Annotated in this window: 54 protein-coding genes (1 of these 54 cut by a window edge); 38 read left to right on the top strand and 16 right to left on the bottom strand. The window is 63.3% G+C overall.

From position 1 onward, the window contains the following. Positions 1–867 carry the 5' portion of a bile acid:sodium symporter family protein gene (locus ACT9T4_RS19015; protein ID WP_042553355.1) on the bottom strand. It extends 135 nt beyond the left edge of the window, so only the first 867 of its 1,002 coding nucleotides appear in the window; it begins with the start codon at positions 865–867; the stop codon falls past the left edge of the window. Between the two features lie 98 nt (positions 868–965). Between ACT9T4_RS19015 and ACT9T4_RS19010 the strand changes: the two genes are divergently transcribed. Beyond that, positions 966–1,757 (top strand): AraC family transcriptional regulator, encoded by a 792-nt coding sequence (locus ACT9T4_RS19010; RefSeq protein WP_499118434.1) that lies wholly within the window; start codon positions 966–968, stop codon positions 1,755–1,757. On the opposite strand, the gene ACT9T4_RS19005 is transcribed toward ACT9T4_RS19010, so the two are convergent. From ACT9T4_RS19005 to ACT9T4_RS18995, 3 genes are all read right to left on the bottom strand, one after another. After that, positions 1,758–2,537: a DUF1835 domain-containing protein gene (locus ACT9T4_RS19005; protein WP_499118432.1), complete on the bottom strand. Its 780-nt coding sequence runs from the start codon at positions 2,535–2,537 to the stop codon at positions 1,758–1,760. Between the two features lie 22 nt (positions 2,538–2,559). Continuing rightward, on the bottom strand, positions 2,560–3,633 hold the full coding sequence (locus ACT9T4_RS19000) for a hypothetical protein (RefSeq protein ID WP_499118430.1): 1,074 nt from the start codon (positions 3,631–3,633) through the stop codon (positions 2,560–2,562). A 74-nt stretch (positions 3,634–3,707) separates the two neighbouring features. Further along, entirely contained in the window at positions 3,708–5,126 is a 1,419-nt protein-coding gene (locus ACT9T4_RS18995) for an FAD-binding oxidoreductase (protein WP_499118429.1), read from the bottom strand. Between the two features lie 662 nt (positions 5,127–5,788). Between ACT9T4_RS18995 and ACT9T4_RS18990 the strand changes: the two genes are divergently transcribed. The 3 genes from ACT9T4_RS18990 (at position 5,789) to ACT9T4_RS18980 (ending at position 8,841) form a co-directional block, all read left to right on the top strand. Then, the gene (locus ACT9T4_RS18990; RefSeq protein WP_042553360.1) at positions 5,789–6,757 is read left to right on the top strand and encodes a tripartite tricarboxylate transporter substrate binding protein; all 969 of its coding nucleotides are present in this window, start codon (positions 5,789–5,791) and stop codon (positions 6,755–6,757) included. Positions 6,758–6,818: 61 nt separating this feature from the next. Then, positions 6,819–7,304 carry a tripartite tricarboxylate transporter TctB family protein gene (locus ACT9T4_RS18985; protein WP_499118427.1) on the top strand — a complete coding sequence of 162 codons (486 nt, stop codon included), beginning with the start codon at positions 6,819–6,821 and terminating at the stop codon, positions 7,302–7,304. A 10-nt stretch (positions 7,305–7,314) separates the two neighbouring features. Continuing rightward, positions 7,315–8,841: a tripartite tricarboxylate transporter permease gene (locus tag ACT9T4_RS18980; protein WP_179539541.1), complete on the top strand. Its 1,527-nt coding sequence runs from the start codon at positions 7,315–7,317 to the stop codon at positions 8,839–8,841. A gap of 65 nt (positions 8,842–8,906) precedes the next feature. Here the strand turns inward: ACT9T4_RS18980 and ACT9T4_RS18975 are convergent, their stop codons facing one another. Beyond that, a complete protein-coding gene (locus ACT9T4_RS18975; RefSeq protein WP_042553363.1) occupies positions 8,907–9,191 on the bottom strand; it encodes a YheV family putative zinc ribbon protein in 285 nt (94 codons plus the stop codon). Beyond that, positions 9,188–11,278 (bottom strand): oligopeptidase A, encoded by a 2,091-nt coding sequence (prlC, locus tag ACT9T4_RS18970; RefSeq protein ID WP_179539540.1) that lies wholly within the window; start codon positions 11,276–11,278, stop codon positions 9,188–9,190. The genes ACT9T4_RS18975 and prlC overlap by 4 nt, the downstream gene beginning before the upstream one ends. A 54-nt stretch (positions 11,279–11,332) precedes the next feature. Between prlC and ACT9T4_RS18965 the strand changes: the two genes are divergently transcribed. The 4 genes from ACT9T4_RS18965 (at position 11,333) to ACT9T4_RS18950 (ending at position 13,436) form a co-directional block, all read left to right on the top strand. Then, positions 11,333–11,875, top strand: a complete 543-nt coding sequence (locus ACT9T4_RS18965; protein WP_042553364.1) for a gamma carbonic anhydrase family protein — start codon at positions 11,333–11,335, stop codon at positions 11,873–11,875. Between the two features lie 106 nt (positions 11,876–11,981). Further along, on the top strand, positions 11,982–12,452 hold the full coding sequence (locus ACT9T4_RS18960) for an Xre family toxin-antitoxin system antitoxin (RefSeq protein ID WP_179539539.1): 471 nt from the start codon (positions 11,982–11,984) through the stop codon (positions 12,450–12,452). Beyond that, entirely contained in the window at positions 12,452–12,913 is a 462-nt protein-coding gene (locus tag ACT9T4_RS18955) for an RES family NAD+ phosphorylase (RefSeq protein WP_042553366.1), read from the top strand. The genes ACT9T4_RS18960 and ACT9T4_RS18955 overlap by 1 nt, the downstream gene beginning before the upstream one ends. Before the next feature lie 25 nt (positions 12,914–12,938). Beyond that, complete coding sequence (locus tag ACT9T4_RS18950; protein ID WP_042553367.1) at positions 12,939–13,436, top strand: GNAT family N-acetyltransferase; 498 nt, start codon at positions 12,939–12,941, stop codon at positions 13,434–13,436. Between the two features lie 379 nt (positions 13,437–13,815). Here ACT9T4_RS18950 and solA read toward each other — a convergent pair whose 3' ends face one another. Both solA and ACT9T4_RS18940 read right to left on the bottom strand, forming a co-directional pair. After that, positions 13,816–14,985, bottom strand: coding sequence for an N-methyl-L-tryptophan oxidase (solA, locus tag ACT9T4_RS18945; RefSeq protein ID WP_499118423.1), 1,170 nt, complete (start codon positions 14,983–14,985; stop codon positions 13,816–13,818). Continuing rightward, on the bottom strand, positions 14,982–15,653 hold the full coding sequence (locus tag ACT9T4_RS18940; RefSeq protein ID WP_042553369.1) for an HD domain-containing protein: 672 nt from the start codon (positions 15,651–15,653) through the stop codon (positions 14,982–14,984). Before ACT9T4_RS18940 ends, solA begins: the two co-directional genes overlap by 4 nt. Positions 15,654–15,936: 283 nt before the next feature. Here ACT9T4_RS18940 and ACT9T4_RS18935 point away from each other — a divergent pair, with 283 nt between their 5' ends. From ACT9T4_RS18935 to ACT9T4_RS18895, 9 genes are all read left to right on the top strand, one after another. Beyond that, positions 15,937–18,162 (top strand): type VI secretion system Vgr family protein, encoded by a 2,226-nt coding sequence (locus tag ACT9T4_RS18935; protein WP_499118422.1) that lies wholly within the window; start codon positions 15,937–15,939, stop codon positions 18,160–18,162. A 29-nt stretch (positions 18,163–18,191) separates the two neighbouring features. Next, positions 18,192–18,650 (top strand): DUF6484 domain-containing protein, encoded by a 459-nt coding sequence (locus tag ACT9T4_RS18930; RefSeq protein WP_042553371.1) that lies wholly within the window; start codon positions 18,192–18,194, stop codon positions 18,648–18,650. Between the two features lie 10 nt (positions 18,651–18,660). Next, positions 18,661–19,773: a DUF2169 family type VI secretion system accessory protein gene (locus ACT9T4_RS18925; protein WP_179539534.1), complete on the top strand. Its 1,113-nt coding sequence runs from the start codon at positions 18,661–18,663 to the stop codon at positions 19,771–19,773. Then, positions 19,770–20,807, top strand: a complete 1,038-nt coding sequence (locus ACT9T4_RS18920) for a hypothetical protein (RefSeq protein WP_499118419.1) — start codon at positions 19,770–19,772, stop codon at positions 20,805–20,807. Before ACT9T4_RS18925 ends, ACT9T4_RS18920 begins: the two co-directional genes overlap by 4 nt. After that, positions 20,807–21,988: a PAAR-like domain-containing protein gene (locus ACT9T4_RS18915; protein WP_499118417.1), complete on the top strand. Its 1,182-nt coding sequence runs from the start codon at positions 20,807–20,809 to the stop codon at positions 21,986–21,988. Before ACT9T4_RS18920 ends, ACT9T4_RS18915 begins: the two co-directional genes overlap by 1 nt. A gap of 15 nt (positions 21,989–22,003) precedes the next feature. Further along, a complete protein-coding gene (locus tag ACT9T4_RS18910; protein WP_499118415.1) occupies positions 22,004–22,903 on the top strand; it encodes a beta propeller repeat protein in 900 nt (299 codons plus the stop codon). Then, positions 22,903–24,138 (top strand): TIGR02270 family protein, encoded by a 1,236-nt coding sequence (locus ACT9T4_RS18905; protein ID WP_499118413.1) that lies wholly within the window; start codon positions 22,903–22,905, stop codon positions 24,136–24,138. Before ACT9T4_RS18910 ends, ACT9T4_RS18905 begins: the two co-directional genes overlap by 1 nt. Before the next feature lie 232 nt (positions 24,139–24,370). Continuing rightward, positions 24,371–24,841 (top strand): DUF6795 domain-containing protein, encoded by a 471-nt coding sequence (locus ACT9T4_RS18900; protein ID WP_042553377.1) that lies wholly within the window; start codon positions 24,371–24,373, stop codon positions 24,839–24,841. A 100-nt stretch (positions 24,842–24,941) separates the two neighbouring features. Next, positions 24,942–26,024 carry a lipase family protein gene (locus tag ACT9T4_RS18895; protein ID WP_052493776.1) on the top strand — a complete coding sequence of 361 codons (1,083 nt, stop codon included), beginning with the start codon at positions 24,942–24,944 and terminating at the stop codon, positions 26,022–26,024. A gap of 42 nt (positions 26,025–26,066) precedes the next feature. Here the strand turns inward: ACT9T4_RS18895 and ACT9T4_RS18890 are convergent, their stop codons facing one another. From ACT9T4_RS18890 to purE, 4 genes are all read right to left on the bottom strand, one after another. Further along, on the bottom strand, positions 26,067–26,600 hold the full coding sequence (locus ACT9T4_RS18890) for a DUF3299 domain-containing protein (RefSeq protein WP_042553379.1): 534 nt from the start codon (positions 26,598–26,600) through the stop codon (positions 26,067–26,069). Between the two features lie 67 nt (positions 26,601–26,667). Further along, the gene (locus ACT9T4_RS18885) at positions 26,668–26,916 is read right to left on the bottom strand and encodes a GlsB/YeaQ/YmgE family stress response membrane protein (protein WP_042553380.1); all 249 of its coding nucleotides are present in this window, start codon (positions 26,914–26,916) and stop codon (positions 26,668–26,670) included. 96 nt (positions 26,917–27,012) lie between these two features. After that, positions 27,013–28,098, bottom strand: coding sequence for a 5-(carboxyamino)imidazole ribonucleotide synthase (locus ACT9T4_RS18880; RefSeq protein ID WP_042553381.1), 1,086 nt, complete (start codon positions 28,096–28,098; stop codon positions 27,013–27,015). Next, positions 28,098–28,589 (bottom strand): 5-(carboxyamino)imidazole ribonucleotide mutase, encoded by a 492-nt coding sequence (purE, locus tag ACT9T4_RS18875; protein ID WP_179539528.1) that lies wholly within the window; start codon positions 28,587–28,589, stop codon positions 28,098–28,100. The genes ACT9T4_RS18880 and purE overlap by 1 nt, the downstream gene beginning before the upstream one ends. A gap of 222 nt (positions 28,590–28,811) precedes the next feature. Here purE and adhP point away from each other — a divergent pair, with 222 nt between their 5' ends. From adhP to aauR, 8 genes are all read left to right on the top strand, one after another. After that, positions 28,812–29,834: an alcohol dehydrogenase AdhP gene (gene adhP / locus ACT9T4_RS18870; protein ID WP_042553383.1), complete on the top strand. Its 1,023-nt coding sequence runs from the start codon at positions 28,812–28,814 to the stop codon at positions 29,832–29,834. Between the two features lie 88 nt (positions 29,835–29,922). Further along, the gene (locus ACT9T4_RS18865; protein ID WP_042553384.1) at positions 29,923–30,720 is read left to right on the top strand and encodes a hypothetical protein; all 798 of its coding nucleotides are present in this window, start codon (positions 29,923–29,925) and stop codon (positions 30,718–30,720) included. A gap of 282 nt (positions 30,721–31,002) precedes the next feature. Beyond that, the gene (locus tag ACT9T4_RS18860) at positions 31,003–31,911 is read left to right on the top strand and encodes a glutamate/aspartate ABC transporter substrate-binding protein (RefSeq protein ID WP_042553385.1); all 909 of its coding nucleotides are present in this window, start codon (positions 31,003–31,005) and stop codon (positions 31,909–31,911) included. A 172-nt stretch (positions 31,912–32,083) separates the two neighbouring features. Then, positions 32,084–32,830 (top strand): amino acid ABC transporter permease, encoded by a 747-nt coding sequence (locus ACT9T4_RS18855; protein WP_042553386.1) that lies wholly within the window; start codon positions 32,084–32,086, stop codon positions 32,828–32,830. Continuing rightward, positions 32,827–33,495 carry an amino acid ABC transporter permease gene (locus ACT9T4_RS18850; RefSeq protein WP_179539526.1) on the top strand — a complete coding sequence of 223 codons (669 nt, stop codon included), beginning with the start codon at positions 32,827–32,829 and terminating at the stop codon, positions 33,493–33,495. The genes ACT9T4_RS18855 and ACT9T4_RS18850 overlap by 4 nt, the downstream gene beginning before the upstream one ends. Then, a complete protein-coding gene (locus ACT9T4_RS18845; RefSeq protein WP_179539525.1) occupies positions 33,492–34,226 on the top strand; it encodes an amino acid ABC transporter ATP-binding protein in 735 nt (244 codons plus the stop codon). Before ACT9T4_RS18850 ends, ACT9T4_RS18845 begins: the two co-directional genes overlap by 4 nt. Before the next feature lie 85 nt (positions 34,227–34,311). Continuing rightward, on the top strand, positions 34,312–36,213 hold the full coding sequence (locus tag ACT9T4_RS18840) for a sensor histidine kinase (protein ID WP_042553389.1): 1,902 nt from the start codon (positions 34,312–34,314) through the stop codon (positions 36,211–36,213). Further along, a complete protein-coding gene (aauR, locus tag ACT9T4_RS18835) occupies positions 36,206–37,528 on the top strand; it encodes a two-component response regulator AauR (protein ID WP_042553390.1) in 1,323 nt (440 codons plus the stop codon). Before ACT9T4_RS18840 ends, aauR begins: the two co-directional genes overlap by 8 nt. A gap of 211 nt (positions 37,529–37,739) precedes the next feature. On the opposite strand, the gene ACT9T4_RS18830 is transcribed toward aauR, so the two are convergent. Further along, positions 37,740–38,651 (bottom strand): LysR substrate-binding domain-containing protein, encoded by a 912-nt coding sequence (locus tag ACT9T4_RS18830; RefSeq protein WP_042553496.1) that lies wholly within the window; start codon positions 38,649–38,651, stop codon positions 37,740–37,742. A gap of 145 nt (positions 38,652–38,796) precedes the next feature. On the opposite strand from ACT9T4_RS18830, the gene aspA reads away from it, so the two are divergent. After that, complete coding sequence (gene aspA, locus ACT9T4_RS18825) at positions 38,797–40,254, top strand: aspartate ammonia-lyase (protein WP_499118406.1); 1,458 nt, start codon at positions 38,797–38,799, stop codon at positions 40,252–40,254. 124 nt (positions 40,255–40,378) lie between these two features. Then, the gene (locus ACT9T4_RS18820) at positions 40,379–41,146 is read left to right on the top strand and encodes a substrate-binding periplasmic protein (RefSeq protein WP_179539522.1); all 768 of its coding nucleotides are present in this window, start codon (positions 40,379–40,381) and stop codon (positions 41,144–41,146) included. A gap of 175 nt (positions 41,147–41,321) precedes the next feature. On the opposite strand, the gene ACT9T4_RS18815 is transcribed toward ACT9T4_RS18820, so the two are convergent. Further along, positions 41,322–42,134: a helix-turn-helix domain-containing protein gene (locus ACT9T4_RS18815; RefSeq protein WP_179539521.1), complete on the bottom strand. Its 813-nt coding sequence runs from the start codon at positions 42,132–42,134 to the stop codon at positions 41,322–41,324. Positions 42,135–42,295: 161 nt separating this feature from the next. Here ACT9T4_RS18815 and ACT9T4_RS18810 point away from each other — a divergent pair, with 161 nt between their 5' ends. From ACT9T4_RS18810 to ACT9T4_RS18800, 3 genes are all read left to right on the top strand, one after another. After that, a complete protein-coding gene (locus ACT9T4_RS18810; RefSeq protein WP_499118404.1) occupies positions 42,296–43,744 on the top strand; it encodes an alanine/glycine:cation symporter family protein in 1,449 nt (482 codons plus the stop codon). A gap of 209 nt (positions 43,745–43,953) precedes the next feature. Then, positions 43,954–44,943, top strand: coding sequence for an asparaginase (locus ACT9T4_RS18805; RefSeq protein ID WP_499118402.1), 990 nt, complete (start codon positions 43,954–43,956; stop codon positions 44,941–44,943). A 92-nt stretch (positions 44,944–45,035) separates the two neighbouring features. Then, complete coding sequence (locus ACT9T4_RS18800; RefSeq protein WP_499118401.1) at positions 45,036–45,431, top strand: hypothetical protein; 396 nt, start codon at positions 45,036–45,038, stop codon at positions 45,429–45,431. Between the two features lie 69 nt (positions 45,432–45,500). Here the strand turns inward: ACT9T4_RS18800 and glsB are convergent, their stop codons facing one another. Together glsB and ACT9T4_RS18790 are read right to left on the bottom strand one after the other, a co-directional pair. Next, complete coding sequence (gene glsB, locus ACT9T4_RS18795; protein WP_179539518.1) at positions 45,501–46,409, bottom strand: glutaminase B; 909 nt, start codon at positions 46,407–46,409, stop codon at positions 45,501–45,503. Positions 46,410–46,505: 96 nt separating this feature from the next. Continuing rightward, positions 46,506–47,405: a homocysteine S-methyltransferase family protein gene (locus ACT9T4_RS18790; protein WP_499118399.1), complete on the bottom strand. Its 900-nt coding sequence runs from the start codon at positions 47,403–47,405 to the stop codon at positions 46,506–46,508. Between the two features lie 111 nt (positions 47,406–47,516). Between ACT9T4_RS18790 and ACT9T4_RS18785 the strand changes: the two genes are divergently transcribed. From ACT9T4_RS18785 to ACT9T4_RS18750, 8 genes are all read left to right on the top strand, one after another. Beyond that, positions 47,517–48,338 carry an ABC transporter substrate-binding protein gene (locus tag ACT9T4_RS18785; RefSeq protein ID WP_042553398.1) on the top strand — a complete coding sequence of 274 codons (822 nt, stop codon included), beginning with the start codon at positions 47,517–47,519 and terminating at the stop codon, positions 48,336–48,338. After that, positions 48,335–49,171 (top strand): amino acid ABC transporter permease, encoded by an 837-nt coding sequence (locus ACT9T4_RS18780; RefSeq protein ID WP_042553399.1) that lies wholly within the window; start codon positions 48,335–48,337, stop codon positions 49,169–49,171. Before ACT9T4_RS18785 ends, ACT9T4_RS18780 begins: the two co-directional genes overlap by 4 nt. A gap of 82 nt (positions 49,172–49,253) precedes the next feature. Next, on the top strand, positions 49,254–49,709 hold the full coding sequence (locus ACT9T4_RS18775; protein WP_179539516.1) for a GNAT family N-acetyltransferase: 456 nt from the start codon (positions 49,254–49,256) through the stop codon (positions 49,707–49,709). A 576-nt stretch (positions 49,710–50,285) separates the two neighbouring features. Further along, positions 50,286–50,732, top strand: coding sequence for an Lrp/AsnC family transcriptional regulator (locus ACT9T4_RS18770; protein ID WP_042553400.1), 447 nt, complete (start codon positions 50,286–50,288; stop codon positions 50,730–50,732). 368 nt (positions 50,733–51,100) lie between these two features. Continuing rightward, positions 51,101–52,216 (top strand): TRAP transporter substrate-binding protein, encoded by a 1,116-nt coding sequence (locus tag ACT9T4_RS18765; protein WP_499118397.1) that lies wholly within the window; start codon positions 51,101–51,103, stop codon positions 52,214–52,216. After that, a complete protein-coding gene (locus ACT9T4_RS18760) occupies positions 52,213–52,731 on the top strand; it encodes a TRAP transporter small permease subunit (RefSeq protein ID WP_042553402.1) in 519 nt (172 codons plus the stop codon). Before ACT9T4_RS18765 ends, ACT9T4_RS18760 begins: the two co-directional genes overlap by 4 nt. Then, complete coding sequence (locus tag ACT9T4_RS18755; protein WP_499118395.1) at positions 52,728–54,053, top strand: TRAP transporter large permease; 1,326 nt, start codon at positions 52,728–52,730, stop codon at positions 54,051–54,053. The genes ACT9T4_RS18760 and ACT9T4_RS18755 overlap by 4 nt, the downstream gene beginning before the upstream one ends. 128 nt (positions 54,054–54,181) lie before the next feature. Next, on the top strand, positions 54,182–55,765 hold the full coding sequence (locus ACT9T4_RS18750) for a gamma-glutamyltransferase family protein (RefSeq protein ID WP_499118393.1): 1,584 nt from the start codon (positions 54,182–54,184) through the stop codon (positions 55,763–55,765). Positions 55,766–56,398 lie beyond the last annotated feature (633 nt).

Raw genomic sequence — 56,398 nt, 5'->3', positions numbered from 1 at the left:
GCTACCAGCGAACAGCACCTGAGCCATGGGAACACCGGTGGCCAGACTCTTCTTCGAGCCGCAGAACAGGATGGTGATGCGATCCTCCATGTTGAAACCGCACCATTTGCCGAGCAGCGCGGTGATGCACAGCGCCAGCGCGAGCAGCAGGCAGCAGGCGAACACCAGCGCCGCCAGGGTCGGCCAGGAGACCTGATTCCACAGGCCTTCGACTACCGCCGCGCTGAACGCCGTGTAGACCACCAGCAGGATCGAACTCTGATCGACGTACTTGAGCCAATTCTTGTTGCGGCCCACCCAGGCACCGATCCAGCGTCGAGCGATCTGACCGAGGATGAAGGGCACCAGCAGTTGCAGGGTGATCTTGCCAATGGCGTCCAGGGTCGAACCGCCGCTGCCGTGTACGTCCATCAGCAAGGCCACCAGCAGCGGCGTGAGGAAAATGCCGAACAGGCTGGAGGCCGCCGCACTGCAGATCGCCGCAGGAATGTTGCCGCGCGCCAGGGACGTGAAGGCGATGGCCGACTGCACGGTGGCCGGCAGGGCGCATAGGTAAAGCATGCCCAGGTACAGCTCGGTGCCGATCATCGGCGACAGCAGCGGCTTGAGCGCCAGCCCCAGCAACGGGAACAGGATGAAGGTGCAGCTGAACACCAGCAGGTGCAGGCGCCAGTGGCCGGCACCGGCGACGATGGCCTCACGCGACAGCTTGGCACCATGCAGGAAGAACAGCAGGGCGATGGCCAGGTTGGTGATCCAGCCGAACGCCACCGCGACCTCGCCCCTGACCGGCAGGAAGGTGGCGGTGAGGACGACGGCGATCAGGGTCAGGGTGAAGTTATCGGGCAGCAGACGGGAGCGGGCCATGGGCAGAATTCCAAGCGGATGAAGGCAAGCAGTTGCCATACATAGGCCTCCACTCTACCCTGAGCGTTGATTGCCGACTAACGCCATAAAGCCAGATCATGTCGCCAAACGGACAAAACACGATTGCCGAGCGCAGCGTTCCCCAGCTGGAGCGCCTGCCGCGGCCCCTCTATGCGCGCAATGAATCGCTGCGTCGTCAGACCGGAACCCCACGCCACAGCCACGCCTGGGTACAACTGACCTATGCCATCCAGGGCGTACTGCACGTGCGCACGGCCGTCGGCAGCTTCGTGGCGCCCCCGCAACGGGCCATCTGGATTCCTGCAGGGCTGGAACATGAAGTGCTGAGCTCGCCGAACACCGAAATGCGCAGCCTCTATGTGGACGATGGCCATGTCGATCCGCTGCCCGGCAGTTGTCGCGTGCTTGGCGTGGATGCCCTGACCCGCGAGCTGATCCGCAGCTTCTGTGAATTGCCGGTCGAATACGACGAAGCGGGGCCCGACGGTCGCCTTGCCCAGGTGCTGCTCGACCGCCTGCGCTTGGCGCCCGAAGTGCACCTGTCATTGCCGCTGCCGAGCGACCCGCGCCTGCGTACCCTGTGCGGCCGCCTGCAGAAAAAACCCGATGACGACCGCGCACTGGCGGCATGGGGCGAAAGCCTGGGGGTCTCGGAAAAGACCCTGAGCCGCCTGTTCCTGCGCGACACCGGTCTGACCTTCCGCGCCTGGCGCCAACGCCTGCGCCTGCTCGGCGCACTGACACCGCTGGAACAGGGCCAGCGCGTCACCGACGTGGCCCTGCTCTGCGGCTACGATTCCACCTCGGCTTTCATCGCCGCATTCCGCCAGCAGTTCGGCGCCACGCCGGGGGAGTTCTTTCGTGGCTGATCAGCTGCTACGACGTACCTGCAGCCCTGAGTAACCATACTCGCCCGGCTCGCCGCTGAGCACCAGCTGGCCCTCTGCAGCCAGTTCGCGGGCGCGCCAGAACAGGAAGTAATCGCTGGCGAAGAAGCCGTCGGTACGCGCCATCACGTCAGCCATGACGCGGGCCAGTGGCTTGGGCTCGGTGCCGGCATGACGCAGCAGAGCAGCGTCGATGAGCTGATAGTCCTCTGCGGCGAAAACCCCTGTCTGCCAGCGATGGATGTGACCGCCATCGGCCAGCACGGCGCGCCACTGCGCGGCCAGCGCTGCACGACGCGCTGGCTCGACCGGGCGAGGTTTGGCCAGGGCGAACAACGCCTGGGGTGCGTGCATGGCCACCGCCTTGCGGCTCTGCACCCAGCTGTTACCGGTGCCGCAGACCACCTCGAGCAACAACACCTCACTGCCCTCCAGCGCATGCGCCACCCGCGCCAGCAGCAATTGCTCGCTGGCACTGTCGCCATGCCAGACGGTGACGGGGCGCGCCTGCCGGGAGAGGCCGGTGATCCACTGCGCATCGGCGGGCAGCCCAGCCGCGAAGTCTGGAACCGGCGTTACGTCCGCGGGCCACACCGCGCGCCAGAACGCCGTGCGTGCGGTACAGGGCGGCGCGTCGACATCGCCCAGCGGGCCAACCGCCAGGTCGTCACGCATGACCCGCAGCCCATCATCGGCAGCCTGCTGCCCGATCACATGGCTTACGCCTTCTACGGCGTTATCGCCGCATACCAGATGCCACATAGGTGCTCCTTGTTAGGCGAGATCACGGAGTGAGCTGGACATCCAGCGCTGGCTTCTCGCCCTGCTGCCAGGTGCCTTTCAGGCTGCCATCGGCCTGGAACTCGAGTTCGAAACGGGCCGGCGGCTCGCTGCTTTCGTGGAGGGTGACGAAATCCTGCTGATGCTCGCCACCGAGATTGATGTACTTGGCGTGCTTATCGTAGAAGTAGCTCGCGGACAGGCTGTGGTCGGCATACAGCTGCTCGATCACCAGGGTGATCGGATAGGGCCCGACGGTACCGCGGTAAACGCCTTGCGCCGTGCTGTTGACCGGCAGCGCACAATCACCGCGTTTTTCCAGCAACAGGCAGCGCCCGTAAGAACTGAGATCGCCGCTCAGGGCTTGGTAATTGAAACTGTTGGAAAACTCGCCGAGATCGTCGAGGGCACGGCTGGCGTGATTGGCGCAGCCCTCGCCAATCAGAGCCAGGCTATCGGTGCCCAGCTGCACACGGTCATAGTCGAGGCTGATGTCGCGGCGCGTATCCAGGCAGTAGGCATACATGTTGCGCTGCCCTTCGAGCCACTGCTCGTCGTCACTCAAGTTATCGGGATCGGCGGGCTCGCTCGGCGGCAGCGCCTTGAGGAAGTCCTCCAGTCGCTTGACCCTCAAGCTCTGCACTTCGCCTTGCAGACGCAACAGCCCCTCGGGGGTCAGCAGTTGCGGCAAGCCGATGGGGCGGCCGCTGGCCAGATCGAAGTTGTAGCTGCGCGAACTCTGACTGGTATAGGCGCCCGTGGACTCACCCTCGATGTTCAGGGACAGATAACCCGGCCCCTCACCAAGAACCTGATAATCGAGGCTGTTCACGCCCCACATCTCACCGTCTTTAGGCTGCACGTTCTCGAACGGCGACTTGGCGAAGCGCCCGGGAAGCGCCTGCAACTCAAGGGTATGCAGGAATGTGTTGATACGCCCGATGGCAGGGCTATCGCCAACCAGCAGCGGGAAGCGATAGGTCTCCCAGTCGCTGCGCTTGGCCGTGAGGTCATCGATACGCACATCGGCCAGCGCAGGTGCGGCGATGGCAAGCAGAGGCAGTAGCAGCAAGCGCACGAGAAACGTCCTTATTCATGTCCCGGAAGGCTGGCCAGTATCCGCCTGGGAAACCCCGAATTCCACATGAAGATTCAGAGCAGCTTGCCCGGGTTCATCAAACCGGCAGGATCCATGCTCTGCTTGATGCTGCGCATCAGCTCCAGCTCCAACGGCTGTTTGTAGTGGCGCGCAGCCTCGCGTTTGGCCTGGCCCAGGCCATGCTCGGCACTGATGCTGCCGGCGAAGTCGCAGGTGACCCGGTAGATGACGTGCATGATCGCCTCCGCCTGCGCCTTGAAGGGGACGTCCTCGCTGCTCGGCGGCTTGCTGATGTTGTAGTGCAGGTTGCCGTCACCCACATGACCGTAGGCAACGATACGCACCCCCGCGAACGCCTCCTGCAGTTGGCGGTCGGCGGCTTCGATAAAGGCGGGGATGCTGCTGACCGGCACGCTGATGTCGTGCTTGAGGCTCGGCCCTTCATGGTTCTGCGCTTCCGAGATGCCTTCGCGCATCTTCCACAGCGCCGCGACCTGAGCTTCGCTGCCAGCCACCACGGCGTCCAGCACTTCGCCCCGTTCGAGCGCCTCGCCCAGACCTGTCTCCAGCATCGCGTTGAGCGGCGCTTCGGGCAGCGTGTCGCTGAGCTCGATCAGCACGTACCAGGGATGAACCTCGCCGAACGGGTCGTTGCAGCCAGCCACATGCCGCAGTACGAACTCCACGCTCTGTCGCGACATCAGCTCGAAACCGGTCAGGCGATCGCCGCACAGGGCGCGCATGCGCCCGATCAGATCGACCGCCGCCTGCGGGCTGGACAGCGCGACCCAGGCGGTGGTGCGGCTGCGCACGGCGGGATACAGCTTGAGCACGGCCGCGGTGATGATCCCCAGCGTGCCTTCGGAGCCGATGAACAGGTGCTTGAGGTCGTAGCCGGTGTTGTCCTTGCGCAGGCCGCGCAAGCCATCCCAGATGCGCCCATCGGGCAGCACCACTTCGAGGCCCAGGGTCAGGTCACGCATGTTGCCGTAGCGCAGCACGGCGGTGCCACCGGCGTTGGTGGCCAGATTGCCGCCGATGGTGCAGCTGCCCTCGGCCCCCAGCGACAGCGGGAACAACCGCCCGACGTCGGCAGCGGCTTCCTGCAGACGCTGCAGAATCACACCGGCCTCGACGGTGATGGTCTCGTTGGCCGTGTCGACCTGGCGGATCCGCGTCATGCGGGTCAGCGACAGCACCACCTGGCGCCCCGATTCGTCGGGGATCGACCCGCCGCAGAGGCCGGTGTTGCCGCCTTGCGGCACCAGCGCCACGCCGGCCTGGTGGCAGGCGCGAACCACTGCGGCCACCTCCTCCCTGGAGGCCGGGCGCACCACCAGCGCGGCGCGCCCGCGGTAGGCGTTGCGCCAGTCGCTGAGGTAGGCCTGCATGGCGGCCTCGTCTTCGATCAAGCCGGCCGGGCCGACGATCTCGCCCAAGGCGTGCAGCAGTTCGGGTGGCAGGTGGCTCATGGAGTGGCGCTCCGCAGTGAATCGTCAGAATGGCCACCAGAGTCGATGTGCGCGAACTCGGCAGGCCAGCGTGATGGTCGGCTGCACGCAGGCCTTTGAGAATGGCGACAGCGCAGGCAGAAATACATGGCAAGGCTCACTCTTCTGAATATGAAATGTCTGCGGCAAGTTCAACGAGCACGTTGACGCCACTCGGGCAAATCATAAGTCATCGTATAACGAAATTTAAATCGGCAATAATCCGCTCATTTATATAAGGCAAATCGGCAATAATCCGCCGATACAATAACGATCATCAGAAACAGGACATAAGAAAAATAATGAAACATTTAATAAAAACCATATAAATCATAAAGTTATAAAACTGAAACATTATGAATCGGCTTGTCGAAAGATGCTTTGTTGACAGCCAGAACAGTGCGGACAATCATCCTCTTGCCGTCATACGACAACGTACGACACCAACTAATAATAATCATAGGATCCGCTCTCGCCATGAGTCCCCGCAGCTGCACAGACCGGCACTAACGCCGCCTCGCCGTCCCCAATCGCCTTATGACTTACCTGCTGATTAATTATCGGGCGGGTCTGGCTTCCTATTAAGTGCGCGCTGGAAACAAGCCATCGAGTTGTTCAGGCGTGGCGTTATCGGAGAACTTGCAATGAATAAAATTCTGTCCGCGACCTTACTGTCCACAGCGCTGCTGACCACCTCGGCAACCTCCCTGGCTCAGGAGCCGAACTGGCCAACCCGCGCCGTCCAGGTGGTGGTACCCGCCAACGCCGGGGGCGATACCGACTTCAATGCCCGGATGATGGCCAAGTACTTCACGCAGATCACCGGCAAGCCCATGGTCATCACCAACATGGGCGGTGGCGGTGGCACCGTGGCGGCCTCCCACGTGAAGGAGTCGGCAGCCGATGGCCACACGATTCTGTTCACCCACACCGGTCAGTTGATCGTCAACGAAGTCGCTGGCCTCAGCGAGGACAGCTACGACGCCTTCGAGGTCTCGTGCATCGCCGGCGTCGACAAGGCATCGATCTTCGTCGCCTCGAAGCAGTCGGGCATCGACAGCGTGGAAAAGCTGATCGAACGCGCCAAGGAAAAACCACGCAGCATCACCTACGGCACCGAGATGGGTAACTTTTCCCACCTGCAGGGCCTGATGTTCGAGAAGCGCACCGGTACAGAGCTGCGCTACATCGACACCGGCACCGTCGCCGAGCGCATCGTCGCGCTGCTGGGCGGTCGTATCGACATGGGCGCCATCAGCTACGGCGCACTGCAGGACTACATTCAGGGCGGCGCCATGAATGCCCTGGCCCAGCCTAACGAAGAGCGCAACCCGCTGGTTGGCGACATCCCGACTTTCCGCGAGAAGGACGTCGACCTGATCGTCGAGAAGCCCTATGTCGTGGCCTTTCCCAAAGGCACCGACGCCGCCATCGTCGCCAAGATGGCCGGCGTGATGAAAGAGATCACCGAGATCCCGAGCTACGGCGAAGAGCTGGCGAAAACCTACAAGCAGCCGGTGACCTACTACGGCACCGATGACGCTATCGCCATGCTCAAGGAGCACCGCGAAGAGTTCATGCAGTTCAAGGATGCGTTACGCCAATCGAAGTGATCCACGCAGCCGGAAGCCCACGCTTCCGGCTTTTTCATTCCCTGATCCATAGGAGTTCGCTGTGGATGCTTACAAGCGAAAAGAGCTGATCACCGGCGGCTTCATGCTGGCCGCCGGCATCGCCTACCTGCTGGCCACCATGGCCCTGCCACGCAAGTCGTTCATCGACGCTGCATTCGTGCCTTACGTGCTGGCGATCTTCATGTGTGTACTGGGCGTGCTGCAAGTGGTGTTCAGCGCCCGCAAGGCGCCTGCAGGTGAAGCCGCGGCCACCGTCGACGACAAAAAGAATGAGGTCTCCGAATATGGCACGGTGATCAAGACCCTCGCCCTGATCGCCGTCTACATCGCCACTCTGGAGCCCATCGGCTTTCCCATCGTGACCGCGGTTTATCTGTACCTGCAGTTCATCGTCCTGACGCCCCACGGACAGAAGATCGGCCACCTGATGTACGCGGTGATCTCGATCATCTCGGCCATCGTCATCTACCTCATCTTCCGCCAGGGCTTCGATCTGATGCTGCCCGCCGGCATCCTGAACATCTAGGAGGCGAACCATGCTCGACTTGATGCAACACGGTTTCGCCGCAGTCTTCTCGCTGCAGATCTTCATCCTCATCACCATCGGCGTGGTGGTGGGCATCATCTTCGGCGCGGTCCCCGGCCTGTCGGCCACCATGGCCGTGGCGCTGTGCCTGCCGCTGACCTTCACCATGGGCCCGGCCGCGGGCCTTTCGTTGCTGGTGGCGCTCTACGTGGGGGCGATTTCCGGCAGCCTGATCCCCTCGATTCTGCTCAAGATACCCGGCACGCCCTCATCGATCGCCACGGTGTTCGATGGCGGGCCGATGATGGAAAAAGGCGAAGGCTTCAAGGCCCTCGGCATCGGTATCGTGTTCTCGTTCCTGGGCACCTTCTTCGGTATCGGCGCGCTGATGTTCATCGCACCGATCCTGGCCAAGGTGGCGCTGAGTTTCGGGCCCCATGAATACTTCGCCATCGCCATCTTCTCGCTGACCCTGATCGCCACGCTGTCCACCGGTTCGCTGACCAAGGGCGTGTTTTCCGGCGCCCTGGGCTTCGCCTTCTCCACCGTCGGCATTGCCCCGGTGGATGCGATCCGCCGCTTCACCTTCGAGCAGTCCAACCTCAACGGTGGCTTCGCCATGCTGGCGGTGATGATCGGCATGTTCGCCGTGGCCGAGGTGATCCGCCTGGCCGAAACCGGACGGCATGCCGGCAAGACCAAGGTCGCCCCGCTGGACATGTCCAAGGTCAGAGGCTTCGGCTTCTCGCTGAAGGAATTCGTCGGCCAGCTGCGCAACGCCTTCCGCTCGGCGATGATCGGCCTGGGCATCGGCGTGCTGCCGGGCGTCGGCTCGGGCACCTCGAACATCGTCTCCTACATCGTCGCCAAGAAACGCGACAAGGACCCGGACTCCTACGGCAAGGGCAACCCGGGCGGCGTGGTCGCCAGCGAAACCGCCAACAGTGCCGGCATCGGCGGCGCCATGGTGCCGCTGCTGACCCTCGGCATTCCCGGCGACACGGTCACCGCGATGCTGCTCGGCGGCTTCCTGATCCACGGCATCCAGCCCGGCCCGCTGCTGTTCATCACCCAGGGCCCGCTGGTCTACACCATCTTCGCCGCGCTGATTCTGGCCACGGTGATCATGCTGGTGCTGGAGTTCTACGGCCTGCGCATCTTCATCAAGCTGCTGTCGGTGCCCAAGCACATCCTGCTGCCGATCATCCTGGTGCTCTGCGTGGTGGGGGCGTTCGGCCTCAACAGCCGCCTGTTCGACGCCTGGAGCATCCTGCTGTTCGGGATCATCGGTTACGGCTTCATCAAGGCCGGCATGCCGGCACCGCCGTTCATCATCGGCTTCATCCTCGGGCCGATGGCGGAGACCAACCTGCGCCGTGGCCTGATGTTGTCCGATGGCAACTTCGGGGCCTTCCTGACCAGCCCGATCTCGGCCACCTTCCTGGGCCTGGCTGCGCTGTCCGTACTCTGGCACGCCTACAGCTTGCTGCGCGCCAAGAAGGACAAGAAGCCCGCCGAGGCGTTATCCACAAGCTAGAAATGCTGAGTACCAAAACAAGACAAGCGCCCTGTGGCGCTTGTCTTGTTTCTGCGAGGTGACGCCTATTCGGGCTTCTTCAACTTCGGATTGGGGAAGAACTGCACGGCCTTGACCTTGGGGTCGGCCGGTTTCTTCGGTGTCAGGGCGCTAACGTTGACGCGGGTCGGCAGCTCCTTGGCCACCGAGTTGCCACGCTCGTCCAGGGTGTCGGCATATCCGCACTGCACGCACTCGCGATGCGGCACGCCATCGACGTTCCACATCTTGATGCTGTCCATTTCGCTGCACGCCGGGCACACGGCTCCGGCGATGAAGCGCTTGGGCGTTATCACCGGGTCGTCGCTCATGCCGCCTCCGCACTCAGGCCCAGGTGGCGCAGCAGCGCGTCGATGCTCGGCTCACGACCGCGGAAATCGACGAACAGCACCATCGGCGCCTGGGAACCACCGCGCGCCAGGATCGCCTCGCGGAAGGCACGACCGGTCTGCGGGTTGAGCACGCCCTCCTCTTCGAACTTCGAGAAGGCATCGGCGGACAGCACTTCAGCCCACTTGTAGCTGTAGTAACCAGCGGCATACCCCCCGGCGAAGATGTGCGCGAAGCTGTTGGGGAAACGGTTGTAGGCTGGCGGGCGCATCACCGAGACCTCGTCACGAATGCCTTCGAGCACCTCCAGCACGCTGCGGCCGTCACCATGAATGGCATGCAGCTCGAAGTCGAACAGCGAGAACTCCAGCTGACGCACCATCATCAGGCCGGACTGGAAGTTCTTGGCAGCGAGCATCTTGTCGAGCAGGTCCTGAGGCAGCGGCTCGCCGGTTTCGTAGTGCCCGGAAATCAGCGCCAGGCCCTCGGGCTCCCAGCACCAGTTTTCCATGAACTGGCTGGGCAGCTCGACGGCATCCCAGGCCACGCCGTTGATGCCGGAAACCCCGACATGCTCGACGCGGGTCAGCAGATGATGCAGGCCGTGGCCGAATTCGTGGAACAGGGTGGTGACTTCATCGTGGGTCAGCAGGGCCGGCTTGCCGGTCGACGCAGGCGTGAAGTTGCACACCAGGTTGGCCACCGGGCTGACCAGCTCGCCGCCAGCGCTGCGACGCTTGTCGCGGGCACCGTCCATCCAGGCACCACCACGCTTGTTGGCACGGGCGTAGAGGTCGAAGAAGAAGCGACCGACGTGCTGGCCGTTTTCGGAAATCTCGAACAGACGGACGTCCGGGTGCCAGGTATCGAAGCCGGACAGCTCCTTGATCTGGATGCCGTAGAGCTTCTCGACGATGGCGAACAGGCCGCCGAGCACCTTGTCGATGGGGAAATAGGCACGCAGGATTTCCTGGGAAATGCTGTAGCGCTGCTCACGCAGCTTTTCGCTGTAGTAGCCCACGTCCCAGCTCTGCAGATCGTTGCAGCCATGCTCGGCGGCGTAGGCCTTGAGCTCGGCCAGATCCTGCTCGGCGAACGGCTTGCTGCGCACCGCCAGGTCGCGAAGGAAGCTCAGCACCTGCTCGGTGGACTCGGCCATCTTGCTGGCCAGGCTCAGCTCGGAGTAGTTGGCGAAGCCGAGCAGGCGCGCCAGTTCCTGGCGCAGATCGAGAATCTCGGCCATCACCGGACCATTGTCGTGCTGCCCGGCGTTCGGGCCCTGATCCGAAGCACGGGTGCAGTAGGCGGCGTACAGTTCTTCGCGCAGGGCGCGGTTGTCGGCGTAGGTCATCACCGCGTAGTAGCTGGGGAACTCCAGGGTGATCAGCCAGCCTTCCAGCCCCTTGGCCTCGGCGGCCTGTTTCATCTGCGCCTTGGCGGAATCGGTGATGCCGGCCAACAGGCTTTCGTCCTCGACCTGCTTGGTCCAGGCCTGGGTGGCGTCCAGCAACTGATTGGAGAAACGGCTGCCCAGCTCGGAGAGCTTCATCTGGATCTCGCCGTATCGCTTCTGCTGCTCGGCTGGCAGATCGATACCGGACAGGCGGAAATCACGCAGGGCGTGCTCGAGAATAGTCTTCTGCGCGACATCGAAACCGGCCGCTTCAGGGCTGGCAGCGAGCGCCTCGTAGGCCTGGAACAGGGCGCGGTTCTGGCCCATTTCCGTCCAGTACTCGGAGAGTTTCGGCAGGCACGCCTCGTAGGCGGCACGCAGCTCGGGGTTGTTGCGCACGGCATTGAGGTGGCTGACCGGGCTCCAGGCGCGGCCCAGCTTCGAACCCTGCTCGTCGAGCGGATCGATCAGCGATTCCCAGCGCGGCGCGTTGCCCTGGCTGGCCAGCAGCTCGGCCACCGCCGTACGGCTTTCGGCGAGAATGGCATCCACCGCCGGCTCTACATGCTCGGGCAGGATGGTCGAATACGGCGGCAGGTCGAAGGATTGCAGCAGGGGATTGTTCGCACTCACGTCGGGTACCTGTGCTGGAAATTGGGAAGACTGATAACTCATATGGCGACCATCTTAATTACAATCAACCCCTGGCGCAGCTTAAGAGGTTCTATCGTGGCGATTCGTACTTACCAATCCATCACCCCGCAGCTTGGCGAGCGCGCGTTCGTCGACGCCTCGGCGGTGGTCATCGGCGATGTGGAAATCGGTGAAGACAGCTCCGTGTGGCCGCTGACCGTGATCCGCGGCGACATGCACCGCATCCGTATCGGCAAACGCACCAGCGTGCAGGACGGCAGCGTGCTGCATATCACCCATGCCGGCCCGTTCAACCCGGACGGCTTCCCGCTGATCATCGGCGACGAAGTGACCATCGGCCACAAGGTGATGCTGCACGGCTGCACCCTGGGCAGCCGCATCCTGGTCGGCATGGGCAGCACGGTGATGGACGGCGCGGTGGTCGAGGACGACGTGATCATCGGCGCCGGTAGCCTGGTGCCGCCGGGCAAGGTGCTGGAAAGCGGTTACCTGTACGTCGGCAGCCCGGCGAAACGGGCGCGGCCACTGACCGACAAGGAGCGCAATTTCTTCAGCTACACCGCCGGCAACTACGTGAAGCTCAAGGACGCGCATCTGGCCGAAGGCTATGCAGACTGAGTCGAGACAGCGCTCCGTCGGATTGACAGGTGCCTGCCGTGCAAGATGCACCACGAAAGAGTAATCTTCATTTGACGTTATTTTTCATTCAAATGAAGGAGGCAGCATGACCATCACCGCAATGCGTCAGGCCAAACGGGGCAAGGGCGAGGCCCAGCCCCTAAGCGCTGCCTTCTGGGCGTTCTGCGCCGGCCGCGAAGCGCTCAGTGAAGCCGAGCGCCTGCAACAGATCCGGGATGGCTTCGCCGCCGAGCTGGTACAGGCCGTCAAGGCCACCTTCGCCTTGCCCGAACGCAGCCTGGAAATCCTCCTCAACGCCTCGATTTCGACCCTCGAACGACGCCGGCGCGAGCACAAACTGCTCGACCCGGTCGCCTCGGAGCGCCTGGATCGGATCGCCATGGTCTGCCAGTTGGCCGAAGAGGTGTTCGAGAGCCGCCAGGCGGCCGCGGACTGGATGTCGCGCGTGAATCAGTCACTGGGCGGACAGGCGCCGATCATGCTCTGCGAAACGGAAATCGGCGCCAAGCAGGTTCGCCGGGTGCTCAACGCCCTCGACTGGGGTGGCGCCGCCTGATGCGTGCCTGGCGTGTCGCCAAGGCCAGGCGGGCGACGGACCTTTCCGGGCGCGGCGCGGCCATCGAAGGCGGGCGTTGGAACGAGCAGGATGTCGCCGCGGTGTACATGGGGTTATCCCCTGCCATCTGCTGCCTGGAAACCTTCGTGCATGCGCAGGGGCCACCGGCGATGCCGATGAAGATCACCTGCTTCGAGCTGCCGGACGACCCCGCGCTTTACTGGGAGCCTGCTGTCAGCGAGCTGCCGAAAGGCTGGAACGCCCTGCCGGTCGACCGCCCGAGTATGGGTTTCGGCACGCTCTGGCTGCGCGCGGTCAGCCACCTGGGCCTTATCGTGCCGTCTGCCGTGCTGCCACTGGAACGCAACCTGCTGATCAATCCGCTGCATCCGGCCGCGAGCCAGATCAGCGTCGTCGAGATTTACGATTTCACTTACGACCCACGCATGTTCAAGGCGTGAGTCGCTGAATATCCCAGGAGAGCGCGTGAATATCCGCCCTATTACCAGCGCCGACTTCGATCAGGTCTGGCCCATCATCCGCGACATCACCCAGGCTCAGGAAACCTACGCCTATGACCCGGCCATGGACCGTGAAACGGCCTGGAAGCTCTGGGTCGAACTGCCCCGCGCCACCTTCGTGGCCGAACAGGACGGGCAGATCCTTGGCAGCTACTACATCAAGGCCAACGCCGCCGGCCCCGGTGACCACGTGTGCAACTGCGGCTACATGACCGCTCCCGCCGCCCGCGGCAAGGGTGTGGCCAGTGCGCTCTGCCAGCATTCCTTGCAGATCGGTCGCGAGCTGGGCTTTCAGGCGATGCAGTTCAATTCCGTGGTCGCCACCAATACCGTCGCCGTGGCGCTCTGGCAGAAGCACGGCTTCAACATCGTCGGCACCCTGCCGAAGGCCTATCGTCACCGCAGCCTGGGGCTGGTGGATTGCCATGTGATGTATCGCTGGCTGAACGACGATGCTCTTTAGCCGAAAGATTGCCTGCGATGGCCACAAAGTGGCGAAAGCGGTCATTGGTGCAGTACCTGTGGGAGCGGGCCATGCCCGCGATTTTTTCGCGGGCATGGCCCGCTCCCACAGAATGTAGACCGAGCTTCTACTCCCACCATTCAGCTGTAGGGTGGGCTTCAGCCCACCAATTGGCGCCCGACTACGAACGGCGGTTATCGCCTTGAAGCTGCCTTCCGGCGTAGGGTGGACGACGCTTCACCTGCGCGGCCCGATCCGTCCACCGCTTCACGATCGCAATGGTGGACGAAAAGAGCGTTGTCCACCCTACGCAGGGAGCGGCGCTTCTGCCTTGCTGCCATCTATTCGTCGGTAGCTCCTGAGACCTTACTTGCGGTAACTACCTGAATCGCGCCAGCGTGAAGGGTGACAGGTCGACGGCGCCTGGCTCGTTGCAGTGGTGCATGGCCAGCGCTTCACCAATGCCGGCTGAATGCTTGAAACCATGCCCGGAGCAGGCAGACACCAGCGTCACGTTGGCCAGGTGCGGATGGGCGTCGATGATGAAGTTGAAGTCCGGGGTGATGGTGTAGGTACAGACCTTGGACTTGAGCACCCGTTTCGACACACCGAGCAGACGGCCAGCCACATGGGCGTCGTACAGGGCATCGATATCGGCCTGGCGGACACTGCGATCCAGCGCATCGGGGTCGCAACTCTCGAGGTATTGCTCGGTGGCGATCTTGATGGCGTTCTCGCCTGGCAGCGGCGGGAAGCCGTAGCAACTGTCGGTGTCCGCCGCGCCATGCAGGAGGATGTACACCGGCGAGCCAGCAGCGAAGCGTTCAGGCTCGTCCAGTTCGAACCACACCAGTTGCTGGCGACAGACCTTGAGCAGGCCCTCGACCGGCGCACCGAGCAGGCGGCCGGTCCACATGCCGGCGCAGACGATGGCCTTGTCCGCGGTCAGCGTGCCGCTGCTGGTCTGCACGCGAACACCCTGGCCGACGGATTCGATGGCAGTGACCGGGGTGTTGGTGTGCAAGGTGGCCCCCAGCCGCTCGGCCAGCCTCAGTTGCACGTCGATAGCCAGTTCGGGGCGCACGAAACCGGCTCCCGGCTCGTAATAGCCGCTGGCCTCTTCGCTGAAGCCAGCGAATTGTGGGAAGCGTGCGCGAATCCCCGTGGCATCCAACAGGCTGTGTTCGATGCCGAAACGCTTGGCCAGCGCTGCCGTCTCACCGCCGAAATCGGGCGTGCCGTGCCCCCGCGTCGGCGCCTGGCTGCTGCTGAGCATCAACATGCCGCACGCCTCGAACAGCGACTCGCCGCTCTGCGCTTCCAGCTCGCGCCAGATGCGCTGGGAATTCAACGCCAGCGGTACATAGGCAACGCCCTCGCCCACCGCCTGGCGGGTGATGCGCGTATCGCCATGGCTGGAACCCAGATCGTGGGGCGGTGCGTGGCGATCCACACCAGCCACGCGCACGCCGCGCCTGGCCAGCTGGTAAAGGGTGGCGGCGCCCATGGCGCCCAGTCCGATGACGATGACGTCGTAGTGCATGCTCACTCCTCCATTAAGGTCGAGGACGGTTGGATTTCCTCGCGAAACGCGTCGAGGAAAGCCACCATCCGCGCGTGCCGCTGCTCGGCCAGTCGCGCGCCTGCAGCGGTCTGAAAGCCTGAGGCCAGGCCCAGCAGCTTGGTACGGAAATGGTCGAGGGCGAAGCGCTGGTCATCCAGCGGGCGATGCGCGGCGTCGATATCGTCGGCATCGTACAGGGCGCTGCCCAGCCGTCCGGACACATGGAAACAGCGCGCCACGCCGATCAGGCCGATGGCATCGAGACGGTCGGCATCCTGCAGGATGCGCGCCTCCAGGCTGGTTGGCGTGATCGCCGCGGAGAAACTGTGCGCCTCGATGGCGTGGCAGACCGCCGCGATGCGCTCATCGCGCCACCCCAGCCTGGCAAGCACCTCAGCGGCCCTTGCAGCGGACAGGCGCGATGCGCTGGCGCGCAACGGCGAGTCCTTTTCCACCGCTACACAGTCATGCAGCAACACGGCAGCCAGCAGCAGCTCGAGATCGCCGCCCTCTTCGCGCTGCAACAGACAGGCATTGGCCCAGACCCGCTGCAGGTGTGAAAGGTCATGGGCACCATCGTCGGTCGAAGGCGCGCAGAGCGCCAGTAACCGGGCTGCCTGCTGCGCGAAGGGGGCAAAACGATCCATGGTCATTGGCGGCTGGCTGTGGGCGAAAGCCGCACCTTAGAGCCAGGCGCTACGGCTAGCAAGCCGGGCGGCGCGAACTGGCTTATCGCCATTACTGGACAATGTCATATCGCTTGCGACACCTTTGCGCATCGCTGGCCTGACCGAGCGCTGTGATCGACAGCGCCGCACCAGTCCGCAAAAAATCAGACGGACAGGCCAGCTCGAGCGCGCATTCCCAACGGCGTCTCAGCACGTAACCGCATTCCCGGTTATCTTCGGCACAGGACGGCATCGCAGGGTCACGGAAATGGCAATCACACAACAGTCGCGCATGGCCAAGGTCAGCAGCCCGCTCGGCGCGAATGCGTTGGTCATGGAGCGCCTGAACGGCACCGAGTCCCTCGGCCGCCTGTTCCAGTACCAGTTGAGCCTGGCGTCCGAGAACTCATCGCTGAAGCTCAACAACCTGCTCGGCAAGCCCATGGGCATCGCCGTGCAGTTGGCCGATGGCAGCGACCGCTACTTCCACGGCATCGTCGCCCGTTGCAGCCAGACCGCCCATCGTGGTCAGTTCGCCAGTTACCAGGTCACGCTCAAGCCCTGGCTATGGCTGCTGTCGCGGACGTCCGACTGCCGGATCTTCCAGAGCAAGACCGTACCCGAGATCATCAAGCAGGTATTCCGAGATCTCGGCTTCTCCGATTTCGAAGACGCCCTCACCCGCTCCTATCGCGAGTGGGACTACTGCGTGCAGTACCGCGAGACCAGCTTCGACTTCGTCAGCCGGCTGATGGAACAGGAAGGCATCTACTACTACTTTCGCCACGAGCAGGAGCGTCACGTGCTGGTGCTCTGCGACGCCTACGGTGCGCACGGCACGGCACCCGGCTACGCCCGCGTGCCCTTCTACCCGCTCGACGATCAGATGCGCGAGCGCGACCACATTCATGACTGGCACCTGGTGCACGAAGTGCAACCCGGCTCCCTGGCGCTCAACGACTATGACTTCCAGCGCCCCAGCGCGCGCCTGGAAGTTCGCTCCAGCATCGCCCGCGAGCACAGCAACGCCGACTATCCGCTCTACGACTACCCGGGCGAGTACGTGCAGAGCAAGGACGGCGAGCAGTACGCGCGCAATCGCATCGAGGCGATTCAGGCCCAGCACGAGCAGATTCGCCTGAAGGGCAACGCCCGCGGCTTGGGCAGCGGTCATCTGTTCAGCCTCACCGACTACCCGCGCGATGACCAGAACCGCGAATACCTGATCGTCGACAGCGAATACACCATCACCCAGGACCTGTACGAGAGCGGCCGCGGCAGCGAGAGCTTCCAGTTCGACAGCAGCCTCACCTGCATCGACGCCAGCCAGGTGTTCCGCCCGCTGCCGCTGACCGTGCAGCCAATCGTGCAGGGACCGCAGACGGCCATGGTGGTCGGCCCCAAGGGCGAGGAAATCTGGACCGATCAGTTCGGCCGGGTGAAGGTGCATTTCTACTGGGATCGCCACGACCAGTCCAACGAGAACAGTTCCTGCTGGATCCGTGTATCGCAGAACTGGGCCGGCAAGAACTGGGGCTCCATCCAGATTCCGCGCATCGGCCAGGAAGTCATCGTCAGCTTTCTCGAGGGTGATCCCGACCGGCCGATCGTCACCGGTCGCGTCTACAACGCCGAACAGACGGTGCCCTACGATCTGCCTGCCAACGCCACCCAGAGCGGCACCAAGAGCCGCTCGAGCAAGGGCGGCACGCCGGCCAACTTCAATGAAATCCGCATGGAAGACAAGAAGGGCGAGGAGCAGCTGTTCATCCATGCCGAGAAGAATCAGGACATCGAGGTCGAGAACGACGAGACCCATTGGGTGGGCCACGATCGCAGCAAGACCGTCGACAACGATGAGACGGTGCACGTCAAACACGATCGCACCGAAACGGTGGACAACCACGAGACTATCACCATCGGCGTCGACCGTACCGAAAAGGTCGGCAACAACGAAACCATCACCATCGGCGTGAACCGTAGCGAGCAGGTCGGCAGTAACGAGACCATCGCCATCGGCGCCAACCGTACCGAGAGCGTGGGCAGCAACGAAACCATCAGCATCGGCGCCAACCGCACCGAGAGCGTGGGCAGTAACGAAACCATCAGCATCGGCGCCAACCGTACCGAAAGCGTGGGCAACAGCGAGCGCACCACCATCGGCGCTGACCGTACCGCGCTGATCACCGCCAACGAGTATGTGCTCATCGGCGCCGATCTGGCGACCATGGCAGGCGGCAACGAGTCGCACTACGTGCGCGGCGAGCGCAATAGCCGTGTCCTCAAGGATGACAACCTGCATGTCGGCAAGAACTTCGTGCTCAAGGCCGGCGACTCGATCACCCTGCAGACCGGCGCTGCGAGCATCACCATGAAGAAGGACGGCACCATCGTCATTCGTGGCAAGAACATCAGCATCGACGGCTCCGGGGCGATCAACGTCAAGGCAGCCAAGAACATCGTGATGAAAGGCCAGAAGATCCTGCAGAACTGAGCAGCGATAGCGGCCATGGAGCAATGCGCATGACAGTCCAGTTCCACACCCCAGTCCCTGCCATCACCCGTCTCGACGGCGTGGTCATCGGTGTACTGCTCGATGTGCCGCAGGCGTCCAGCCCGGTCGTGGCATTCCCCGGCTGCCCAGCGGAGACCGGTATCGCCGCGACCACCACCACGACGCTCAGCCGTGAAGACATCGGCGCTCAGGTGGCGCTGATGTTCGTCGCCGGCGACCCATCTCAGCCGCTGGTGATCGGCCGCATCCAGCGCCTGCCGCAGGCACCTGCCAGCGCACCTGCGGCGGTGGCACACCTCGACGGCGAGCGCCTGGAATTCAGCGCCGAGCGCGAGATCGTGCTGCGCTGCGGCAAGGCCAGCATCACCCTGACCCGCGAAGGCAAGGTGCTGATCAAGGGCGCCTACCTGTCCAGCCGCTCCAGCGGCGTGAACCGCATCAAGGGCGGTTCGGTGCAGATCAACTAAGAAGCCGCCCATGGAACTGCTCAATGCCACGCGAATGGTGGCGGCCTACAACCAGGGTCTGGATGCCGATGGCCGCGAGTATCTGGTGGTCATCGTCAAGGGCACCTTCGACCTGCCAGTGGACGGCAGCGTGGCGCGCCTGCTGGAAACCCAGCAGCCGCTGCTGATGAGTGACACCTTCGCTGGCGAGCCCGGCCTGTCGGCCCCGCTGCGCGAGTTCGACTTCGCCCCCTTCAAGCCCTACTGCGACGTGCTGGTAAGTGGCAGCGCCCATGCTCCGGGCGGACTCCCCGTCACCCAGCTCACCGTCGGCATCCGCGTCGGCCGGGTCAGCAAGGCGTTCAGCGTATATGGACCACGGCAGTGGCAGCCCGGCGCTCTCGGCACCACCGCCGGACTGGCGCAGCCGTTCGTGCGTCAGGACATTTCCTACGCCAGCGCCTTCGGCGGCAGCCATCCGGCACCGGGCAACCACGAGCATCTGCTGTGCAACCTGCGCAACCCGGCCGGCCAGGGCTGGTACCCGCGCAGCCTGAGCGGCGGCACCGTGGTCGGCATGCCGATGCCCAATACCGAAAAGCTCGGCCAGCCCGTGGACGCCCCCCATGGCGACTTCGCCCCCATGGCGCTCGGCCCACTGGGCAAGCACTGGCAGGCCCGTGCCGGCTTTGCCGGCACCTACGACCAGGCCTGGCAGGACGAGCAGTTTCCTTTCCTGCCCCGGGACTTCGACGAGCGCTATTTCCAGGCGGCCCCAGCCGATCAGCAGACTGACTACCTCAAGGGCGGCGAAGAGGTTTTCCTGCTTGGCTTGCTGCCCACCGAGCGCGCCGGTTTCCGGGTGCCCAGCGTGCGCATGCCGGTGACCTATTTCCTCAGCGGCGGCGGCCATGAAACGACGCAGGCGGTAATCGACACCCTGCTGGTCGACACCGACGCCAACCAGGTGGAAATCACCTGGCGCACCCGCCGGCCAGTCAAGCGCAGCCTGTTCGAGATCGCCCAGGTGCTGGTCGGTGAGAAGTCCCGAGCCTGGTGGCGCGCCCGCGAGCTGGGCAAGGATTACTACCCGTCGCTGGCCGCCCTGAGCCGCAGCCGCCTGGCCGAGGATGAATCGTCATGAGCGCCCTCAGCATCCTCTCCAGCGGTATGGTCAGCGCCGTGGGCCTGAGCGCGCCGGCCAGTTGCGCGGCGATCCGCTGCGCCCTCGACAACTTTCAGGAAACCCGCTTCATCGAAGGCGGCGGTGAGTGGCAAGTCGCTGCCAGCGTGCCTCTGGAAGAGCCCTGGCGCGGCCGAATCAAGCTGGTGAAGATGGCAGCCCGCGCCATCGCCGAAAGCCTGGCGGCGGTGCCAGGCCTGGATTGCGCCAATACGCCGCTGCTGCTCGGCGTCGCCGAACTGGATCGCCCGGGCCGCAGCGATGGCCTGGACAGCAGCCTGCTGCGCGACATCGAGCGCGAGCTGGGCGTGCAGTTTCATGGCGCGTCCACGCTGATACCGCGCGGCCGGGTCAGCGCCGGCGTGGCGCTGCTCAATGCGCGCCGGCTGATCCACGAAGGTGGCCATCGGCACGTGCTGATCGCCGGGGTCGACTCGTTCCTCAACGCAGCCACCCTGTCGGCCTTCGAGCAACGCCAGCGACTGCTCACCAGCCGCCATTCCAATGGCTTCATTCCCGGCGAAGGCGCGGCGGCCGTCGTCGTCGGCGCACCGGTGCGCCAGGACACCGAGCAGTTGATCTGCTTCGGGCTGGGCTTTGGCATCGAGAAAGCCACCGTGGAAGCCGACGACATCCCGCTGCGCGCCGACGGCCTGGTGCAGGCCACCCAGGCGGCGCTCAAGGACGGCAACTGCCGTATGGAGCAGATGGACTACCGCCTGACCGACAACTCCGGCGAGCAGTACTACTTCAAGGAAGCGGCCCTGGCGCTGAGCCGCACACTGCGGGTGGTCAAGGAGGAGTTCGACATCTGGCACCCCGCCGACTGCATCGGCGAGTGTGGCGCGGCCATCGGCCCGGCCATGCTGGCGGTGGCCCTGGCCGCATCTCGCAAGGGCTACGGTCTCGGTTCGAACATCGTCTATCAACTGGGCAACGACGCCGGCGAACGTGTCGTCGCGCTGCTCAGCTATCAACGGGTGGGAGCTGCCTGATGGCCAACGAGGTCTATGCCAACAACCGGGAAATTTCCTGCAAATCGGCCAGCGGCAAGTCCATCGCTGCCTTTCCCGACGTCTGCTTCACGCCACCGCAGACGCCGCCGATGCCGCTGGGCATCCCGATCCCGTACCCCAACACCGGGCTATCCAAGGACACCACCAAGGGCACGCGTACCATCCGCATCACCCGCAAGGAAGTGATGCTCAAGAACAAGAGCTACTACAAGACCAGCTACGGCGACGAACCCGGCCGCGCCCCGAAGAAAGGCATCATCACGGGCAAGATCAAGGGCAAGGTGTACTTCACCTCCTGGTCGATGGACGTCAAGTTCGAAGGCAAGAACGTGGTGCGGCATATGGACCTGACCACCCATAACCATGGATCGATGCCGGGGAATACGCCGACCTGGCCGTATCTGGATCAGATGGCGGTGAGCAAGGGTGAAGGGCCGTGCAAGGAAGACATCAAGAAAGAGAAGGATGCCTGTAAGGATTTTTCACCCCATAAGCCAGATGGCCCTAGCCCCTGCCCTCCGGATGGAAAACCGGAAACCCAACAGGCGGCAAACGCTTACGCCGACAAGGTTGGTGCAGACAAATGCCTGAGCGCCAGGCGATGTCAGCTCACCCCGTACAAACCCACTGCGGGGCAAGCCGGTTGTTGCCCAGGACAAACAGGCCACCACTTGGTTGAAGCAGGTTCTTTCTTCAACAAGGGGCGTGGCGGTAAGGAATCGAAGGCAATCAAGGGAACGAGCCCCTACAACAGCGACAAGGCTCCCTGCATCTGTGTGGAAGGCTGCAATCAGTACCACGGCACACACGGGTTGATGCATACCTATCAGAGCAACGCAGCACTCAATAGCGGCGCGCAGTCAAAGCGAATCACCTTCGAAGATGACAGTTCGGCTCGCTTGGTCAGCGTTACCTACGGCCAGGCCAAAGGCTTTGGCGTGAAGGCAGTAGGCAAAACATTTCCCGAATCAGGCTGCGACCCGGCGTGCACGGAAGCGCAGTTGGATGCCTATCACAACCAATGTGGCATCGATGATCAAACGGATTGCCGCATGATTGCGACCGGGTACAAAGGTGACGACGCCCAGAAGGCAGCGGATGCGGCAGTCAAAGCTCGATCAAAGAAGTTGCGCGCTACAAGCACTAAATCAAGTCGATAGTAATAGGTGCAGCCGATGTCAGATAGAAAGAGCCGGACAGATACCTTCATTACGGGGGCTGTTCGGTACAACGATCTCGCTTATATCGTTACCCAAGACGACAGCCTCGAGGCACGGATTGAGCACTCTCACTTGTACAGCTGGGATGCAGGACAGTGGGGTTACGACGATATGAAAGACTGGCCCACTGTCAGTGTAACTATTACCCGAGAACATCTAGAACAAGCTCTGTTCATGTCGCCCTATGGTGATATCCGTCTATTCGGTAGCGGCCAGGAGAACGACGAAAAGATTAAAACGCCTGATGGAGATCCCATCGATCGCGGCCATTTGAGACAAGCACGAACGATCGGCCAGAAAACATTTGCTGTTGGAATGGGCCGACAAGTTTATCGACGTGATGGCGTTGATCACTGGACCTGCCTCGATCAAACCATCCGCCCCGCAATCGGCGAAACGAAAGGCTTCGAGTCCATCGATGGCTTTGACGAAAGCGATCTATACGCTGTTGGATGGGATGGCGAGATCTGGCACTACAACGGCCAACAATGGAGCCAAAAGGAAAGCCCGACCAACCTCCTGCTGACCCGTGTGCTCTGCGCCGGAGATGGTCAGGTCTATGCCTCGGGCCGGCGCGGACTTCTGATCGTAGGTCGTGGTGACAGCTGGCAGCCAATCGAGCAGGAGGATATCAGCAGCGACATATGGGATCTGGCCTGGTATGACGGCATGCTCTACCTCTCTACACTGCGTGGTTTGTATACGCTTCAGGGTGACAGCCTGGTAGCAGTGGACTTCGGAGAGGACACGCCGGCTACTTACTATCACCTCAGTGTGGCTGACGGTGTACTGTGGTCATTCGGCGCCAAGGACATCATGGCCTTCGACGGCAGTACCTGGACCCGCATCGACTGATGATCGCCACCATCCTCGACCAACACGCCGAAGAAGCTGCCTTCCTCGCCGGACTGCGCAGCTATGCCATCGGCGCGCCCCATTATGACCTGGGGCATCTCGGCGACCTGGACGAGCGGATCGAGGCGCATCTCGATGGGCTGCAGATCGCTGGTCTCAAGGGACTTCACCTGTTGCTCGAACAGCTGACGCCGCATGCTCAGGGCGAGGTGTTCGCCATTGCCGCGCTGGCACTGCGGCTGAGCAACGACAGCGCTCTGCAGACGCTGTATCAGCACCTGCACGCCAACCCCGAGGGCGAGCCGTATCTTGTCGCTGCACTGGGCTGGCTGGAGTGGCATGAAGTCTCGGTACGGGTCGAGGCCGACCTGCATGCCACGAACGCCCAGCGCCGCCGTATCGCCCTGGCTGCCCACGCCCTGCACGGAAAGGACCCAGGCCCGGCGTTGCTCTCGGCCCTCGGCCACGGTGATGCCAGCGTACTGGCCGCCGCAGCTCGGCTGACTGGTACTCTGCGGCGCCGCGACCTGCTGCAGCCACTGCGCCAATACCGCCTGCACGGTGACGATGAGGTGCGTTTCTGGAGCAACTGGGCCAGCGCCCAGATGGGTGACCAGCAAGCGCTCGGCACCCTGCGCCTGTTCGCCGAACAGCCGGGTGAACGGCGCCGGCCCGCGCTCGAGGTGCTGCTCGCCTGGCAACCGCGGGAGGCCAGCGTCGCCTGGTTACGCGGTCTGATGCAGAGCGAGGCGCATCGCCACATGGCGATCCAGGCCATCGGTCTGCTCGGTGATCCGCAGACCGTTCCCTGGCTGATTCGGCAGATGCACGAACTGCCTACAGCCCGTGCGGCAGGTGAAGCGTTCGGCCTGATTACCGGTGCCGACCTCGCGGAACTCGACCTGGAATTGAGCGTCTATCCCGACTACGACGACGGCCCTACCGATGATCCATCCGACGCCAACGTCAGCATGGGCCCGGACATCGACCTGCCCTGGCCCGATCCGCATCAGGTCGAACAATGGTGGCAAGGCCAGCAGCAGCGCTTGCAACCAGGCACCGGGTATTTGCTGGGCCAGCCGTTCAGCGAGCGACAATGCATGGCCGTGCTGCGCAGCGGCACACAGCGGCAGCGACGTGCAGCGGCCAGCTTGCTAGCGCGCTACCAGCCGACCAACGTGCTGTTTGCAACCGATGCACCGGCGCGCCGGCAAAAGCGATTGCTGGGCTGCTGAGCCGAAGCGATCAACGACACAAGGAGAGTGCGAACATGCTCAAGAAATCCCGACCGGCTCCGTCGCTATACTCCAGCGCCAGCCATGGGCAGAAATCCCGCTCGAAGAAACCGCCTGCTCACCGGCACGCCTACTCCATCGGTCTGCGCACAGCGCAGCTGACTCCGCCCCGCCGCAGCAATCAACCTGCGGCACGTCCCGAAACGCTCAGCCATTCGGCGAGGGAACGACCTTGAACCGCAAATCACTCTCCTGCTGCGCATTGCTGCTTATCGGACTACTCACACAGGGTTACGCCATGGCTTTTTCCAAGACGCTTTATCTGTTCTCCGAGGTAGAGGGCACCGTGTTGCTCGACGGCAAACCTGTTCAGGGTGTGGAGATAGAACAGGAATATCACTGGCACTGGAAAAACGAGCACCGCACCAACGCCACACAATCCGATGCCCAAGGCCGCTTTAAACTGCCGGCCGTGACTGCGAAATCACTGACGGCAGGCTTCATGCCCCACGAGCCGGTGACCGGCCAGCGCATCACCCTGCGCTATCAGGGCAAGGAACACAAAGGCTGGGTATTCACCAAACACAATTACGACAACCTGGGTGAGGTGCAGGGCCGCCCACTGAAGTTCATCTGTGAGCTCAACAGCGAACCCGTCGCTCACCCGGAAACTGAAACATTCGGCATCTGCGTTCTTCAGTAACGCCCCATCATCAGACCAGAAGGATTCGGCTGTGAACCCCTTGAGCCCCAAACAATCTGCGCAGATCGCAACGCATGTCTACACCGTCAAGGATGCCGTCATGTCATCCAAGGGCGGTGTGGAGGATGAAGCCGCCCGTCTCGGGCTGAGCAACTCATTCGACTTCTCCAATCTGCAAATGGCCAGTGGAACCAGCGGTGCTGTTTTCCGTACACGGACAGGCTTCGCCTATGCCGTACACGGCGTAGGGGGGCGGCAGGGAGAGATGCTGCTGGCATTTCGCGGTACCGACACCTTTGCAGATGCGATGACCGATGCGAATGCCGGCCTGCAACGCGGCCCGAGCACCTGGCCTGTGCACGCGGGCTTCAACGAAACATTCAAGTCGTTACGCAACGATCTCGATTCCTTCATGCGCGGGCGCAACCCCAGCACCGTGCACTGCGTGGGCCACAGCCTGGGCGGTGCACTGGCGACCCTGGCGGCGGATCACCTCAGTGAGCTCGGCGTGGCCGGAATCAAGCTCTACACCTTCGGCTCACCACGCACCGGCGTCGGTGGCTTCGCCCGGCACCTGAGCGGCAAGCTGGGCGCCACCAACATCCATCGCGTTTACCACAGCGCCGACCCGGTGAGCATGGTGCCGATCTTCCCGTTCAGCCATGTGCCGGTCAGTGGCAATGTCTGCATGATCCCCTGGAAGGGCGCGCAGATCAGCCCCAACGCACACCGTATGACCCAGTACCTGCCCGCCATTGGCGATGCCACCTGGACAGGGCTGTATCGCAACCCTGAGCCGCCACTCGATCGGGAAATCGACATCTGGCTGGAGAGCGCCAGCTACGGCCCCACCATGCATTCCGCAGCGACATTGTGGATGATCTCCAAGGCCATGCAGTACCTGCTCAAGAAGGCGGCCAATATCGTCATCGGCAGCGCGATCACCGTGAGCATGACCGTGCTGGATCAGATTGCCAGTGTCCTGGTGCAGGGCGCACAGCTTTGCAAGGACATCAGCGATTCGATCCGCGCCCTGATCGTGAAAATCTTCAAGTTCCTGGGTCGCGCAGTGCCGGCCACCATCGAAGTGACCACGTTCTTCCTGCGCTGGGTGCTCGATCTGCTGGCCAGGGCGGTCGTCGACATGGCGCGCCAAGCCATGCAGCTCGTGATTCGCTCGTGAATCGCTGAATGACGGTGGCGCCCGAACGGGCGCCACCGTTCATCACAGGTCGCTTTCCTCGACCATCCGTGCGCTGCTGGCATCCAGCGCATACGCAGCGTCGGCCAGGTCGTTGCTGACCGGCTCGATCTTCAGCGTACCGTTGACCCAGAGTGGCTCGTAGATATCGTCCAGGGCGATACCCTTGGGATAGCGCACCAGCACCAGCTGGTTGGGCGGCGGTGGTGGAACGTGGATGCAGGCGCCTGGGTAGGGCACCAGGAAGAACAGCGTGCTGCGCCCGGCGTTGTCGGTTTCCAGCGGAACCGGGTAGCCGCCGAGGCGAATCTTCTTGCCGTTCATGGCCGGCACCGTCTTGGCCGAATACATGACTGCGGGCAAGCCCTTTTCCTGTTGCTTGAGGCCACCCTTGCTGTCGAAGCTGCCAGCCGCTTCAGGGCTGTCGTGGGTGATCTCGGGCATCTGCTCCAGCGCTCGCTGATCCTCTTCGGGCATCAGCTCCAGCCAGTCGGTTTCGGGGAGTTCGGCGCGGGCGAAGCCGCTCAACAACAGCAGGACCAACAGCAGGTAACGCATCGACGGGGACTCACGGTGGTAATGGCCAACAGAGAGTAGCCGGGCGTCGACGCGTCAGGCTACCGGTTCAGCGTTTCTTGGTGATCAAGCCGTAGATCACCAGCAGGATGATCGCACCAACCACCGCGCCGATGAAACCGGCGCCTTCACCCGCCTGGTAGATACCCAGTGCCTGACCACCGTAAGTGGCGGCGATGGAGCCACCGATACCCAGCAGGATGGTCATGATCCAACCCATGCTGTCATCGCCTGGCTTGAGGAAACGGGCGATCAACCCGACGATCAGGCCGATTAAAATAGTGCCGATAATACCCATGACGCCCTCCAGAATAGAAAAAGGCGCCGCACGAATGCGGCGCCTTCCATCTGACGAGCGCAGCGCTGGAGAGGTTCAACCTCCCGCGCCAGACGCCTAGCCTGCTGCGATCAGCGCCTGTACGTCGGCGATACGGCTATCGAGGGTCGCCCGATCCGCACAGCGCAATGTGGCATGGCCAACCTTGCGTCCGGCCTTGAAGGCCTTGCCGTAGTGATGCAGATGGCAATCATCGATGGCCACCACCTTATCCACAGCCGGTACGCTGCCGATGAAGTTGAGCATGGCGCTCTCGCCGACCTTGGCGGTCGAGCCCAGCGGCAGGCCGGCGACGGCACGCAGGTGGTTCTCGAACTGGCTGCACTCGGCACCTTCGATGGTCCAGTGCCCGGAGTTGTGTACCCGCGGCGCGATCTCGTTGGCCTTGAGACCACCGTCGACCTCGAAGAACTCGAAAGCCATGACGCCGACGTAATCGAGTTGCTCCAGCACACGGCCGACGTAGTCTTCGGCCAGCGTTTGCAGCGGATGCTCGGTGCTGGCCACGGACAGGCTGAGAATGCCGCTGTCGTGGGTGTTGTGCACCAGCGGGTAGAAGCGCGTCTCGCCATCACGGCCGCGCACGGCGACCAGCGACACTTCACCACTGAACGGTACGAAACCTTCGAGGATGCACGGCACGCTACCCAGTTCGGCGAAGGCGCCGGTGACGTCTTCAGGCTTGCGCAGAACCTTCTGGCCCTTGCCGTCGTAACCCAGGGTACGGGTCTTCATCACCGCCGGCAGGCCAATGCTGGCAGCCGCCGCATCGAGATCGGCCTGGGACTGGATGTCGGCGAATTCCGGCGTGGGAATACCCAGATCACGGAACATCGACTTCTCGAACCAGCGATCACGGGCGATGCGCAGCGCCTCGGCACCCGGGTAGACCGGCACGAACTGAGACAGGAACGCCACGGTTTCGGCGGGTACGCTTTCGAACTCGAAGGTCACCAGATCGACTTCATCGGCCAGTTGGCGTAAATGATCCTGATCGCCGTAATCGGCACGGATATGTTCGCCCAGCGCCTGCGCGCACGCATCCGGGGCCGGGTCGAGAAACGCGAAATTCATGCCCAGCGGTGTACCCGCCAGGGCCAGCATGCGGCCGAGCTGGCCGCCCCCGATCACGCCGATCTTCATCACTGCGCCCTCGGGTCCGGGTTGTCCAGCACGGTATTGGTCTGCTCGTCGCGGAACTGCTTGAGCGCCGCGTGGAACTGCGGGTGCTGATGACCGAGGATGCTCGCCGCCAGCAGCGCGGCATTGATGGCACCGGCACGGCCGATAGCCAGGGTGGCGACTGGAATGCCAGCCGGCATCTGCACGATGGACAGCAGCGAGTCGACGCCCGACAGCATCGACGACTGCACCGGCACGCCGAGCACCGGCAGGTGAGTCTTGGCGGCGCACATGCCAGGCAGGTGGGCGGCACCACCGGCACCGGCGATGATCACCTGGATACCACGGCCTTCGGCTTCTTCAGCGTACTGGAACAGCAGATCCGGGGTGCGGTGGGCAGAAACCACCTTCACTTCGTTGGGAATGCCTAATTTATCCAGCATCTCGACGGTATGGCTCAGGGTGCTCCAGTCGGATTTGGAACCCATGATCACGCCAACCAGTGCGCTCATCGTCGTGCCTCTCTCGTCTCGGGCGCTTGGCGCCGCGGCAGAAACAACAAACCACGCGGTAGGCGTGGTTTGCGGAAACCGGCAATTATACTGCAGTCGTGCGCAAATCGATAATCGGCCGCCCGTCGGAAGTCCGGGCGATAACGCCGGCTATTGTCCTGAGGCAATGCCAGGCGTGGCAGACCTTCCATACTGAGGTTCTTCATCAGAGAGGACCGCGCCATGCGACAGACCATGCAAGCAGCCGTCGTTCATGCCTTTGGCGAGCCCTTGCGGCTCGAGGAAGTGAAGGTTCCGCTGCCCGGCCCCGGGCAGATACTGGTGAAGATCGAGGCAGCCGGCGTCTGCCACACCGACCTGCATGCCGCCGACGGCGACTGGCCGGTGAAACCCAGCCTGCCGTTCATCCCCGGGCATGAAGGCGTTGGCCATGTCGCAGCGGTGGGCGCTGGTGTGACCCGCATCCGTGAAGGCGACCGCGTCGGCGTGCCCTGGCTGTATACCGCCTGCGGATGCTGCGAGCACTGCCTCACGGGCTGGGAAACCCTCTGCGCCGATCAGCAGAACACCGGCTATTCGGTGAACGGCAGCTACGCCGAGTACGTGCTGGCCGACCCCAACTATGTGGGTGTTCTGCCGAAGAACGTCGAATTCGCCGAGATCGCGCCGATCCTCTGCGCAGGGGTCACCGTCTACAAGGGCCTGAAAGTCACCGGTGCGCGCCCCGGTCAGTGGGTGGCCATTTCCGGCATCGGCGGCCTGGGCCACGTCGCCGTGCAGTACGCTCGCGCCATGGGCCTGCACGTGGCCGCCATCGATGTCGACGATGCCAAGCTGGAGCTGGCCAGGAAACTCGGTGCCAGCCTGACCATCAATGCCCGCCACGAAAATCCGGTCGACGTCATTCAACGCGATATCGGCGGAGCCCATGGCGTGTTGGTCACGGCAGTGTCGAACAGCGCTTTCGGTCAGGCCATCGGCATGGCGCGCCGCGGCGGCACCGTCGCGCTGGTGGGGCTGCCACCAGGCGATTTTCCCACGCCGATATTCGATGTGGTGCTCAAGGCCATCAGCATCACCGGCTCCATCGTCGGCACCCGCGCGGATCTGCAGGAGGCCCTGGACTTCGCTGGCGAGGGGCTGGTCAAGGCGACCATTCACCGCGATACGCTGGATAACGTCAATGGCATCCTCGAGCAGTTGCGCGCCGGCAAGGTCGAGGGTCGGGTGGTCATGCAATTCTGAGCGCGGGTTCGCCAGAGGGGAACGCAGTCACATCCTTCGCTGTCGGACGCCTCTAGAATTCCCCCAACTCCATGAAAAGGACTACGCCATGACACGGCTGTCGCTGCTTATCGCCGCCACCCTCCTCACCGCCAATGCCAGTGCGCTGGAGCTCGCCAAATATCCCAAGGCCTTCACCACCGGTGACGGAGTCAGCGTCACCGTCGCGCCCAGCAGTGATGAAAAGCAGGCACTGGTGCAGATCAACGGCATCAACCATCCCCTGGATGAAGTGGTACTGCTGACCGACGTGAAAGCGCGCGGCCAACAGGAAAACGACTACACCACCACGCTCGATGGCAGCGCCTATGTTCTCATCGGCCAGCGCCAGTCCTGGGGCGGAGAGTCCTACCAGCTGTACCTGCCCAACGACCGCGAGCCCCGTTATCTGGGCCTCGACGAAAAGGCCAGCAAGGCCGTCAAGACCACCGAACTGCTGGCGCTCTACGAGAAGCAGAAGAAGGATGGCGTGCAGGAAAAACTCACCCGCTTCGACCGTGAGAAACGCCAGCAGTATCACGTCGAGCAATTGAAAGAGATGGACGCACAGGCTTCAGCCAACTGTGGCAGCCCGGTGAAAACCGAAGTCGATCTGAAAAACCTCGATGAGAAGCTGATGAAGGAAGTGAGCATCTCCAGCTATTGCGGCGAGGTGGTCAACCAGATGGGCAACCTGTGCAGCAGTGCTCCAGACTTCAAGAAGCAAGCGGCCAAATTCGACACCGTGCAGTGCAGCTTCGGCGCCGACATGAAGATTCGTGAACAAGACGACCGCATCCTTTTCACCACCGAACGTGAGGCGGCCAACCAGGGCGACTTCATCAAGGCATTCCTGCGCAACCTGTGAATCTGATGCAAGGGCGACCCCGGTCGCCCCACCCCTCCACGTTCGGATTCCCGAACGAAAAGCTTTCGGAAAACCGAACATCCGAATTACCTGCCCTGCCAGAAAAACCCTTATAGAACTAAATTTCTATATTTTTCAATGAGTTGAAATAACAGCAAGCGGCAATGCACGCCTGGCACACATCCTGCTCCCTATCCCGTCAGGAATGCGATAGCTCTTCCACACGGAAGCACGTACCACGCTGTACGGCTTCGATAACAACAACACCGAGGAAATCGACCCATGCGTATTGTCCCCCGCGTACTGGCTGTAGCCGTTGCCGCCGCCCTGATGTCCAGCCCGGTTTTCGCGGCTGAACTGACCGGCACCCTGAAGAAGATCAAGGACTCGGGCACCATCACCCTGGGTCACCGTGACTCGTCCATCCCCTTCTCGTACTTCGGCGACACCTCCAAGCAGCCGGTTGGCTACTCCCATGACCTGCAGCTCAAGGTCGTCGAAGAGCTGAAAAAGGAACTGGAGCTGCCTGACCTGAAGGTGCGCTACAACCTAGTGACCTCCCAGACCCGTATCCCGCTGGTACAGAACGGCACCGTGGATCTGGAGTGCGGCTCCACCACCAACAACGTCGAGCGTCAGCGTCAGGTCGATTTCTCCGTCGGCATCTTCGAGGTCGGCACCCGCCTGCTGACCAAGAAAAGCAGCGGCGTCAACGATTTCGATGACCTCAAGGGCAAGAACGTGGTGACCACCGCCGGCACCACCTCCGAGCGCCTGCTCAAGTCCATGAATGCCGAGAAGAAGATGGGCATGAACGTGATTTCCGCCAAGGATCACGGCGAGTCCTTCCTGATGCTCGAATCCAACCGCGCCGTGGCCTTCATGATGGATGACGCCCTGCTCGCTGGCGAAATGGCCAAGGCCAAGAAGCCGGATGACTGGCATGTGGTCGGCACCCCGCAGTCCTTCGAGATCTACGGCTGCATGGTTCGCAAAGGCGACGAAGGATTCAAGAAGGTGGTCGACAAGGCCATCAGCGCGACCTTCGCATCGGGCGAGATCAACGACATCTACAACAAGTGGTTCCAGCAGCCGGTACCACCGAAAGGTCTGAACCTCAATTTCCCCATGAGCGACGAGCTGAAGAAGCTGATCGCCGAACCAACCGACAAGTCTGTAGAGCAGATCTGACGGTGTGATGCCACGCCCCCTTCACGAGAGGGGGCGTAGCGGGGACTCGGAGAGGCCGCTGGCCTCTCCTCCAATTTCCTGACCAAGCCGACGCTCATCCGCCAACGCGGATGCGGGCGACTGTTGCCTGGCGACGGCTTCGTCGCATTACTCCACCTGAGGGGAAACCCGCATGAACTACAACTGGGACTGGGGCATATTCTTCAAGTCCACCGGCATTGGCAGCGAGATCTACCTGGACTGGTTCATCACCGGCCTGGGCTGGACCATCGCCATCGCGCTGGTCGGCTGGCTGATCGCCCTGTCACTCGGCTCCCTGCTCGGCGTGATGCGCACGGTGCCGAATCGCCTGATTTCCGGGATCGCCACGGCGTACGTGGAAGTGTTCCGCAACGTGCCGCTGCTGGTGCAGCTGTTCCTCTGGTACTTCCTGGTACCCGACCTGCTGCCGGAACCCCTGGAGCTGTGGTTCAAGCAGGATCTCAACCCTGCCACTTCGGCCTACCTCAGCGTGGTCGTATGCCTGGGTCTGTTCACCGCCGCCCGCGTCTGCGAGCAGGTTCGTACCGGCATTCAGGCGCTGCCGGCCGGCCAGACCGCCGCCGCCTACGCCATGGGTTTCCGTCTGCCGCAGATCTACAGCAACGTGCTGCTGCCCCAGGCCTATCGGATCATCATTCCGCCGTTAACCAGCGAATTCCTGAACATCTTCAAGAACTCTTCGGTGGCCTCGCTGATCGGCCTCATGGAACTGCTCGCGCAGACCAAACAGACCGCCGAGTTCAGCGCCAACCTGTTCGAGGCCTTCACCCTGGCGACGCTGATCTACTTCACCCTGAACATGAGCCTGATGATGATCATGCGTGTGGTCGAGCGTAAGGTCGCCGTGCCTGGCCTGATTTCCGTGGGAGGCAAATGATGGACTTCAGTCAGATCATCCCCGCTCTGCCAGGCCTCTGGGAAGGCATGGCCATGACCCTGCAGCTCATGGTCATGGGCGTCATCGGCGGCGTGGTACTGGGCACCCTGCTGGCCCTGATGCGCCTGTCGAGCAACGTGTTTCTATCGAAGCTGGCGGCTACCTACGTCAACTACTTCCGCTCGATCCCCCTGCTGCTGGTGATCACCTGGTTCTACTTCGCGGTGCCGTTCATCCTGCGCTGGATCACCGGCGAAGACACACCGGTAGGTGCCTTCGCCTCCTGCCTGGTGGCCTTCATCATGTTCGAGGCGGCGTATTTCTGCGAAATCGTCCGCGCCGGCATCCAGGCCATCCCCAAGGGCCAGATGGGCGCAGCCCAGGCACTGGGCATGAGCTACGGTCAGACCATGCGCCTGATCATCCTGCCCCAGGCGTTCCGCAAGATGACTCCACTGCTGCTGCAGCAGAGCATCATCCTGTTCCAGGACACCTCGCTGGTTTACACCGTCGGCCTGATGGACTTCCTCAACGCTGCCCGTTCGCGCGGTGACATCCTCGGTCAGCCCCACGAATTCCTGATCTTCGCCGGCCTGGTCTACTTCACCATCAGCTTCGCTGCCTCGCAGCTGGTCAAGCTCCTGCAAAAAAGGTTAGCCGTATGATTTCCATCAAGAACGTCAACAAGTGGTATGGGGACTTCCAGGTGCTGACCGACTGCACCACGGACGTCAAGAAAGGCGAAGTGGTGGTGGTCTGCGGGCCGTCCGGCTCGGGCAAGTCCACCCTGATCAAGTGCGTCAACGCGCTGGAACCGTTCCAGAAGGGCGACATCGTGGTCGATGGCACTTCCATCGCCGACAAGAAAACCAACCTGCCCAAGCTGCGTTCGCGGGTCGGCATGGTGTTCCAGCACTTCGAGCTGTTCCCCCATCTGACCATCACCGAAAACCTGACCATCGCGCAGATCAAGGTGCTGGGCCGCAGCAAGGAAGAAGCCACCAAGAAGGGCCTGCAGTTGCTCGACCGCGTAGGCCTCTCGGAACATGCCCACAAGCATCCCGGCCAGCTTTCCGGCGGCCAGCAGCAACGTGTGGCGATTGCCCGCGCCCTGGCCATGGATCCGATCGTCATGCTGTTCGACGAACCGACTTCGGCCCTCGACCCGGAAATGGTCAACGAAGTGCTCGACGTGATGGTGCAACTGGCTCACGAAGGCATGACCATGATGTGCGTGACCCACGAGATGGGCTTCGCCCGCAAGGTCGCCGACCGGGTGATCTTCATGGACGCCGGACAGATCGTCGAAGACTGCCCCAAGGAAGAATTCTTCGGCGACGTGAGCGCCCGCTCCGAGCGCGCCCAGCAGTTCCTAGCGAAGATCCTGCAGCACTGACACACCCTGCAGGGGCGGCGAACGCGTTTCGCCGGCCCCGCAACGGGTAACCCGCCCCGCAACTGGCCAGCCCAGGAGGACTGTGATGCAATGCGCTTCCGCCAGTCTTCGTGTGGTGCCGCCCGCCTTGTCCGCCAAACCACGCTACGTCCGCCACCTGCTGCTGACCCTGTTGATGCTGATTCTGGTCGCCATATGCGGCTACGCTGGCTATTACCTCAGCGAAAAGGCCGGCATCCGCGACCTGATCGAAAGCGGCGAGCGCCAGCTCGAGCTCAATGCCCGAGCGGTGGAAAGCGAGATCAACAAATACACCTACCTGCCCAGCCTGCTGGAGCTGGAGTCCAACGTCAGCCGCCTGCTGCTGACCCCGGACGCCTACCGACGCCAACGCGTCAACGACTACCTCGAAGGCCTCAACCGGCGCAGCGGCAGCATGGCCATCTACGTGATGGACACCGACGGCCGCGTGCTGGCCACCAGCAACTGGCGCCAGCACGACAGCTACCTGGGTGAAGACCTGTCCTTCCGGGCCTATTTCCAGGATGCCCTGCAAGGCGAACAGGGTCGTTTCTACGGTATCGGCAGCACCACCGGCGAACCCGGCTACTACCTGTCCCATGGTCTCAAGGCCAACGGCCGGATCATCGGCGTGGCGGTGGTCAAGGTACGTCTCGACCCGCTGGAGCAGCGCTGGCAGCGAGCACGCCTGGAAGCCTACGTCAGCGACGAAAACGGCATCATCATCCTCTCCAGCGACCCCGCCCGCCGTCTCAAGGCAGTGCGGCCGTTGAACGCCGACATCAAGGAGCGCCTGGCGCGCAGCCTGCAGTATCACTGGTCTTCACTCGACGAACTGATCCCGCTGGCCCGCACGCCGGTGGACACCGATGTCGAGCAGGTCAGCTTCGCCGCCACCGGCGAGCAGGAGGGCAGCGAGGTGATCAACTACCTGTCGCAAAGCCGTCCGCTGGAAGACACCCCCTGGCACCTCACCCTGCTCAGCCCGCTTCAGGACCTGCGCCGCGAGGCGGTCAGCCACGGCATGCTGGCCGCCGCCGCCTTCGCCTTGCTGGCCTTTCTGCTGATCGCCTGGAACGAACGTCGCAAGGTGATCGCCACCCGCCTCGCGGCCCGTGAAGCCTTGCAGCAGGCCAACAGCGAGCTGGAACGCAAGATCACCGAGCGCACCGCCGATCTGCGCGCCAGCAACGACCGCCTCAAGGCGCAGATACGCGAACGGCGGCAGGCCGAGAACACCCTGCGCCTGGCCCAGGACGAACTGGTGCAGGCCGGCAAGCTGGCGGTGATCGGGCAGATGTCCACCAGCATCGCCCATGAGCTCAACCAGCCACTGGCCGCGCTGCGCACCTTGTCCGGCAACACCGTGCGCTTTCTCTCCCGTGGCTCGTACGACGTGGCCACCACCAACCTGCAGACGATCAACGAACTGGTCGATCGCATGGGCAAGATCACCGGCAGCCTGCGGGCCTTCGCGCGACGCTCCAACGACGGCGGCGAAGCCAGCCTGAGCAAGGCGGTGGAAGCTGCCCTGCAAGTGGTCCAACCGCGCCTGGAACGCACCCCGCTGAACATTCACCACCAGTTCGACGAAGCGCGTCTGGCCATCAACCAGACGCGCCTTGAACAGATCCTCGTCAACCTGATCGCCAACGCCGCCGATGCCATGAGCACCCAAACGGATCGCCAGCTATGGCTGCAGGGCAGTGCCGAGGGCGACCGCTATCGCCTGCGCGTGCTCGACAACGGTCCCGGCATCGCCCCCGCCGACCGCACGCACCTGTTCGAACCCTTCTTCACCACCAAGCCCGGCGAGCAGGGCCTGGGCCTTGGCCTGACGCTATCGGCCAGCCTCGCGGCTGCCGCAGGCGGTAGCCTCAGCGCCGATCATCCGCCCCAGGGCGGTACCGCCTTCGAACTCAACCTGCCTCAGGTTGCCGCTGTCATGGAGACACCCGATGAATGACGACCTCACCGTGCTGATCGTCGAAGACGATCCCCACGTGCTGCTCGGCTGCCAGCAGGCCCTGGCCCTGGAAGATATCGCCAGCGAAGGCGTCGGCAGCGCCGAACAGGCCCTGCAGCGCATCGACGCGGATTTCGCCGGCATCGTCATCAGCGACATCCGCCTGCCGGGCATGGATGGCCTGAAGCTGCTCGACGAACTCAAGCGCCGCGACCCGGCACTGCCAGTGGTGCTGATCACTGGCCACGGCGATATCGGCATGGCCGTGGGCGCGATGCGCGACGGCGCCTACGACTTCATGGAGAAACCCTTCTCACCCGAGCGTCTGGTCGATGTCACCCGCCGTGCGCTGGAGCAACGCAGCCTGGCCCGCGAGGTGTCGTCGCTGCGTCGCCAGTTGGCCGGCAAACAGGCCCTGGAACACCGCCTGATCGGTCGCTCGTCGGCCATGCAGCAATTGCGCGAGCTGATCGCCAACGTCGCCGACACCTCGGCCAACGTGCTGATCGAAGGCGAAACCGGCACCGGCAAGGAACTGGTCGCCCGCTGCCTGCACGACTTCAGCCGGCGACAGAGCAAGGCCTTCGTCGCCCTCAACTGCGGCGGCCTGCCGGAGAACCTGTTCGAGAGCGAAATCTTCGGCCACGAGGCCCACGCCTTCACCGGCGCGGGCAAACGGCGCATCGGCAAGATCGAACACGCCAACGGCGGCAGCCTGTTTCTCGACGAGATCGAAAGCATGCCGCTCAATCTGCAGATCAAGCTGCTGCGCGTGCTTCAGGAGCACAGCCTGGAGCGCCTGGGCTCCAACCAGCCGGTCGCGGTCGACTGCCGGGTGATCGCAGCGACCAAGGCCGATCTCGACGAAGCCGGCAAGGCTGGGCACTTCCGCAGCGACCTCTACTACCGCCTCAACGTGGTTACCCTGGAACTCCCACCGCTGCGCGAACGCCGTGAAGACATCGCCCTGCTGTTCGAACACTTCCTGCAGCTCTCGGCGCTGCGCTTCGATCGCGCCGCACCCGAACTGGATCGCCACACCCTGGCGGCGCTGATGGCCCATGACTGGCCCGGTAACGTACGGGAACTGCGCAACGTCGCCGAACGCTTCGCCCTCGGCCTGCCGGCCTTCAAGAAAAGCGGCAATCACGATGGCATCGCACCGACCTTCGCCGAAGCGGTGGAAGCCTTCGAGCGCAACCTGCTGGTCGATGCCCTCGAGCACCACGCCGGCAACCTCAGCCAGGCCGCCCAGGCCCTGGGCATGGCCAAGACCACGCTGTTCGACAAGGTGAAGAAGTACGGGTTGGGGTGAGTCTTGATGCGGCCGCAGTGAGCACCAATGCGCGCGACTCTTCCAACGACTGTGGGAGCGGGCCATGCCCGCGAAATATCTTGGGCAATACCCAATCTCACATTGGATCACCAATATTGATGCTTATATTTGCCCTCTAGGGCTCAAGGGCCTCGGATACCTTTTTCGCGGGCATGGCCCGCTCCCACAATAGATCGTTGACCCCACCGCTTTAGCTTTCGTCGCGTCCCACACCACCTTCGAGCTTGCGCCACAAAAGCCGCACGGCCGCCTTGCGCGACATGCTCCAGCGGTACAGGCGGATTTCCAGCGGGATGTGCCAGTGCTCCTTGCCGCAGACCACCAGCTCGCCACGGGCCAGCTCGGCGTTCATCGACAGCCGCGGCACCCAGGCCACGCCCAGGCCTTGCAGCGCCATGGCCTTGAGGCTGTCGGCCATGGCCGTTTCATGCACGGTGGTGGAACGCAACGCGCGTTGGCGCAGCAGCAGATTCACCGAGCGCCCCAGATAAGTGCCGGCGCTGTAGGCCAGCAGGGGCACACTCTGCCCGGCGTCCAGATCGAAAAGCGGCGCGCCCTGCTCATCGACGGCGCAGACCGGCAGCATCTCGCTATTACCCAGATGCAGCGACGGAAACAGGTCGGGGGCCAGTTGCACCGCGGCGTCCTGGTCGTGATAGGCGAGGATCAGGTCGCAGGTGCCTTCGCGTAGCGAGTGCACGGCCTCCCCCACATTGGTCGCCACCAGGCGCGTGGTCAGCGGCAGGCCATCGCGGCGCAGGCGGGCGATCCACTCAGGGAAGAAACCAAACACCAGGGAGTGTGCGGCGGCAATCTGCAACGCCTCGCCCTGCTGCCCCTCGAGGTGATGCAGGTGGCGCACCACCTCCCCCAGTTGCTCGACCATGCTACGCGCGGTGAGCAGAAACAGCTGGCCGGACTCGGTCAGCTCCACCGGCGTACGCGAGCGATTCACCAGGGTCAGGCCCAGGGCTGCCTCAAGGCTTTGGATACGCCTGCTGAAAGCCGGCTGGGTAACGAAACGCTTCTGCGCCGCCTGAGAAAAGCTGCGCGTAGCGGCCAGCGTCACGAAGTCTTCCAGCCATTTGGTTTCCAGGTTCACGCGCATCCTCCCCTAGCAGGTCACATCTACATTATGCCGATTATGCATACCCCAGCAAGTAACAGCATTGGCCATCGAAGGGTCAAAATCCTTACTCTAAGGGCCATCGCGGTATCTTCCGCGCCTTTATGAGAATCGAGACATCATGTCCGCTGCTGCATTGTTCCGCGTCGAAAAAGACCTGCTCGGTACCCTCGAAGTCCCCTCCGAGGCCTACTACGGTATCCAGACCCTGCGTGCGCTGAACAACTTCCGCCTGTCCGGCGTGCCGTTGGCGCATTACCCGAAACTGGTCGTGGCCCTGGCCATGGTCAAACAGGCAGCAGCTGACGCCAACCGCGAACTGGGCTACCTGCCTGCCAACAAGCACGCCGCGATCAGCGAAGCCTGTGCACGCATCATCCGCGGCGATTTCCACGACCAGTTCGTGGTCGACATGATTCAGGGCGGCGCCGGCACCTCGACCAACATGAATGCCAACGAGGTGATCGCCAACATCGCCCTGGAGGCCATGGGTCATGCCAAAGGTGAATACAAGCACCTGCACCCCAACAACGACGTGAACATGGCGCAGTCGACCAACGACGCCTACCCCACCGCCATCCGCCTGGGTCTGCTGCTGGGCCATGACACCCTGCTGGCCAGCCTGGACAGCCTGATCCAGTCGTTCGCAGCCAAGGGCGAAGAATTCAGCCACGTCCTGAAGATGGGCCGTACCCAGCTGCAGGACGCCGTACCGATGACCCTCGGCCAGGAATTCCGCGCGTTCGCCACCACCCTGGGTGAAGACCTGGCGCGCCTGCGTAGCCTGGCGCCGGAGCTGCTCACCGAAGTGAACCTGGGCGGCACCGCCATCGGTACTGGCATCAACGCCGACCCCGGCTACCAGCACCTGGCCGTGCAACGCCTGGCGCTGATCAGCGGCCAGCCGCTGGTGCCGGCCGCCGACCTGATCGAAGCCACCTCCGACATGGGCGCCTTCGTGCTGTTCTCCGGCATGCTCAAGCGCACCGCGGTCAAACTCTCGAAGATCTGCAACGACCTGCGCCTGCTCTCCAGCGGCCCGCGCACCGGCATCAACGAGATCAACCTGCCGGCGCGTCAGCCAGGCAGCTCGATCATGCCTGGCAAGGTCAACCCGGTGATCCCGGAAGCGGTCAATCAGGTGGCCTTCGAAATCATCGGCAACGACCTTGCCCTGACCATGGCAGCCGAAGGCGGCCAGCTGCAACTGAACGTGATGGAGCCGCTGATCGCCTACAAGATCTTCGACTCGATCCGCCTGCTGCAACGCGCCATGGACATGCTGCGCGAGCATTGCATCAACGGCATCACCGCCAACGAAGCCCACTGCCGCGCATTGATGGAGAACTCCATCGGCCTGATCACCGCGCTCAACCCCTACATCGGTTACGAGAACTCCACCCGTATCGCCAAGGAAGCGCTGGTCAGCGGCCGCGGCGTACTGGAACTGGTGCGCGAGGAGCAGCTGCTGGACGACACCACACTGGCCGAGATTCTGCGCCCGGAAAACATGATCGCCCCGCATCAGCTCAAGCCCCTGACGCCACCGATCAAAGAGGCGGTCGACCAGCAACGCTAAGCGCCAGTTGCAGCCCGAAGCCCCGTATCTGTTCACAGTACGGGGCTTCGCTCTTTCAGGAGCGATTGCCGTTTGCGCGCCAGCGCGATACAACGGCAGCAGCCCAACAAAGAGAAGCTCCCTCATGACCGTCAAAGCCGCGTGGTTCGCCTGTTTGCTGTCCGTTTCCAGCGTCTTCGCCCTGCCCGCGCAGGCCGAACTGCCGCCTGGCTACAAGGTCGTGTTACAAACGGAAAACTTTCCGCCATTCAACATGGCCGACAACGAAAAGAATTTCGCCCGTGACGCCAATATTCAGGGGGTCAGCACCACCATCGTGCGCGAGATGTTCAAGCGTGCCGGCATCGACTACACCCTGACCCTGCGTTTCCCCTGGAGCCGGGTCTACGACTCCACCCTCGCCAACGCCAACCACGGCCTGTTCTCGACCTCGATGAACGAGGCGCGTCGCCCGCTGTTCAAGTGGGTCGGCCCGATCGCCAAGGTCGAGCGCGTGCTGCTCGCCGCGCCGGGCTCGAACATTCCCAACCTGAAGGACCTCGAGCAGGCCCGCCAGTACCGCATCGGCAGTTACAAGGACAGTGCCGCCAGCCAGACGCTGGAAAAGGCCGGGCTGCAGCCGATCAACACCCTGCGCGACCCGGAGAACATCGCCAAACTGACCCAGGGCCGCATCGACCTGTGGGGCACCACCGACCCGGTATGGCGCCACCAGGCCCGCCAGGCGGACGTCACCGGCCTGCGCAACGTGCTGACCTTCGACCGCTCCGACCTTTACCTGGCCCTCAACCTCGACACCCCGGACGAAGTGGTAGCACGGCTGCAAAAGGCGCTGGATGAGATGAAGAGCGAGGGTTACGGCACCTGCAACAAACACCCGGAACTGTGCTGATAGCGAAAGCTGTTCGCATTGGTGGGCTAAAGCCCACCCTACGGCACTGATCGCGGGCGCAGTTCGAAGTTGGTGGGCTGAGCCCACCCTACGGTACATCAGCACGTGCGGACCTGGCGTAGGGTGGGCTTCAGCCCACCACTCGCTCATACAGCGGGTGGTCAGCTGCCCCCCCTCACTCCACCTCGAACAACCCATCACGAACCGGCGCGTGAGCCAGGCGCTCGCGGATGTCTTCGTCGATGCGTGGGTCATCCGGCTGATAGAGCATCACCTGGCGATAGGTGCTGATGCGGTTGATCTCGGTGCCCAGGAACTCCCACACCACGCGGGTGCACGCCGGGGTGCGGCGGTCACCGCTGGAGACCCCGGTCTTCAGGCCGTTGAGGCGTGTGATGCGGCTCTTGAAGCTGGGGATCAGGATGGTCTGGCTCATCTCGTTGACCGTCAGCGACTCGTAATCGATGAGAAACAGACGATCCTGCAGCTGGAACGCCGCGCCCAGGTAACGACAGCGTGCCGAGTCTTCGGCGAGCCCGCCAGCAGAGGTCACCTGGCGCTCCTGACGCTCGAACAGAAAGCTCCCGCTTTCCTCGCGCATGTGGATCAGTGACAGCAGGATGGTGCCGGGCACCGACATGCAGTTGGCGTATTCGAAGTAATAGCCGCAATAACGCGAAAGATCACCGGATTGTTCACGTAACGGCTGTAACAATGCGTGTAACGGATCCTGCTCCGCAGGTGCGCCGATCTGCGTACCGCGTGCGCCGATCAGGCGCGCGAACTGATCGCCCGGCAAGCCCAGCTCATAGCCCTCGACGCCGAAGAAATCCCCAATCCTCTTAAGGTTATAGGCCGTCGGCTGGCTCTCTCCAGACAGGTACTTGTTGAACTGTGCGCGGTTGATACCGAGCTTTCGGCACACCTCCGCAATGGAGCGATAGTGGCTGCATAGCAACCGGAGATTCTCACCGAGGTGACTGGACATGGGCGGCTCAGATGATGCGAGTGACGTGATTATAGCATCAGGTCGCATCACCTAGGATCGACCCGCGAAATTGTTCCGCTGGCTGCCTTGCTCAAAAATCATCCACCGCAAACCGCGTCGCACTTTTCGCGAACGCTCACAATAAGAACCGAGGATTCATCATGCTCGAAGTACTGAACGACTTCCTGTCCGGGAAAGTGTTGATCGTGCTCATCGTCGGCCTGGGTAGCTACTTCACCCTGCGCTCGCGCTTCGTCCAGTTCCGTCACTTCATACACATGTTCAGTGTGTTCAAGGAATCGCTGCGCAGCAGCGGCGGCCAACTCAGCTCGTTCCAGGCGCTGATGCTCAGCCTCGCCGGTCGTGTGGGTGCCGGTAACATCGCCGGTGTCGGTATCGCCGTGACTCTCGGCGGCCCAGGCGCGGTGTTCTGGATGTGGGTGACTGCACTGGTCGGCATGTCCAGCAGCTTCTTCGAATGTACCCTCGCCCAGGTCTACAAACGCAGCGACGGTGACGGCCTGTACCGCGGCGGCCCGGCCTACTACATCCAGCACGGCCTGAAGCTGCGCTGGATGGCGATGACCTTCGCCGTCCTGCTGCTGGTCACCTACGGCTTCGCCTTCAACGGCCTGCAGTCATACACCGTGACTCACTCGCTGCAGAACGCCTTCGACATTCCGGTGCAATACAGCGGTATCGCCCTGGCCGTATTGCTGGGCCTGGTGTTCATCGGTGGCATCAAGCGCATCGCGTCGGTTTCGGATCTGCTGGTTCCGGTCAAGACCCTGATCTACATCGCAGTGACCATCTACGTCATCGCCATCCAGATCGAACACGTGCCGGCCATGCTGGCGACCATCGTCAAGAGCGCCTTCGGCCTCGAGCCTGCCTTCGCCGGCCTGCTGGGCAGCGCGATCGTGATGGGCGTCAAACGCGGCGTGTTCGCTAACGAAGCCGGCCTGGGCAGCGCGCCTAACGTCGCCGCAGTGGCCTCGGTCAAGCACCCGGCAGCACAAGGCGTGGTGCAGGCGTTCAGCGTGTTTCTCGACACGTTCGTGATCTGCACCTGTACCGCCCTGCTGATCCTGCTGTCCGGCTTCTACACTCCGGGCTTCGAAGGCGACGGTATCGTGCTCACCCAGAACTCCCTGGCAGCTGTGGTCGGTGACTGGGGTCGTACCTTCATCAGCGTGGCACTGAGCCTGTTCGTGTTCACCTGCATCCTCTACAACTACTACCTCGGCGAGAACGCCCTGCAGTTCCTGGTCGGTCGTAGCAAGGTCGCCCTGCTCGGCTATCGCGGCCTGGTGCTGGCACTGATCTGCTGGGGTTCGATGCAGAACCTGGGCACCGTGTTCGCCTTCGCCGACATCACCATGACCTGCCTGGCATTCGTCAACCTGACGGCTCTGGCCATGCTGATCAAGGTCGGCCTGCGCGTCATGAAGGACTACGACGAGCAGCGCAAGGCAGGCATCGCTCAGCCGGTATTCGACGGCTCCAAGTTCGCCGACCTGGACCTCGACCGCGCCTCCTGGCCGGCCGCCAAGCCAACCGCTGACGCTCAGCCACAGAGCGCAGCGGAACTGCTGCCGACTCAACGCTGAGTCGTCCAGCCTGATCGGGCGACACACATCGTGTCGCCCGATCCGCCGCCCAGATCGCGGCCTCCCCTTTCCTGCCGTACATCCCTGGCGCGCCACCTGGCGAGCCAGGCACGGCTTCGTCTCGAGATCCCCACCCCAGGTCTTTCATGAGTGGCAATCAGATGTATCCTGCCCCTTTCCATACCCATTCTTTCAATAAGGAAAAAGGCATGCCTGCAGCGCAAAAACTCCTCGTGCTCTATACCGGCGGCACCATCGGCATGCAGATGAGCGCTGCCGGCCTGGCCCCTGCCTCCGGCTTCGAGGCGCGCCTGCGCGCACAGCAGACGCAACAGAGCGAGCAGGTGCCGACGTGGATGTTTCGCGAGCTGCTGCCGCCGATAGACAGCGCCAACATGAGCCAGAACAACTGGCTGGCGATGGTCGCGGCGATCCGCCTGGGCATCGAGCAGGATGGCTGCGACAGCGTGCTGGTACTGCATGGCACCGATACCCTGGCCTACAGCGCCGCAGCGCTGAGCTTCCTGCTGCTGGGCCTGCCGGTGCCGGTGGTGCTGACCGGCTCCATGCAGCCGGCAGGCGCCGAGAACAGCGACGCCTGGCGCAATCTGTTCGGCGCCATGCAGGCATTGCACGACGGCGTGCAGGCTGGCGTGCACCTGTATTTCGACGGCGCACTGATGCACGGCGCTCGCGTCAGCAAACTGCGCAGCGATGCCTTCGACGCGTTCCAGGTCATGCCGCGCCTGCGGCACGGCGAGCGTCTGGCAGAGCTCCCGGAGCACATCGACTTCCGCCAGCAGCGTCAGCCGGTCAACCTGCTCAGCCTGCCGCTGATTCCCGGCCTGCGTGCCAGCCACCTGCGCGCCCTGCTGAACTGCGGCGTGCAGGGTCTGCTGCTGGAGTGCTATGGCAGCGGTACCGGCCCGTCCGACAATGCCGAGCTGCTCGACGTCTTGCGCGAGGCCCATGAACGCGGCGTGGTGCTGGCGGCCATCAGCCAGTGCCCCCAGGGGCATGTGGAGTTCGGTGTCTATGCGGCCGGCAGCCAGCTGGCTTCGGTTGGCCTGATCTCGGCTGGCGGCATGACCCGCGAAGCGGCCCTGGGCAAACTCTTCGCGCTGCTGGGCGCAGGGCTGGATCAGGGCGAGACGGAACGCCTGTTCGCACTCGATCTGTGTGGCGAACGTGCGGAGTGAGTCATGGATCAGGGCGCGCCTAGCCGGTATAGTCGCGCCCGGCTGACGGTAGTCAGCCATTCTTCGGTTTCATCTCCCCACAAGGACGTCGTATGCCTTTGCTTCGCTCAAGCATTTTCCTGCTGCTCATTCTGGCCATCACCGGCTGCTCGACCAAGGCCTTCTTCAAGTTGCCCGAGCACGCCAACATCAGCGTCAACGAGCGTGCCCAGCAACATCCCCAAGGCCTGGTGAAAACCCGTCCGTTCTTCTGGAGCCGTGCCGGTGGCGTACCGTACAAACTGACCAGCGCGACTGGCGAAACCCTCGCCGAAGGCAAGCTGCGCACGCGCTTTCGCGTGGCGTCGATCTTCTGGCCACCGTTCAGCATCATTTACTGGCCAATGGGCTTCGGCCAGCGTTGCTATGACATGACCGGCGCCAAGCCAGGCTCCTGCACCTATCAGGACCTGTGGATGCTGCGCCAGGAATACCGCGACAACAACTGATGCCGAGGCTGCCGCTCTGGCGGCCCCGGGCATGACGCAGAGCGTCATGGGAACCCTCAGGCTTGCCGCCTAAAAAACCGACCAGCCAATCCGCTCGCTGAGCACTTCCAGCGCCGCCATGCCGGCCAGCGAATTGCCGGCGGCGTTGAGCTCGGGCGACCACACGCAGATGGTGTATTGCCCCGGCACCACCGCGACGATGCCACCCCCCACGCCGCTCTTGCCCGGCAGGCCAACGCGGTAGGCGAAGTTGCCGGCCTCGTCGTACAGCCCGCTGGTGGCCATGATCGAGTTCACCTGCTGGGTCTGCCGCACGCTGAGAACCTGCTCGCCGCTGTGTTTGCAGAAACCGTCGTTGGCCAGGAAGCAGAAGGCCTTGGCCAGGTCGACGCAGTTCATGCTCAGGGCGCAGTGGCTGAAGTAGCCGCGCAGCACCATCTCCACATCGTTGTGGAAATTGCCGAACGACTGCATCAGATACGCCATCGCCGCGTTGCGCGCGCGATGCTGGTACTCGGATTCGGCGATGCGGTTATCCACAGCCACGTGCGCGTTACCGGACAGGCGCCGGACGAAATCGCGCATCGACAGCACAGGGGCAGCGAAGCGTGACTGGTTGATATCGCTGATCACCAATGCGCCGGCATTGATGAACGGGTTGCGCGGCCGGCCGTTCTCCAGTTCCAGCTGCAGCAGCGAATTGAACGGCTGCCCGGAAGGCTCGTGACCCAGCCGCTCCCAGATGGCCTCGCCGCTGTGCTGGATGGCTTGCACAAGGCTGAACACCTTGGAAATACTCTGGATCGAGAACGGTGTCTGCGCATCACCGGCGGTGAACAGCTCGCCGTCGTTGCCATATACCGCGATGCCCAATTGATCGGCAGGCACATCGGCCAACGCCGGGATGTAATCGGCAACCTTGCCTTTGCCAATCAGCGGCCTGACCTGATCGAGGACTTCATTCAGCAACGCTTGCATGCTCGGACTCGCAGTGATGCTCGGCAAGCTGCCTGAGCGACCCTAGGAAGACGCCAGGATCGCGATTCAGAGCACATGGCGCGCCAAGCCGATTGATCAGTTCAGACGCTGCGCCAGCACCGCGATATGCTCCGGGCCGATACCGCAGCAGCCGCCCAGATGGCTGGCTCCACGGGCGCGCCAGTCGGCTACCCAGCGCAGGTAGCCGGGCGGGTCGAGATCCTCGCGCAGCGGGTCCAGGCCGTCGTTGGCGGTGGCCTCCTCGGGCTGCGGCGGGAAGGCATTGGCGTAGGCGCCAATGGCGATGTCCGCGCCCAGGCTGGCGAAGGTTTCGCGCGCCACGTCGATGGCCGTGCCGATCACTTCCGGCTGGCTGCAATTGAACAGCAGCACCTCGACACCCAGCTCGGCGGCTGCACGGGCCGCATCGGCCACCGGCTCGCCGGAGCGCAGGCGCGGTACCTCGTCGGTGTCTTCGTCGCGCAGGGTGAAGGACAGCCAGAACGGCTTGCCGTCATCGGGCAGATGGGCACGAATGGCCCGTGCTTCGACGATAGCGCTCTGGGTCTCGGCCAGCCACAGGTCGACATGGGGCGCCAAGCCCTGTATCAGCGGCGTCAGCACCTCGGTCACCCGTTCGGGCTGGAACAGATCAGGCCGATAGGAGCCGAACAGCGGCGGCAGCGAGCCGGCAACCCGCACTGCGCTGGCAGCCTGATCGGCCGCGTTGCGCGCCAGCTGACCGGCACGTTCGGCAAGGGCGCGGCCCTCCTCGGCGAAGCGCTGCTCGCCGATATGGAAGGGCACCACCGCGTAACTGTTGCTGGTGATCACCTGGCTGCCGCTGGCGATATAGGCAGCGTGCACCGCCTCCACCTGCTCGGGCGCCTCGCTCAGCGCCAGCGCCGACCACTCCGGTTGACGAAACGGCGCACCACGGCGCTGCAACTCACGGCCCATGCCGCCATCCAGCAAAATCAGAGGTCGCCCGCTCATATAAGCTCCAGTCATATCGATATGCATTCAATTCATTTGGACGCATTCATTTATAACTATTTAATACACACAATTCGCCTGTCACAACCCCTTTCGTGCTTAAGGAATTCTGTGAAAACCACGCTATTCGCGGCCCTCGGCCTGACCCTCGCTTCCTTCTGCAACCTGGCTCTGGCAGGCCCCACGCTCGACCGCATCGAGAAGAACGGTGAGCTGGTCAACGTGCTGATGGAAAACTATCCGCCGTTCTCCTTTCTCAACGATCAGAACCAGCTCGACGGCTTCGACGTCGATGTGGCCAAGGCCGTGGCTGACAAGCTCGGCGTCAAGCTGCGCCTGGAAACCCCATCCTGGGATGTGATCGCCGCGGGTCGCTGGAACGGCCGCTACGACATCTGCATCTGCTCGATGACGCCTAGCCAGGCACGCGCCCAGGTCTTCGATTTCCCGGTCACCTATTACGCCTCCCCGGCGGTGATCGTGGTCAACGCCGCCGACGAGCGCATTCAGTCGGCCAAGGATCTTTCCGGCCTGAAGGTCGGCGTCACCAGTGCATCATCGTACGAGGGCTATCTGAACAAGGATCTGGTCATCGAAGGCGCAGAAGACAAGCCGCTGGAGTACCCGTTCGACGCGGTACAGGTCGCGCCGTACGACAACGATACCGTGGCCTTCCACGACCTCGCCCTGGGTGCCGGTGTGCGCCTCGATGCCATTCTCACCAACCTGGTCACCGCGCAACCACGCATCGACCAGGACAAGCGCTTCAAGCTGGCCGGCACCGCGCTGTACGCCGAGCCGAATGCCGTGGCCATCGAGAAGGATGACGCCGAGTGGCGCGCCAAGGTCGAGAGCGTCTTCGCAGAGCTGCGCAAGGACGGTACCCTGGCGGCCATCTCCAAGAAGTGGATCGGTTCCGATATCAGCCAATGACACCCCCTCCTGAATCCCCTCGCCCGCCACCCATGGCGGGCGAGTCGTTGCTGCAGCGTCTGTTCGGCTTTCGCACCCGCCTGTATGTCACCTGGGCGATCATGTTCGCCCTGTGCGTGGCGTTCTTCCTGAGCTTCGACCTGAAGTTCTCGATCATCCTCGACAAGCTCCCCAACCTGCTCGGCGCCAACCTGGCACCCAACGGTTTTCTGCAGGGCGCGGCGCTGACCCTGTTCCTGTGCTTCTGCTCGATCTGGGCATCCCTGGCGCTGGGCTTCGTCACCGCCCTGGCGCGCCTGTCGAAGAGCGCCGTGGCGTTCGGGATCGCCAGCTTCTACGCCTCGTTCTTCCGTGGCACGCCGTTGTTGATCCAGATTCTGCTGATCTATCTGGGCCTGCCTCAACTGGGCCTGGTACCGGGCGCGATCACCGCCGGGATCATCGCCCTGTCGCTGAACTACGGCGCCTACCTGAGCGAAATCTTCCGCGCCGGGCTGATCGGCGTCGCCCCCGGCCAGCGCGAAGCCTCCCTGGCACTGGGCCTCAAACCGGTGGTGATCTTCTGGCGGGTAACCCTGCCCCAGGCGATGCGCACCATCATTCCACCGACCACCAGCCAGTTCATTTCGATGCTCAAGGACTCGTCGCTGATCTCGGTGATGGGCGTCTGGGAAGTGATGTTCCTGGCCCAGTCCTATGGCCGCTCGTCCTACCGCTACATCGAAATGCTCACCACCGCGGCAATCATCTACTGGCTGCTGTCGATCGGTCTGGAGCTGATCCAGGCACGTCTCGAGCGTCATTACGGCAAGGCTTATCTGAACGGGCGCTAAGCCGCCTCCACCGCACGGATGCTTGCGATGCCGGCCCCGGCATCGCAGGATGGCGGTCGACCGACTTTCAGGAGAGCTGCCCATGACCGTCCGCATCCCCGTGGAAATCCGTGCCGTCACCGCTGACGACCACGCTGCCTGGCTGCCGTTGTGGCAGGGCTACCAGCGCTTCTACATGACCGAGATCGACGCGGACGTCAGCGCCACCACCTGGCAGCGCTTTCTCGATCCCGCCGAACCGATGTTCGCTGCACTCGCCTGGCACGACGGCGAGGCGATTGGCCTGGTGCACTGGATCTACCACCGCTCCTGCTGGACGACCGGCGACTATTGCTACCTGCAGGATCTGTTCATCGGCAAGGACGTACGGGGCAATGGCGTCGGCCGCCAGTTGATCGAACACGTCTATGCCGTCGCCCAGGCCGCCGGATGCTCACGTGTGCACTGGCTGACCCACGAAACCAATGCCAAGGCCAAGCTGCTCTACGAGCGCATCGGCGAACGCTCGGGCTTCGAGCAGTACCGCAAACTGTTCTAGAGCCGACTGCATGCTGCCCGGCGTGCCGCCACCCTGTAAGCCCGCTTGCGGACGATGCGATGGCGGCCGTTCTGCAAAATGGCGGCACGGCCACCATTCGCCGGCAAGGGCTAGGCGCCCCTGCTCCTACGCGATCGCGAGGAACTCGGAGCCCTGTAGGAGCCCGCTTGCGGGCGAAGCGATAGCGGCCATCCAACGTAATGGCTGCACGGCTGCCAATCGCCGGCAAGGGCTAGGCGCCCCCTGCTCCTACGCGATCGCGTGGATACCAGAGCCCTGTAGGAGCCCGCTTGCGGGCGAAGCGATAGCGGCCATCCAACGTAATTGCGGCACGGCTGCCATTCGCTGGCAAGGGCTAGGCGCCCCCTGCTCCTATGCGATCGCGTGGAATTCAGAGCCCTGTAGGAGCCCGCTTGCGGGCGAAGCGATAGCGGCCATCCAACGTAATGGCGGCATGGCTGCCAATCGCCGGCAAGGGCTAGGCGCCCCCCCGGCTCCACTGGCATTCACCTCACGCCAGAAATTGGCATGCAAAGCGCATCCCTGTTACCACACTCGCTTCGATAAGCCCTGCCCATGAACAAACTGGACAACGCGCTGCTGAATATCCTGATCAAGGATTCACGCACTTCCTTCGCCGATATCGCCCGCCAACTGAACATCTCCCGCGCCCACGCCCGCACCCGGGTACAGGCGCTGGTCGAGAGCGGCGTGATCGAGAAATTCACCGCGGTGGTCAACCCGGAAAAACTCGGCAAGGGCATCTCCACCTTCGTCGATCTGACCGTCGCGCCGCACGCCATAGAGGCAGTCGCCCAGCGCCTTTCAGCGACCATGGAGGTGGTCAGCCTGTACATCATGAGCGACCTGAAAAGCCTGCATATCCACACCCTGACCGACAGCTACGAAACCTTCGATGCCTTCGTACGCCAGCACATCTTCAATCACCCGGAAATCCTCACGGTCGATTGCAAGGCGCTGATGACCCGGGTCAAGCATCGGCGTGGCGGCGCACGTCTTTAACCTCGACTCTGGGTCCGCTGCGCACTGCGTCAAAAGCGTGCCGCCGATGCGTTTTGGTGCACAAATGACATTCGCACGCTCACCACGGCCCTGCTTGACGGAACGGACCCGGACAACCGGCGTGACCTGACAAATGTTCAGTACCCCCTGCTGCGGTTACCGTTTCGTCACCTTGCGAACCTCCGCCACGCTTGTTTTGTGTGCGCCAGGGATTTCGAAGGCAAACCGTAAAAATCAGATAATCCATTTAAAATCATATAGTTAAAATAATTTTCTCCTGGCATGGCTGTTGCTGAAGGCTTTCGGTAACGACTTTACATCCGGCAGGCAAACGCCCGTCGCAATGGCCACAGTGAAAGGAGAATCCCATGAGCCTCAATCGACGTAACTTCATCGGCGCCGGCGCCGGCGCCCTCGCCGCAGGTGCTGGCCTGGCGATGGGTGCCAGCGGTGTGGCCAGTGCGGCAGTCAGCGGCAAGACCTTCAACTGGAAGATGACCAACGCCTATGCGCCGGGCTCGCCCTTCTACGTACAGGGCCCGGGCAGCCCCACCGACTTCTGCAAGCGCGTCGAGGAAATGTCCGGTGGCCGCCTGAAGATCCAGCACTTCGCCGCCGGCGAGCTGATTCCTGCGCTGGAGGGCTTCGACGCCGTTTCCAGCGGCATGGTAGAGATGAACGCGGCGAACGCCTTCTTCTGGGCGGGCAAGATCCCCGCGGCGCAGTTCTTCACCGCTGTGCCGTTCGGCATGAACACCCAGGGCATGAACGCCTGGCTGTACAACGGCGGCGGCCTCAAGCTCTGGGAGGAGCTCTACGAACCCCACGGCCTGGTGCCCATGCCCATGGGCAACACCGGTACGCAGATGACCGGCTGGTTCCGCCAGCCCCTGGAAAACGTCGACAGCCTGAAGGGCCTGAAGATGCGCATCGCCGGCCTGGCCGGCAAGGTCTACAGCGAACTGGGCGTGGCGGTGCGCCTGTTGCCCGGCGGCGAGATATTCCCAGCCCTGGAACGTGGCGTGATCGACGCCGCCGAGTTCGTCGGCCCCTATCAGGATCGCCGCATGGGCCTGCACAAGGCGGCGAAGAACTACTACACCACCGGCTGGCACGAGCCGACCAACGTCACCGAGCTGATCATCAATAAGCAGGCCTGGGACAGCCTGCCCGCCGACCTGCAGGCGATCGTGCGTTCCTGCGCCCAGGCCTGCAACAACGACAGCTGGTCATGGTGCGACGCGGTCAACGCCGAAGCCATGCAGGATCTGGTCGGCAACCAGGGCGTGATCGCCCGGCCGCTGCCGGACGACGTCATCAAGCGCCTGCGTGAAGTCACCCACGACACCCTGTCGAGCATGGCAGCGAGCGACCCGGCGACCAAGAAGGTCTACGAGCACTTCTTCGCCTTTCGCAAGCAGTACATCTCCTGGGCCTCGGTGGGCGAGAAGGCCTTCATGGAAATAGGGATGGGCGAGTCATGATGTCCATCGTCAGCCGTATCGAAGGGCTGGTCGAGGCCCTGGGCTTTATAGCCCGGGCCTGCGTACTGCTCCTGGTCCTGCTGGTGTCGTTCGATGTGCTGATGCGCTACCTGTTCGACTTCAGCCCGGTCGCCCTGCAGGAACTGGAGTGGTACCTGATCTCGCCCATCGCCCTGCTCGGTATCTCCTACACCCTCAAGCACCGCCAGGACGTGCGCGTGGACTTTCTCTACGAAAAATTCAGCGTGAAGACCAAGGCCGCCGTCGACCTGTTCAGCGGCATCGCCACCGCGGCAATCGGCTTCTACATCGCCCGCCTGGCGTTCAACTACACGATGCAGTCCTACAACATGGGCGAAGGCTCACCCGATCCGGGTGGCCTGCCCTATCGCTTCCTGGTCAAGGCCTTCCTGCCGCTGGGCTTCGGCCTGTTCGGCCTGCAGGGCGTGGCCGATAGCCTGCGGGCACTGTGTACCCTGCTGCAGCCCGCCTCGCCTGGGGAGGTACGCGCATGAGCCCCAATGAATGGTTGGCCATCGCCATGGTCTTCGGCTTCTTCGCCATGATGATGGCGGGTGTGCCGGTGGCCATTTCCCTGGCCGTATCCGGGTTCGTCGCCGGCATGATCGGCTTCGGCCCGATGCTTTTCGCACTGCTGCCGGCACGCATGTTCGGCGTGGTCAGCAACTACACCCTGCTGGCGATACCCATGTTCACGTTCATGGGGGTGATGCTGGAGAAATCCAGGGTCGCGGAAGACATGCTCGACACGATTGGCCGCGCCATGGGCGGCCTGAACGGCGGCATGGGCTTGGCGATCATTCTGGTCGGCGTGCTGCTTGGCGCCTCCACCGGCATCGTCGGTGCCACGGTGGTGACCATCGGCCTGCTGACCCTGCCCACGCTGCTGCGCCGCGGCTACAACAAGACCGTGGCCTGCGGCACCATCTGCGCATCCGGCACCCTCGGGCAGATCATCCCGCCCAGCCTGGTGCTGATCCTGCTGGCCGATATCCTCGGCCAGTCGGTGGGTTCGATCTTCGCCGCGGCCTTCATCCCCAGCCTGGTGCTGGCGCTGATCTACGTAGCCTACATGCTGCTGCTCGGCTGGCTGCGCCCGGACTGGGTGCCGGCGATTCCTGCCGAGGAACGCGCCCTGACCAGCCGCACGCAATTGCTCAAGGACATGGCACGCAGCGTACTGCCACCCCTGCTGCTGGTCATGGCGGTCCTGGGATCGATCATCGGTGGTGTCGCGGCGCCCACCGAAGCGGCCTCCATGGGCGCACTCGGCGCGTTGCTCATCGCTGCGCTTTCAGGTCGCCTGAGCTGGCCGACGCTGAAGGCCACCCTGCACGGCACCCTGACCATCAGCGCGATGATCTTCCTGATCCTGCTCTGCTCGCAGCCCTTCTCCCTGGCATTCCGCGGCCTCGGCGGCGAGGCTCTGGTGCATGACCTGTTCACCATGCTGCCAGGCGGCGAACTGGGGGCGATCCTGTTCCTCATGGCGGTGCTGTTCGTGCTCGGCTTCTTTCTCGAGTGGATCGAGATTTCCTACATCGCCCTGCCGATGTTCCTGCCAGTGTTCATCGCTTACGACACCGACCTGGTGTGGCTGGGGATCCTGGTGGCGCTGAACCTGCAGATGTCCTTCCTGACACCGCCTTTCGGTTGGGCGCTGTTCTTCCTCAAGGGCGTCGCGCCACCGGGGATCAGCACGAAGGACATCTACCTCGGCGCCCTGCCGTACGTATTCCTGCAGATGCTCGCCGTGGCCGTGGTGTTCTGCTTCCCATCCCTGGCCACCTGGCTGCCTGCCGCTATCGGTTGGTGATGCCAATGACGGGCACCTCTGGAAACTGCCAGTGCGGTCATCTACCCGCGCGAACGTTTTTTGAGGCGCCCCATCGGGCCGTGCCGTTATGATCGGTGCGGCCCGAAAACAACAAGGAACCTGATCCCATGCTCAAGAGCACCCACGCCACCGGCGGCCTGTTCGTCGCTCCCCACCATCTTGCCGCCCAGGCCGGGCGCGACGTGCTCAAGGCCGGCGGCACCGCCGTGGAGGCGATGGTTGCAGCAGCGGCGACCATCGCGGTGGTCTATCCACACATGAACGCCATTGGCGGTGATGGTTTCTGGCTGATTCACGAGCCAGGCAAGCAGCCGCTGGCCATCGACGCCTGCGGCAGCAGCGCCGCCCTCGCCGACCGCGATTTCTACGCCGGTCACGCGCAGATCCCCAGCCGCGGCCCACTGGCTGCGCTGACCGTGGCGGGCACCGTCGGCGGCTGGGCCGAAGCACTGGCACAGACCGCTCACTGGGGGCCGGGCATGCCTCTGTCAGACCTGCTGAGCGACGCCATCGGCCATGCCCGTCGCGGCATCGTGGTCAGCCGCAGCCAGGCGCAACTGACCCAAGGCAAACTGGCCGAACTGAAGGACGTGCCTGGTTTCGCCGACGTCTACCTGAACCATGGCCAGGCGCCCAAGGAGGGCGACTTGCTGCGCCAGCCAGCCCTGGCAGAGACCCTGCAGCGCCTGGCCGATGTCGGCCTGGACGACTTCTACCGCGGTGAACTGGCCACACGCATGGCCGCCGATCTCGAGCGCCTGGGCAGCCCGCTGCGTCTCGCCGACCTGCAGGGCTACCGGGCCCGCGCCGTCGAACCGCTGAGCGTGCGCCTGAACGACGCCACCCTGTACAACATGCCGCCGCCGACCCAGGGCCTGGCATCACTGCTGATCCTCGGCATCTTCGAAAAGCTCGCGGTCGAACAGGCCGAAGGCTTCGAGCATGTGCACGGGCTGGTGGAAGCGACCAAGCAGGCGTTCCTGATCCGCGACCGCGTGGTGACCGATCCAGGTCGCGTACCCCAAGAGCCACAGGGCCTGCTGGACGACGCAAACCTGCAACGCCTGGCCGCCGCCATCGACCCGCAGCAGGCGCTGCCGTGGCCACAACCGGCAGCGCCGGGGGATACCATCTGGATGGGTTGCATCGACGAGCAGGGCCGCGCCGTCAGCTTCATCCAGAGCGTGTACTGGGAGTTCGGCTCCGGTGTGGTGCTGCCGTCTACCGGCGTCGCCTGGCAGAACCGCGGTATCAGTTTCTCCCTCGACCCTACCGCGCTGCAGACCCTGGAACCGGGCCGCAAGCCCTTCCACACCCTCAACCCGGCCCTCGCCCTGTTCGACGATGGCCGCACCCTGAGCTACGGCACCATGGGCGGCGAAGGCCAGCCACAGACTCAGGCCGCGATCCTCAGCCGCTACCGCCTGGGCAGTGACCTGCAGGCCGCCGTCAGCGCACCACGCTGGCTGCTCGGCCGCACCTGGGGCGACGTCAGCACCACCCTCAAGCTGGAAAGCCGTTTCCCGAGCGAACTGGTCGAGCGGCTGCGCCAGGCCGGGCATGTCATCGATGTGCTGGACGACGCCTTCAGCGACACCATGGGCCACGCCGGCGCCCTGCTGCGCCATCCCAACGGCATCCTCGAAGGCGCCGCCGACCCGCGCAGCGACGGTAGCGTCTGCGGGCTGTGAGCCAAGCCCGTGGTTGATGGGCTGGAGCGGATCGCCGCCCGGCCCGGCATGGCGTGCACTCGCCCGCTGGCAGCAGGGGAAACGACCTGAAGCCTCGTAGGGTGGACGACGCTTCACCCGTCCACCGCTCCACCATCGCGATGGTGGACAAAAAGAGCGTTGTCCACCCTACATCCGGCTTACCGCCCCACCGCCTACACCGGCGTGAATTTCGCCACCGCGATCGCCAGCAAGCTGGCTCCTACGGCCTGCAGACCTCTGTCGGCTACCAAAGCCCCGAGGCGCTGGCTTGCCAGCGAGGCACCCTCACCTTCGCCACACCCGTGAATGTCGCCCCGGTCCTGCTCGGGCTGACATTACCCAAGCATCCGCAAGAAGGACGTCCCACCGCGATCGCCAGCAAGCTGGCTCCTACGGCCTGCAGACCTCGCCGGCTACCAAAGCCCTGTAGGAGCTGGCTTGCCAGCGAGGCACCCTCACCCTCGCCACGCCCGTGAACCTCGCCCCGGCCCAGCACGCGCCTGATCATTACCCGAGCATCCGCAAGAAGGACGTCCCACCGCGATCGCCAGCAAGCTGGCTCCTACGGCCTGCAGACCTCTGTCGGCTACCAAAGCCCCGAGGCGCTGGCTT

It is taken from the genome of Pseudomonas sp. SZ40 (genome assembly GCF_052958135.1).
The sequence above is the reverse complement of the archived record's forward strand: the minus strand, read 5'-3'. Positions and strand labels throughout refer to the sequence as shown.

What these genes read in the sequence shown, in the direction of transcription:
- ACT9T4_RS18915 (WP_499118417.1), top strand. Translation starts at nt 20,807, where the DNA reads ATGGCCAACGAGGTCTATGCCAACAACCGGGAAATTTCCTGCAAATCG.
- ACT9T4_RS18855 (WP_042553386.1), top strand. Translation starts at nt 32,084, where the DNA reads ATGAACTACAACTGGGACTGGGGCATATTCTTCAAGTCCACCGGCATT.
- ACT9T4_RS18925 (WP_179539534.1), top strand. Translation starts at nt 18,661, where the DNA reads ATGGAACTGCTCAATGCCACGCGAATGGTGGCGGCCTACAACCAGGGT.
- ACT9T4_RS18820 (WP_179539522.1), top strand. Translation starts at nt 40,379, where the DNA reads ATGACCGTCAAAGCCGCGTGGTTCGCCTGTTTGCTGTCCGTTTCCAGC.
- ACT9T4_RS18770 (WP_042553400.1), top strand. Translation starts at nt 50,286, where the DNA reads ATGAACAAACTGGACAACGCGCTGCTGAATATCCTGATCAAGGATTCA.
- ACT9T4_RS18815 (WP_179539521.1), bottom strand. Translation starts at nt 42,134, where the DNA reads ATGTCCAGTCACCTCGGTGAGAATCTCCGGTTGCTATGCAGCCACTAT.
- ACT9T4_RS18780 (WP_042553399.1), top strand. Translation starts at nt 48,335, where the DNA reads ATGACACCCCCTCCTGAATCCCCTCGCCCGCCACCCATGGCGGGCGAG.
- ACT9T4_RS18975 (WP_042553363.1), bottom strand. Translation starts at nt 9,191, where the DNA reads ATGAGCGACGACCCGGTGATAACGCCCAAGCGCTTCATCGCCGGAGCC.
- ACT9T4_RS18910 (WP_499118415.1), top strand. Translation starts at nt 22,004, where the DNA reads ATGTCAGATAGAAAGAGCCGGACAGATACCTTCATTACGGGGGCTGTT.
- ACT9T4_RS18760 (WP_042553402.1), top strand. Translation starts at nt 52,213, where the DNA reads ATGATGTCCATCGTCAGCCGTATCGAAGGGCTGGTCGAGGCCCTGGGC.
- ACT9T4_RS18980 (WP_179539541.1), top strand. Translation starts at nt 7,315, where the DNA reads ATGCTCGACTTGATGCAACACGGTTTCGCCGCAGTCTTCTCGCTGCAG.
- ACT9T4_RS18800 (WP_499118401.1), top strand. Translation starts at nt 45,036, where the DNA reads ATGCCTTTGCTTCGCTCAAGCATTTTCCTGCTGCTCATTCTGGCCATC.
- ACT9T4_RS18890 (WP_042553379.1), bottom strand. Translation starts at nt 26,600, where the DNA reads ATGCGTTACCTGCTGTTGGTCCTGCTGTTGTTGAGCGGCTTCGCCCGC.
- ACT9T4_RS18860 (WP_042553385.1), top strand. Translation starts at nt 31,003, where the DNA reads ATGCGTATTGTCCCCCGCGTACTGGCTGTAGCCGTTGCCGCCGCCCTG.
- adhP (WP_042553383.1), top strand. Translation starts at nt 28,812, where the DNA reads ATGCGACAGACCATGCAAGCAGCCGTCGTTCATGCCTTTGGCGAGCCC.
- aspA (WP_499118406.1), top strand. Translation starts at nt 38,797, where the DNA reads ATGTCCGCTGCTGCATTGTTCCGCGTCGAAAAAGACCTGCTCGGTACC.
- ACT9T4_RS18895 (WP_052493776.1), top strand. Translation starts at nt 24,942, where the DNA reads ATGTCATCCAAGGGCGGTGTGGAGGATGAAGCCGCCCGTCTCGGGCTG.
- ACT9T4_RS18955 (WP_042553366.1), top strand. Translation starts at nt 12,452, where the DNA reads ATGCGTGCCTGGCGTGTCGCCAAGGCCAGGCGGGCGACGGACCTTTCC.
- ACT9T4_RS18885 (WP_042553380.1), bottom strand. Translation starts at nt 26,916, where the DNA reads ATGGGTATTATCGGCACTATTTTAATCGGCCTGATCGTCGGGTTGATC.
- ACT9T4_RS18775 (WP_179539516.1), top strand. Translation starts at nt 49,254, where the DNA reads ATGACCGTCCGCATCCCCGTGGAAATCCGTGCCGTCACCGCTGACGAC.
- ACT9T4_RS18905 (WP_499118413.1), top strand. Translation starts at nt 22,903, where the DNA reads ATGATCGCCACCATCCTCGACCAACACGCCGAAGAAGCTGCCTTCCTC.
- ACT9T4_RS18960 (WP_179539539.1), top strand. Translation starts at nt 11,982, where the DNA reads ATGACCATCACCGCAATGCGTCAGGCCAAACGGGGCAAGGGCGAGGCC.
- ACT9T4_RS18935 (WP_499118422.1), top strand. Translation starts at nt 15,937, where the DNA reads ATGGCAATCACACAACAGTCGCGCATGGCCAAGGTCAGCAGCCCGCTC.
- ACT9T4_RS18940 (WP_042553369.1), bottom strand. Translation starts at nt 15,653, where the DNA reads ATGACCATGGATCGTTTTGCCCCCTTCGCGCAGCAGGCAGCCCGGTTA.
- ACT9T4_RS18995 (WP_499118429.1), bottom strand. Translation starts at nt 5,126, where the DNA reads ATGAGCCACCTGCCACCCGAACTGCTGCACGCCTTGGGCGAGATCGTC.
- glsB (WP_179539518.1), bottom strand. Translation starts at nt 46,409, where the DNA reads ATGCAAGCGTTGCTGAATGAAGTCCTCGATCAGGTCAGGCCGCTGATT.
- ACT9T4_RS18755 (WP_499118395.1), top strand. Translation starts at nt 52,728, where the DNA reads ATGAGCCCCAATGAATGGTTGGCCATCGCCATGGTCTTCGGCTTCTTC.
- aauR (WP_042553390.1), top strand. Translation starts at nt 36,206, where the DNA reads ATGAATGACGACCTCACCGTGCTGATCGTCGAAGACGATCCCCACGTG.
- ACT9T4_RS18750 (WP_499118393.1), top strand. Translation starts at nt 54,182, where the DNA reads ATGCTCAAGAGCACCCACGCCACCGGCGGCCTGTTCGTCGCTCCCCAC.
- ACT9T4_RS18845 (WP_179539525.1), top strand. Translation starts at nt 33,492, where the DNA reads ATGATTTCCATCAAGAACGTCAACAAGTGGTATGGGGACTTCCAGGTG.
- ACT9T4_RS19010 (WP_499118434.1), top strand. Translation starts at nt 966, where the DNA reads ATGTCGCCAAACGGACAAAACACGATTGCCGAGCGCAGCGTTCCCCAG.
- ACT9T4_RS18850 (WP_179539526.1), top strand. Translation starts at nt 32,827, where the DNA reads ATGATGGACTTCAGTCAGATCATCCCCGCTCTGCCAGGCCTCTGGGAA.
- ACT9T4_RS18990 (WP_042553360.1), top strand. Translation starts at nt 5,789, where the DNA reads ATGAATAAAATTCTGTCCGCGACCTTACTGTCCACAGCGCTGCTGACC.
- ACT9T4_RS18865 (WP_042553384.1), top strand. Translation starts at nt 29,923, where the DNA reads ATGACACGGCTGTCGCTGCTTATCGCCGCCACCCTCCTCACCGCCAAT.
- ACT9T4_RS18930 (WP_042553371.1), top strand. Translation starts at nt 18,192, where the DNA reads ATGACAGTCCAGTTCCACACCCCAGTCCCTGCCATCACCCGTCTCGAC.
- ACT9T4_RS18880 (WP_042553381.1), bottom strand. Translation starts at nt 28,098, where the DNA reads ATGAAGATCGGCGTGATCGGGGGCGGCCAGCTCGGCCGCATGCTGGCC.
- ACT9T4_RS19005 (WP_499118432.1), bottom strand. Translation starts at nt 2,537, where the DNA reads ATGTGGCATCTGGTATGCGGCGATAACGCCGTAGAAGGCGTAAGCCAT.
- ACT9T4_RS18805 (WP_499118402.1), top strand. Translation starts at nt 43,954, where the DNA reads ATGCCTGCAGCGCAAAAACTCCTCGTGCTCTATACCGGCGGCACCATC.
- ACT9T4_RS18790 (WP_499118399.1), bottom strand. Translation starts at nt 47,405, where the DNA reads ATGAGCGGGCGACCTCTGATTTTGCTGGATGGCGGCATGGGCCGTGAG.
- ACT9T4_RS18840 (WP_042553389.1), top strand. Translation starts at nt 34,312, where the DNA reads ATGCAATGCGCTTCCGCCAGTCTTCGTGTGGTGCCGCCCGCCTTGTCC.
- ACT9T4_RS18765 (WP_499118397.1), top strand. Translation starts at nt 51,101, where the DNA reads ATGAGCCTCAATCGACGTAACTTCATCGGCGCCGGCGCCGGCGCCCTC.
- ACT9T4_RS18920 (WP_499118419.1), top strand. Translation starts at nt 19,770, where the DNA reads ATGAGCGCCCTCAGCATCCTCTCCAGCGGTATGGTCAGCGCCGTGGGC.
- purE (WP_179539528.1), bottom strand. Translation starts at nt 28,589, where the DNA reads ATGAGCGCACTGGTTGGCGTGATCATGGGTTCCAAATCCGACTGGAGC.
- prlC (WP_179539540.1), bottom strand. Translation starts at nt 11,278, where the DNA reads ATGAGTTATCAGTCTTCCCAATTTCCAGCACAGGTACCCGACGTGAGT.
- ACT9T4_RS18810 (WP_499118404.1), top strand. Translation starts at nt 42,296, where the DNA reads ATGCTCGAAGTACTGAACGACTTCCTGTCCGGGAAAGTGTTGATCGTG.